65 protein-coding genes, 1 other RNA gene and 1 pseudogene (1 of these 67 only partly in view) are annotated in these 55,262 nt (G+C 48.2%); 47 read left to right on the top strand and 20 right to left on the bottom strand.

Annotated elements, in window-relative coordinates:
* Nucleotides 1-227 precede the first annotated feature (227 nt).
* Nucleotides 228-1,046, bottom strand: coding sequence for a hypothetical protein (locus VV089_RS14095; RefSeq protein WP_334336355.1), 819 nt, complete (start codon nt 1,044-1,046; stop codon nt 228-230).
* A 227-nt stretch (nt 1,047-1,273) separates the two neighbouring features.
* Here VV089_RS14095 and VV089_RS14090 point away from each other — a divergent pair, with 227 nt between their 5' ends.
* From VV089_RS14090 to tnpA, 8 genes are all read left to right on the top strand, one after another.
* Complete coding sequence (locus VV089_RS14090) at nt 1,274-1,876, top strand: hypothetical protein (RefSeq protein ID WP_172544241.1); 603 nt, start codon at nt 1,274-1,276, stop codon at nt 1,874-1,876.
* A gap of 151 nt (nt 1,877-2,027) precedes the next feature.
* A complete protein-coding gene (locus VV089_RS14085) occupies nt 2,028-2,252 on the top strand; it encodes a hypothetical protein (protein ID WP_334336354.1) in 225 nt (74 codons plus the stop codon).
* Nucleotides 2,253-2,450: 198 nt separating this feature from the next.
* Nucleotides 2,451-3,068: a DUF6088 family protein gene (locus tag VV089_RS14080; protein WP_172544240.1), complete on the top strand. Its 618-nt coding sequence runs from the start codon at nt 2,451-2,453 to the stop codon at nt 3,066-3,068.
* On the top strand, nt 3,065-3,508 hold the full coding sequence (locus VV089_RS14075; RefSeq protein ID WP_442891550.1) for a nucleotidyl transferase AbiEii/AbiGii toxin family protein: 444 nt from the start codon (nt 3,065-3,067) through the stop codon (nt 3,506-3,508). Before VV089_RS14080 ends, VV089_RS14075 begins: the two co-directional genes overlap by 4 nt.
* 299 nt (nt 3,509-3,807) lie before the next feature.
* Nucleotides 3,808-4,383 carry an Imm26 family immunity protein gene (locus tag VV089_RS14070; protein WP_334336353.1) on the top strand — a complete coding sequence of 192 codons (576 nt, stop codon included), beginning with the start codon at nt 3,808-3,810 and terminating at the stop codon, nt 4,381-4,383.
* Nucleotides 4,384-4,532: 149 nt separating this feature from the next.
* Nucleotides 4,533-4,712 carry a hypothetical protein gene (locus VV089_RS14065; RefSeq protein WP_334336352.1) on the top strand — a complete coding sequence of 60 codons (180 nt, stop codon included), beginning with the start codon at nt 4,533-4,535 and terminating at the stop codon, nt 4,710-4,712.
* Between the two features lie 272 nt (nt 4,713-4,984).
* On the top strand, nt 4,985-5,188 hold the full coding sequence (locus tag VV089_RS14060; protein ID WP_334336351.1) for a hypothetical protein: 204 nt from the start codon (nt 4,985-4,987) through the stop codon (nt 5,186-5,188).
* A gap of 107 nt (nt 5,189-5,295) precedes the next feature.
* Entirely contained in the window at nt 5,296-5,676 is a 381-nt protein-coding gene (tnpA, locus tag VV089_RS14055; RefSeq protein ID WP_172466796.1) for an IS200/IS605 family transposase, read from the top strand.
* 331 nt (nt 5,677-6,007) lie between these two features.
* Here tnpA and VV089_RS14050 read toward each other — a convergent pair.
* From VV089_RS14050 to VV089_RS14035, 4 genes and pseudogenes are all read right to left on the bottom strand, one after another.
* A pseudogene (locus tag VV089_RS14050) lies at nt 6,008-7,382 on the bottom strand (recombinase family protein).
* Between the two features lie 84 nt (nt 7,383-7,466).
* Nucleotides 7,467-7,643 carry a hypothetical protein gene (locus VV089_RS14045; protein ID WP_172544236.1) on the bottom strand — a complete coding sequence of 59 codons (177 nt, stop codon included), beginning with the start codon at nt 7,641-7,643 and terminating at the stop codon, nt 7,467-7,469.
* 821 nt (nt 7,644-8,464) lie between these two features.
* The gene (locus VV089_RS14040) at nt 8,465-8,911 is read right to left on the bottom strand and encodes a hypothetical protein (protein WP_160575337.1); all 447 of its coding nucleotides are present in this window, start codon (nt 8,909-8,911) and stop codon (nt 8,465-8,467) included.
* Nucleotides 8,898-9,113 carry a helix-turn-helix transcriptional regulator gene (locus VV089_RS14035; RefSeq protein ID WP_120393822.1) on the bottom strand — a complete coding sequence of 72 codons (216 nt, stop codon included), beginning with the start codon at nt 9,111-9,113 and terminating at the stop codon, nt 8,898-8,900. Before VV089_RS14035 ends, VV089_RS14040 begins: the two co-directional genes overlap by 14 nt.
* A 1,045-nt stretch (nt 9,114-10,158) precedes the next feature.
* Here VV089_RS14035 and VV089_RS14030 point away from each other — a divergent pair.
* The 4 genes from VV089_RS14030 (at nt 10,159) to VV089_RS14015 (ending at nt 14,167) form a co-directional block, all read left to right on the top strand.
* Complete coding sequence (locus VV089_RS14030; RefSeq protein ID WP_334336350.1) at nt 10,159-10,485, top strand: hypothetical protein; 327 nt, start codon at nt 10,159-10,161, stop codon at nt 10,483-10,485.
* A gap of 370 nt (nt 10,486-10,855) precedes the next feature.
* A complete protein-coding gene (locus tag VV089_RS14025) occupies nt 10,856-11,497 on the top strand; it encodes an endonuclease III domain-containing protein (RefSeq protein ID WP_334336349.1) in 642 nt (213 codons plus the stop codon).
* Between the two features lie 77 nt (nt 11,498-11,574).
* Complete coding sequence (locus tag VV089_RS14020; RefSeq protein WP_334336348.1) at nt 11,575-12,777, top strand: class I SAM-dependent rRNA methyltransferase; 1,203 nt, start codon at nt 11,575-11,577, stop codon at nt 12,775-12,777.
* Nucleotides 12,767-14,167, top strand: coding sequence for an RsmF rRNA methyltransferase first C-terminal domain-containing protein (locus VV089_RS14015; RefSeq protein WP_442891549.1), 1,401 nt, complete (start codon nt 12,767-12,769; stop codon nt 14,165-14,167). The genes VV089_RS14020 and VV089_RS14015 overlap by 11 nt, the downstream gene beginning before the upstream one ends.
* Before the next feature lie 9 nt (nt 14,168-14,176).
* On the opposite strand, the gene asnA is transcribed toward VV089_RS14015, so the two are convergent.
* Together asnA and VV089_RS14005 are read right to left on the bottom strand one after the other, a co-directional pair.
* On the bottom strand, nt 14,177-15,187 hold the full coding sequence (asnA, locus tag VV089_RS14010; protein ID WP_172544517.1) for an aspartate--ammonia ligase: 1,011 nt from the start codon (nt 15,185-15,187) through the stop codon (nt 14,177-14,179).
* Between the two features lie 400 nt (nt 15,188-15,587).
* Nucleotides 15,588-15,785, bottom strand: coding sequence for a cold shock domain-containing protein (locus VV089_RS14005; protein ID WP_160568172.1), 198 nt, complete (start codon nt 15,783-15,785; stop codon nt 15,588-15,590).
* A 164-nt stretch (nt 15,786-15,949) separates the two neighbouring features.
* Between VV089_RS14005 and VV089_RS14000 the strand changes: the two genes are divergently transcribed.
* Entirely contained in the window at nt 15,950-17,056 is a 1,107-nt protein-coding gene (locus tag VV089_RS14000) for a M23 family metallopeptidase (RefSeq protein WP_334336347.1), read from the top strand.
* 160 nt (nt 17,057-17,216) lie between these two features.
* Complete coding sequence (locus VV089_RS13995; RefSeq protein ID WP_334336346.1) at nt 17,217-18,095, top strand: amidohydrolase family protein; 879 nt, start codon at nt 17,217-17,219, stop codon at nt 18,093-18,095.
* A gap of 9 nt (nt 18,096-18,104) precedes the next feature.
* Here VV089_RS13995 and VV089_RS13990 read toward each other — a convergent pair whose 3' ends face one another.
* Complete coding sequence (locus VV089_RS13990; protein WP_334336345.1) at nt 18,105-18,677, bottom strand: hypothetical protein; 573 nt, start codon at nt 18,675-18,677, stop codon at nt 18,105-18,107.
* 76 nt (nt 18,678-18,753) lie between these two features.
* Here VV089_RS13990 and truA point away from each other — a divergent pair, with 76 nt between their 5' ends.
* A complete protein-coding gene (gene truA, locus VV089_RS13985; RefSeq protein ID WP_334336344.1) occupies nt 18,754-19,497 on the top strand; it encodes a tRNA pseudouridine(38-40) synthase TruA in 744 nt (247 codons plus the stop codon).
* 76 nt (nt 19,498-19,573) lie between these two features.
* Here truA and VV089_RS13980 read toward each other — a convergent pair whose 3' ends face one another.
* The gene (locus VV089_RS13980) at nt 19,574-20,590 is read right to left on the bottom strand and encodes an ABC transporter substrate-binding protein (protein ID WP_334336343.1); all 1,017 of its coding nucleotides are present in this window, start codon (nt 20,588-20,590) and stop codon (nt 19,574-19,576) included.
* Nucleotides 20,591-20,739: 149 nt separating this feature from the next.
* A complete protein-coding gene (locus tag VV089_RS13975) occupies nt 20,740-21,165 on the bottom strand; it encodes a helix-turn-helix domain-containing protein (protein WP_334336342.1) in 426 nt (141 codons plus the stop codon).
* 283 nt (nt 21,166-21,448) lie between these two features.
* On the opposite strand from VV089_RS13975, the gene VV089_RS13970 reads away from it, so the two are divergent.
* The 3 genes from VV089_RS13970 (at nt 21,449) to VV089_RS13960 (ending at nt 23,997) form a co-directional block, all read left to right on the top strand.
* The gene (locus VV089_RS13970) at nt 21,449-22,768 is read left to right on the top strand and encodes a DUF1266 domain-containing protein (RefSeq protein ID WP_334336341.1); all 1,320 of its coding nucleotides are present in this window, start codon (nt 21,449-21,451) and stop codon (nt 22,766-22,768) included.
* 94 nt (nt 22,769-22,862) lie between these two features.
* A complete protein-coding gene (locus VV089_RS13965) occupies nt 22,863-23,582 on the top strand; it encodes a phosphatase (RefSeq protein WP_334337578.1) in 720 nt (239 codons plus the stop codon).
* Between the two features lie 118 nt (nt 23,583-23,700).
* The gene (locus VV089_RS13960) at nt 23,701-23,997 is read left to right on the top strand and encodes a YerC/YecD family TrpR-related protein (RefSeq protein WP_172542626.1); all 297 of its coding nucleotides are present in this window, start codon (nt 23,701-23,703) and stop codon (nt 23,995-23,997) included.
* Nucleotides 23,998-24,076: 79 nt separating this feature from the next.
* Here the strand turns inward: VV089_RS13960 and VV089_RS13955 are convergent, their stop codons facing one another.
* Nucleotides 24,077-24,580 (bottom strand): YcxB family protein, encoded by a 504-nt coding sequence (locus tag VV089_RS13955; RefSeq protein ID WP_334336340.1) that lies wholly within the window; start codon nt 24,578-24,580, stop codon nt 24,077-24,079.
* Between the two features lie 231 nt (nt 24,581-24,811).
* On the opposite strand from VV089_RS13955, the gene VV089_RS13950 reads away from it, so the two are divergent.
* From VV089_RS13950 to VV089_RS13905, 10 genes are all read left to right on the top strand, one after another.
* Nucleotides 24,812-25,465, top strand: coding sequence for a GntR family transcriptional regulator (locus VV089_RS13950; RefSeq protein ID WP_334336339.1), 654 nt, complete (start codon nt 24,812-24,814; stop codon nt 25,463-25,465).
* A 191-nt stretch (nt 25,466-25,656) separates the two neighbouring features.
* Nucleotides 25,657-26,190, top strand: coding sequence for a VOC family protein (locus tag VV089_RS13945; protein WP_334336338.1), 534 nt, complete (start codon nt 25,657-25,659; stop codon nt 26,188-26,190).
* 27 nt (nt 26,191-26,217) lie between these two features.
* Nucleotides 26,218-27,309, top strand: coding sequence for a TRAP transporter substrate-binding protein DctP (dctP, locus tag VV089_RS13940; RefSeq protein ID WP_334336337.1), 1,092 nt, complete (start codon nt 26,218-26,220; stop codon nt 27,307-27,309).
* Nucleotides 27,310-27,381: 72 nt separating this feature from the next.
* Nucleotides 27,382-27,936, top strand: coding sequence for a TRAP transporter small permease (locus VV089_RS13935; RefSeq protein ID WP_334336336.1), 555 nt, complete (start codon nt 27,382-27,384; stop codon nt 27,934-27,936).
* A complete protein-coding gene (locus tag VV089_RS13930) occupies nt 27,920-28,270 on the top strand; it encodes a cupin domain-containing protein (RefSeq protein WP_334336335.1) in 351 nt (116 codons plus the stop codon). The genes VV089_RS13935 and VV089_RS13930 overlap by 17 nt, the downstream gene beginning before the upstream one ends.
* 36 nt (nt 28,271-28,306) lie before the next feature.
* Nucleotides 28,307-29,587 carry a TRAP transporter large permease gene (locus VV089_RS13925; protein ID WP_334336334.1) on the top strand — a complete coding sequence of 427 codons (1,281 nt, stop codon included), beginning with the start codon at nt 28,307-28,309 and terminating at the stop codon, nt 29,585-29,587.
* Nucleotides 29,588-29,611: 24 nt separating this feature from the next.
* Complete coding sequence (locus VV089_RS13920; RefSeq protein WP_334336333.1) at nt 29,612-30,433, top strand: transketolase; 822 nt, start codon at nt 29,612-29,614, stop codon at nt 30,431-30,433.
* Nucleotides 30,433-31,374 carry a transketolase family protein gene (locus VV089_RS13915; protein WP_334336332.1) on the top strand — a complete coding sequence of 314 codons (942 nt, stop codon included), beginning with the start codon at nt 30,433-30,435 and terminating at the stop codon, nt 31,372-31,374. Before VV089_RS13920 ends, VV089_RS13915 begins: the two co-directional genes overlap by 1 nt.
* A 28-nt stretch (nt 31,375-31,402) precedes the next feature.
* Entirely contained in the window at nt 31,403-32,236 is an 834-nt protein-coding gene (locus VV089_RS13910; RefSeq protein WP_334336331.1) for a class II fructose-bisphosphate aldolase, read from the top strand.
* A 6-nt stretch (nt 32,237-32,242) separates the two neighbouring features.
* The gene (locus VV089_RS13905; RefSeq protein WP_334336330.1) at nt 32,243-33,208 is read left to right on the top strand and encodes a carbohydrate kinase family protein; all 966 of its coding nucleotides are present in this window, start codon (nt 32,243-32,245) and stop codon (nt 33,206-33,208) included.
* 73 nt (nt 33,209-33,281) lie between these two features.
* Here the strand turns inward: VV089_RS13905 and VV089_RS13900 are convergent, their stop codons facing one another.
* Nucleotides 33,282-34,160 (bottom strand): homocysteine S-methyltransferase family protein, encoded by an 879-nt coding sequence (locus VV089_RS13900; protein ID WP_334336329.1) that lies wholly within the window; start codon nt 34,158-34,160, stop codon nt 33,282-33,284.
* A 229-nt stretch (nt 34,161-34,389) separates the two neighbouring features.
* Between VV089_RS13900 and VV089_RS13895 the strand changes: the two genes are divergently transcribed.
* Both VV089_RS13895 and rnpB read left to right on the top strand, forming a co-directional pair.
* Entirely contained in the window at nt 34,390-35,211 is an 822-nt protein-coding gene (locus VV089_RS13895) for a DUF2971 domain-containing protein (RefSeq protein WP_334336328.1), read from the top strand.
* A 47-nt stretch (nt 35,212-35,258) separates the two neighbouring features.
* An RNA gene (rnpB, locus tag VV089_RS13890) (RNase P RNA component class A) lies at nt 35,259-35,601 on the top strand.
* Nucleotides 35,602-35,713: 112 nt separating this feature from the next.
* On the opposite strand, the gene VV089_RS13885 is transcribed toward rnpB, so the two are convergent.
* Complete coding sequence (locus VV089_RS13885) at nt 35,714-36,094, bottom strand: PH domain-containing protein (RefSeq protein WP_172542630.1); 381 nt, start codon at nt 36,092-36,094, stop codon at nt 35,714-35,716.
* A 281-nt stretch (nt 36,095-36,375) separates the two neighbouring features.
* On the opposite strand from VV089_RS13885, the gene pyrB reads away from it, so the two are divergent.
* Nucleotides 36,376-37,293 (top strand): aspartate carbamoyltransferase, encoded by a 918-nt coding sequence (pyrB, locus tag VV089_RS13880; RefSeq protein WP_172542631.1) that lies wholly within the window; start codon nt 36,376-36,378, stop codon nt 37,291-37,293.
* Nucleotides 37,293-37,730 carry an aspartate carbamoyltransferase regulatory subunit gene (locus VV089_RS13875; RefSeq protein WP_172542632.1) on the top strand — a complete coding sequence of 146 codons (438 nt, stop codon included), beginning with the start codon at nt 37,293-37,295 and terminating at the stop codon, nt 37,728-37,730. Before pyrB ends, VV089_RS13875 begins: the two co-directional genes overlap by 1 nt.
* Before the next feature lie 388 nt (nt 37,731-38,118).
* Here VV089_RS13875 and vanT read toward each other — a convergent pair whose 3' ends face one another.
* The 6 genes from vanT to vanR all read right to left on the bottom strand — a co-directional run bounded on the left by vanT (nt 38,119) and on the right by vanR (nt 44,260).
* Nucleotides 38,119-39,270 carry a serine racemase VanT catalytic subunit gene (gene vanT, locus VV089_RS13870; RefSeq protein WP_334336327.1) on the bottom strand — a complete coding sequence of 384 codons (1,152 nt, stop codon included), beginning with the start codon at nt 39,268-39,270 and terminating at the stop codon, nt 38,119-38,121.
* A 30-nt stretch (nt 39,271-39,300) separates the two neighbouring features.
* Complete coding sequence (locus VV089_RS13865; RefSeq protein WP_334336326.1) at nt 39,301-40,341, bottom strand: acyltransferase family protein; 1,041 nt, start codon at nt 40,339-40,341, stop codon at nt 39,301-39,303.
* A gap of 2 nt (nt 40,342-40,343) precedes the next feature.
* On the bottom strand, nt 40,344-41,108 hold the full coding sequence (locus VV089_RS13860) for a D-alanyl-D-alanine carboxypeptidase family protein (protein WP_334336325.1): 765 nt from the start codon (nt 41,106-41,108) through the stop codon (nt 40,344-40,346).
* On the bottom strand, nt 41,105-42,154 hold the full coding sequence (gene vanG / locus VV089_RS13855) for a D-alanine--D-serine ligase VanG (protein WP_334336324.1): 1,050 nt from the start codon (nt 42,152-42,154) through the stop codon (nt 41,105-41,107). The genes VV089_RS13860 and vanG overlap by 4 nt, the downstream gene beginning before the upstream one ends.
* A 284-nt stretch (nt 42,155-42,438) precedes the next feature.
* The gene (locus VV089_RS13850) at nt 42,439-43,518 is read right to left on the bottom strand and encodes a sensor histidine kinase (RefSeq protein ID WP_442891600.1); all 1,080 of its coding nucleotides are present in this window, start codon (nt 43,516-43,518) and stop codon (nt 42,439-42,441) included.
* Between the two features lie 43 nt (nt 43,519-43,561).
* The gene (gene vanR, locus VV089_RS13845; RefSeq protein ID WP_334336322.1) at nt 43,562-44,260 is read right to left on the bottom strand and encodes a VanR-ABDEGLN family response regulator transcription factor; all 699 of its coding nucleotides are present in this window, start codon (nt 44,258-44,260) and stop codon (nt 43,562-43,564) included.
* Between the two features lie 446 nt (nt 44,261-44,706).
* On the opposite strand from vanR, the gene VV089_RS13840 reads away from it, so the two are divergent.
* The 9 genes from VV089_RS13840 (at nt 44,707) to VV089_RS13800 (ending at nt 51,281) form a co-directional block, all read left to right on the top strand.
* Entirely contained in the window at nt 44,707-45,252 is a 546-nt protein-coding gene (locus VV089_RS13840; RefSeq protein ID WP_334336321.1) for a hypothetical protein, read from the top strand.
* 45 nt (nt 45,253-45,297) lie between these two features.
* Nucleotides 45,298-47,178, top strand: coding sequence for a DUF4368 domain-containing protein (locus VV089_RS13835; RefSeq protein WP_334336320.1), 1,881 nt, complete (start codon nt 45,298-45,300; stop codon nt 47,176-47,178).
* A gap of 39 nt (nt 47,179-47,217) precedes the next feature.
* Nucleotides 47,218-47,571, top strand: coding sequence for a TnpV protein (locus VV089_RS13830; protein WP_334336319.1), 354 nt, complete (start codon nt 47,218-47,220; stop codon nt 47,569-47,571).
* A 243-nt stretch (nt 47,572-47,814) separates the two neighbouring features.
* Nucleotides 47,815-48,093, top strand: a complete 279-nt coding sequence (locus VV089_RS13825) for a CD3324 family protein (RefSeq protein WP_016289807.1) — start codon at nt 47,815-47,817, stop codon at nt 48,091-48,093.
* 200 nt (nt 48,094-48,293) lie between these two features.
* Nucleotides 48,294-48,869: a DUF1062 domain-containing protein gene (locus tag VV089_RS13820; RefSeq protein WP_334336021.1), complete on the top strand. Its 576-nt coding sequence runs from the start codon at nt 48,294-48,296 to the stop codon at nt 48,867-48,869.
* 435 nt (nt 48,870-49,304) lie between these two features.
* The gene (locus VV089_RS13815; protein ID WP_016289805.1) at nt 49,305-49,700 is read left to right on the top strand and encodes an RNA polymerase sigma factor; all 396 of its coding nucleotides are present in this window, start codon (nt 49,305-49,307) and stop codon (nt 49,698-49,700) included.
* A gap of 123 nt (nt 49,701-49,823) precedes the next feature.
* The gene (locus tag VV089_RS13810) at nt 49,824-50,273 is read left to right on the top strand and encodes an RNA polymerase subunit sigma-24 (protein ID WP_334336020.1); all 450 of its coding nucleotides are present in this window, start codon (nt 49,824-49,826) and stop codon (nt 50,271-50,273) included.
* 10 nt (nt 50,274-50,283) lie between these two features.
* Nucleotides 50,284-50,742, top strand: coding sequence for a sigma-70 family RNA polymerase sigma factor (locus tag VV089_RS13805; RefSeq protein ID WP_150838672.1), 459 nt, complete (start codon nt 50,284-50,286; stop codon nt 50,740-50,742).
* Between the two features lie 5 nt (nt 50,743-50,747).
* A complete protein-coding gene (locus VV089_RS13800) occupies nt 50,748-51,281 on the top strand; it encodes a DUF5720 family protein (protein ID WP_121708538.1) in 534 nt (177 codons plus the stop codon).
* A 47-nt stretch (nt 51,282-51,328) separates the two neighbouring features.
* Here VV089_RS13800 and VV089_RS13795 read toward each other — a convergent pair whose 3' ends face one another.
* Entirely contained in the window at nt 51,329-51,541 is a 213-nt protein-coding gene (locus VV089_RS13795) for a helix-turn-helix domain-containing protein (RefSeq protein ID WP_016220459.1), read from the bottom strand.
* A gap of 234 nt (nt 51,542-51,775) precedes the next feature.
* Between VV089_RS13795 and VV089_RS13790 the strand changes: the two genes are divergently transcribed.
* From VV089_RS13790 to VV089_RS13765, 6 genes are all read left to right on the top strand, one after another.
* A complete protein-coding gene (locus tag VV089_RS13790; RefSeq protein ID WP_334336318.1) occupies nt 51,776-52,045 on the top strand; it encodes a DUF3847 domain-containing protein in 270 nt (89 codons plus the stop codon).
* 1 nt (nt 52,046) lies between these two features.
* Nucleotides 52,047-53,693 carry a MobQ family relaxase gene (mobQ, locus tag VV089_RS13785; RefSeq protein ID WP_334336317.1) on the top strand — a complete coding sequence of 549 codons (1,647 nt, stop codon included), beginning with the start codon at nt 52,047-52,049 and terminating at the stop codon, nt 53,691-53,693.
* Complete coding sequence (locus tag VV089_RS13780; protein ID WP_334336316.1) at nt 53,690-53,860, top strand: hypothetical protein; 171 nt, start codon at nt 53,690-53,692, stop codon at nt 53,858-53,860. The genes mobQ and VV089_RS13780 overlap by 4 nt, the downstream gene beginning before the upstream one ends.
* Entirely contained in the window at nt 53,841-54,239 is a 399-nt protein-coding gene (locus tag VV089_RS13775) for a cysteine-rich VLP domain-containing protein (RefSeq protein ID WP_334336315.1), read from the top strand. The genes VV089_RS13780 and VV089_RS13775 overlap by 20 nt, the downstream gene beginning before the upstream one ends.
* A gap of 122 nt (nt 54,240-54,361) precedes the next feature.
* On the top strand, nt 54,362-55,114 hold the full coding sequence (locus VV089_RS13770) for a phage replisome organizer N-terminal domain-containing protein (RefSeq protein ID WP_334336314.1): 753 nt from the start codon (nt 54,362-54,364) through the stop codon (nt 55,112-55,114).
* Nucleotides 55,111-55,262: the beginning of an ATP-binding protein gene (locus VV089_RS13765; protein WP_334336313.1), read on the top strand. It continues 706 nt past the right edge of the window; the window shows 152 of its 858 coding nt (coding positions 1-152); the start codon lies at nt 55,111-55,113; its stop codon lies off the right edge, out of view. Before VV089_RS13770 ends, VV089_RS13765 begins: the two co-directional genes overlap by 4 nt.

The raw sequence follows: 55,262 nt of genomic DNA, 5'->3' as shown, positions 1-55,262 counted from the left end.
ATGTAGCAAGAACACATATCAGTATTTCATTCATAACACTCGGGGGTCTCCGAGAGGAGGCCCCCACTCCCTCGAACATCAAGGCTTCTGCGAAGAGCAGGGGCCTTTCTTTTTTGCGTTTTACCACAGATTTGCCACATTGAAAAACCGTCCGGTCTCTCTGGATTCCTGTCTGCAGGGTTTGCACACATGGATATCAGAAATGCCGGACGGCTTTCTTATCGTTCTTATTTATCCTTCTTTTCAGCAGCGTTGAGTTCTATGGCTTCCGGCTCGTTCTCTGCTTTTGTGACAGTACGCGTGGTGCCGCCGGATACGTAGGTCTTGCCGCATTCGGGACAGATGCCTGTATGCAGCGTAACGCTCTGGCTTACCACTTTACGATCCTCCTTCTCGGCCTTGGCCTGCTCGTGGAATACATGCTCCATCTCATGGCCGCGGACGGCGGAGGCGGCGCTGTCCGGATCGATCCGGGTGGGCGTCTGGAAGGAAACGCTGGGGTCGTCGGAGCCGTCCTGGTACTTGCGCTTCTCACAGGTTTCACAGCGTCCGTTTTCCGTGGCCTTCTGGGCGCTGTCTACGCCTGCTGCCTGGCCGGGAGCTTCCGGGTCCGCTGTGGGGTTCAGGTACTGGATCCGCATCCGGACGGCCATTTCCGCCGGATCATAGCCGGTGCCGGCAGGAATACCGGAGCTTGGCAAGGTCTGGGAAGCCGGATTGCCGGAAACAGGGCCGGAGGCAGCCTGCGCACCGGGGTCTGCATATTGGATTCGGAACCGGGCGGCCTGCTCTGCGGCGTAGCTCTCTGTCTGTGCGGAGGGAGCGGCGAAAGATATAACAGGGGCCGCTGTGTCCGGATTGACCGGGACAACGGGGCGGATAGGCTGAATGGGAGTTTCCGGGTCGGCGCCCCGGTGCAGCGTTAGAGCTGTTTTGGAATTCTGGATCTGCTGTGTCTGGCCTGCCTGTTCTGCCGCTAAGCCTGCGGCACGGGCAGGCCGGTAAACGCTGTAGTAAGAATTTATACCGGAAATTGCACTTACCATAAAAGTTACCTCTGCTTGATTTTATTGGAATGATTCTATTATAGCATATTTTTTTAAAATCGGAAGTCTGAAAATGTATGATTTAAAGCAATTTTATGCATGATAAACAGACGGATAGCCATTAGCCTTAAAATGTACTATACTATTGGTGTTATGTTGTAAAAGCCGCTTAATGTAAAGGCAGCATCGAATCCGGAGAACAAGAAGCACTTCATAGCGGAGGTATTATGGTTGATTATTTTATGGAGTTAAGAAATAAACTTAGCAATAAAGATGGTAATATAGAAGTTATAAAGAGTAATGTTACAGAATGTAAAATGAATTATACATTTGAGTTTTTTGAATTTGGTATATCTGATGAAACAAAACGCATTTACAATACTTATAAAGAATTTTTGATTTATTGGAAGAACAGCATTCAAAAATTGCAGGGTTTTATAAATTTTGTTCCTTATGAGGAGTTATTAAAAGAGCATGAAGCAATATGTGAAATTACAGATAGTATGGAGGATGATTTAATTGAAGGCCAGGAAAAAGTGATAAATGATTTAAAAAATTGGTATCCAATATTTAAATTTCCTAATGGTGATGCTTTTTGTTATGATAAAAGAAATGGTATGATTGTCTTTTTTGAACATGATGTATTTGATGTTGGAATTAATTTGAATGGTTTGGTTATAGCAAAATCTATAGACTTTTTGCTGGAAAATTGGAGTAAAGTTTTGTTTGTTGATATTTATGATTGGTATCAGGGGGTTAATGAAGAAGGGATTGATATAAATAAACCTATATATGAAAAAGTTATAGAAATGATGATAAATGTAAAATAGATATTATTACAATAAATTTGCTTTTTTCCCTTGTCATTCAAGCATAATATTTTACAGAGTGTTTGACTGCCATTTCCTTTACTTTTTCACAAAGAAAACTTTATTTTTGGGGTTTTTCAGATATAATAAGTAAAGAAAGAGGGTAAACACTATGATTTTATATTCCGGTTTGCTGCAAAAGCTGAATGAAAAGGGTCTGACGAAAACTGCACTGGCTAAGTACCGAGGATATCATCAAAGAACTGCATCGCATTTTGAAGCAAAGCAACATACGAAAGGACATTTCATCTTTTATTTAGGTGGATGTCCTTTTGTGTATATTAAAAACTTGGAGAAGTATGAATTTGAATGGAAAAATGTATTTTCTGCCAAATAGAAGCAACAAGTCTTATACTTAAATTCATCTTGAATACCGTATTTGAAATAAAATGTATATCTTTCCCTAAAGACGGTGAAACTTTAGAATATTTGCATAAAGTTCATTGCGTAAAAACTTACAAGCAAGTTCCTTGCAGTATATTGAAAAAATGTCCCGAATAATATATAATATTTGGGACATAAGGTGGTGTGTAAAATGATAAATGGATATTCCAGGAAAATTCAGGAACGAATTAGAACAGCAGCAGAAGGAAGTATTTTTGTCAATTCTGATTTTGCAGATATTGCAGATACAGAAACCATAAGGCGGAACTTGAACCGTCTTGTACAGTCTGGTACACTTAGACGAATTCTGAAAGGTGTTTATGAAAAACCGGAATATAGCGAGATGCTGAAAGAATATGTAGCAGCAGATCCGGATGCCGTGGCAAAAGCATTGGCACGAAGCTATCACTGGACGATTGCTCCATGTGGTAGTACGGCTCTAAACTTATTGGGACTTTCCACGCAGGTAACAGCAGTGTGGTCTTATATCAGTGACGGACCATATAAAACTTATGAATGGAATTCTATAAAGCTGGAATTTAAACATCGAACCAATAAAGAGATTACGGGACTTTCCTACATGACAATTCTTGTAATCCAGGCACTGAAAACACTGGGGAAAACAAATGTTACTTCCAGAACTGTTCAGATGCTGAAAGCTCGTTTGGATGACGGAGATAAAGCTGCTATGTTAAAAGAGGCGGCACAGTCCACGGACTGGGTCTACAATATAATACGGCAGATTGCTGGGGAGATGCAGGGCAAATGAAAAATGTTGCACGTTTATCAGATAACGATAAGCGAATTTTGTTCCGTAACACGGCGGACAAGATGAGGTTGAATGATGCTATTGTAGAAAAGGATTTCTGGGTGTGCTTTACGTTGGATTATCTATTCCATCGTTCACCTTGGAAAGATTCCGTCACGTTTAAGGGCGGCACCAGTCTATCCAAAGCATATAATCTGATTAACCGATTTTCAGAAGATATTGATCTAATCCTAGATTGGCGTGTCTTGGGGTATGAGAAAGATGAGCCGTGGGAGAAACGATCTAATACAAAACAGGATACTTTCAACAAAGAGGCTAATGTACGTGCAGAAGTCTTTCTGAAAGAAACTTTCTGCCCAGTAGTTAGGGAGGAGTTGTCTCAGGAACTTAGGCAGGAGGCTGATATCTACATAGATGAAGCAGAAAGGCGACAGTTATGACAGCAGTTGGAGAATTAGAAAAAGAAATTAACATATTGGAAAGGCATTAAATTTTACGGATTGGAGTAGTATTTGATTTCTAATAGTACTTAATTGATAAGGATGAAATGATTGCTCCTCGTCGTTCCATTTCCAGGATGGCAGCGGGAAAATGGCTATCTGACAGATACCTGTCTGGATGGACAAGATACCTTTAGAAAACGGATATCCATATTCGATATCCAGTCATAATATAAATAAACCTATATATGAAAAATAATAAATACTATCAAGATACAATTAAAGGGATAAAAAGAAATATGAAAAATATAAATGATAATGTTATTGCTAATCGGTGGAAACAAAGATATGCGCAACAGCCTGATAGAATTAAAGAAAAATTAGATGAGTTGGAAAAAAAGGAGCTAAAAGATTACCAACTGCAAGTGATAAAAAGAAAAAGGGCATACCCGCAAATAGGTGATATTTTTGAGATAAATCCGAAAGATGACATTATACTATATGGTATTGTTATCAATAATCATATAAACAATATAAACGGTGAGGAGCTTCTGGTAATATTAATCTTTAAAGAAAGTGTAGAGCTGAACAATATTCTGTATGAAGATCTAAAAAAATTAGAATTGCTGCTTCCGCCAAAGATAGTAGGAAAGGAATATTGGTCAAGAGGTTATTTTTATAATATTGCTCATATTGATAAAATAAGTAATACGATAGATTATGGATTTTATAGTATTGGCAAGGGAAAATATTTTGATGAATATGGAAATGAAATTAAATTTGAACCCCAGTTGCTGGGAACATATGGTGTGGCAACAATATCGGGAATTGCAAGGAAAATTAACCGCGAATTAATTATAGCAGGAATTTTGTGAATTTTTGGTTGATTGCAAGATGAACAGTAGAATATATATTTTTTAACACTGTCTGTTATTAAGGAAATGCCTTTTGTGTTATTTCATATTGGTGTTATATTGTGGCTGGCTTTAAGAAAAAAGCAGAATCAAAACAGGAGATAGAGCTTATGAATAAAATATTTGGATTTTTAGATTATAATAGCCTTTATAGAAGATGTATTGTTGCATCAATAGCACATGCAATTATGGTCGGAAAATATGATTGCCATTTTTATATAGTGAAGAAGATGCAAAAAAATATTGGGGCAATTATTATGAGATGGATGAAGCCCAATATAAAATTATAGAGGATATGGATCAAAGAATAGTTACTATAGATTGGAGTTTGCTTGAAATGATGACTGAAGGAAGGGATAAGGAAGAAAGCAGCTGACATCTGGGATTAGGAAATGAAGCAATCTAGAAGAATCAAAGCAACCATCATTATCATAGAGATCAAATATGATAATAAAGTAAATGGAAACAAGGATGTTTTCTTAGACTTATATGAAACTGAAGCTAAAAGTGTTATCCGAGAAAATCTTGATATGTTATATTCAGATTATTTGGAAGGGGTTAAATGAGTAATAGAATGTTTTATAAATTATCATTCGATATGAATAGAATTGATGAATCTATTAAAAATGGAACTAACACAATTTATGCAGAAACTACCAATATGGATGAAATTGAGTACTCTGATATGAAAAAAGGTTCTTTCGATAATATTATTTTAGCTCCATATTTGATTAATAATGAAATCGTATCTATATCCCCCATTTGAAATGGGGGCCGAGGCAAAGCCGTAGCGTTACCTAGAGTAAAAAAATCCTCCTATGTTACAATGATATTGGTTTCGCAGGCCATATCAAAACATAGGAGGTATCCAAAATGGATAATCAAAGTATACAACATACTCGTTGGAATTGCACGTATCATATAGTGTTTATTCCAAAATATCGTAGAAAAATTATGTATGGAGAAACAAAAAGAGACATAGTGGAAATTATTAAGAAACTATGTGAGATGAAACAGGTACAGTTAATCGATGGGAAAGTATGTGTGGATCATATTCACATGTATGTGGCGATACCGCCCAAAATGTGTGTTTCGGAATTTATGTCATACCTAAAAGGTAAAAGTACACTGATGTTGTTTGACAGACACCCAGAGTATCGAAGTAAATATGGGGATAGACATTTCTGGGCAAGAGGATATTACGTTTCAACAGTGGGAAATGTGAATGAAGAGACAGTACGCAGATACATTTAGGAACAAGAAGAGAATGATAAACTAGAGGACGGAAGAAAGTAGTGAGCCCTACATAGGAGGGCAACCAGAAATAATGGTACTGCGAAATCCCACCTCTGGCGGAACCAGTAATAATCCCCGGAGGGGTAAAATCTAAACCCCCATTTGAAATGGGGGTTGCTAACTTATTTGTTGAATATAAAGAGATGGCCTATTGTTCATATTAGAGTTATGGAAGAGTTTAATAAAAGGGGAATAAATGGTATACAGTATTTTCCTATAAGATTAATTGATGTTGTTACGCAAAAAGTTAAAACGTCTTTGACAATGGTATAATGCGAAGTAAAAATTTTTAGATTTTCCAGTGTATCACGCGCTCGGTGCTGGTGGCCTCGATTTTAGAAATCAGCGTATCCACAACGCGCCGTTTGTCGTCAAAACTAACCTCATCCCAATTTTGGAGATAGCCCGTTATACTATCAATCTGAGAACTTGAAACAGAATTAGCGGTGAGGTCGGCCACCAGCTTTAATTGCTTTTGCCGCTCCGTGTCCAATTCTTCAATCCGGCTGTTGGCGTACTGCAACAAGAGAGGGTTTGCCCCGGTCAGCGTATCAATCAGCTTTTCAATCTCGCTTTCGATTTTGGTAAGTTTGGCGCGGGCGGCGGTCAGCTTTGGATTATACCCCTCCGCCTTGCCGCCCCTCAGCGTCTGAAATTCCCACATCTTTTTTACCATTTCATCATACACCGATTTTTCCAGTTCATGCCGTGTCAGTGTTCCGGGCCCCGGCCAGCCACGTATTGTGGCATTTTCGGCCATTCTGGAACGTGGTGTTTTGGGATAGCTTGTGCTGGACGTTCAGCCAGAGCGCCGAGGGGATACGGCCCTTGTGGGGCGCAATCACCAGAATGTTTTCCTCCCCCTCTCGGCCCTGGTATAAGTAACAGCTATAATCGCCCGTGAACAATTCCGGGGGGCTTTCGATTTTCGCGCCCTGTGCCTTGAAGTGTTCGTAAATATCCATGTCGGCCTGGACGTAAACCGGGTTCCGCAGGAGCTGCGCCACAAATCCCCGTTTCAGCGTTTTCCCGTACACTTGAATTTCATTCTCGGTGAAATACCGGGTAATATCGCCGTAGGAGGTTTCGGGCTCCGCGTACATTTCATACATCAATTCGGCATATTCCATCTCGGCGGTTTCAATCAGCCGTTTTGTTTTGATACCGCCCATCACGATGGGCTCCGTATCAAAACAGTATGGAGCGCGGCCCCGCATATAGTAGCCCTTGGCACACCGGGAGTAAAAGGCGTCCGTTACGCGCATCTGGATGCTTTCCCGTTCCAGTTGGGCGAACACGATGCAGATATTGAGCATCGCCCGGCCCATCGGGGTTGACGTATCAAATTTTTCGGTGCAGGAAACAAATTCCACCTTGAACTGCTTGAACAGCTCCATCAGCTTTGCGAAATCCACGATGGAGCGGCTGATCCTGTCCAGACGGTAGACAATCACCCGCCGGATAAGCCCGGTTCTGATGTCTTTCAAAAGCCGCTGGAAATCGGGCCGTTCAATGTTTTTGCCGGAGTACCCTTTGTCCTTGTATTCTTTCGCCTCACCGCCTTTTAGCTCGTAACGGCAAAATTCAAATTGACTTTCAATGCTGATGCTGTCCTTTTTGTCAATCGACTGCCGCCCATAAATTGCATCTATTCTACTATCCATAATTAGCTCCCTTCCGTTAAACGGGAGCCAACCTACAATTATATTATACCTCGGGCGGCCCCATATCACAAGGATGTCGATGGGTTACACGCGCTGTCCGGCGTACTTACTGAACACGTCAAACAGCTTTTGCTCTACCTCGCGTTTGCGTTTTTCCCGTTCTGTTGGGGGGAGAATAGGGGTGAGATTTTTGATGGTGATTGTCCGCTCTCCCATAACAACGGTTGTGACTTCGCTTTGATACTTTGGCTGTGCTTGCATGAACTCCCTCCCATTTCAAAAATTTTTGACAGCAGAAAAGGGCGGCACCTTTTACAGTGTCGCCCTTTGGCCTGCCCCTACTTTGGGACAAAATGTCCCAAACTTCATGGGGATTATGTAGGAAATGCGTCCCGGCCATTTCCGGCCCCGGTGTTGCCCTCTCATATACCACCAGAAAAGCGGACGGAAAAGAGGGGTGACTTGATGGGAATTATTCAGAAAATATGCCCCGGTTGTTTCCGGCCCCAGCGTTGCCCCCTCATATACCACCAGAAAAGCAAAGCAAATGGAGACGGCAAGCACATATTTTTTTGAAAAACCTCCTCTTACTAACCGGGACATTTCTGGATGATTTTCGGACTGGTCGGCGGGAATTTTTCAAAATTCTTTTCATATCAGCCAGCCTACCCAGCCGGGGACGCCGGGCATGAAAAGGGGGCGGCACTGTGAAAAGTACCGCCCCGGCTTTGGGACATTTTGTCCCAAAGGTATAAAATCCGCGCCATGCCTCAAAATGCGCAATTTATATAATTTCACAAACTTCGCAAGCAGTGCAAGTGTGGCCACACTTGCTATTTTTGACTGGCCGGGGGCCGTCAAAAATGCTTGTTGGGGAGCCTCCCCAAACCCGGCTCTTTGGGACAAAATGTCCCAAAGAGGTTGGCTGCGTCACCGCCGCTATCGCGTCTGTTCCTTATGAATAAGATAGCAACACTTTAGGCTGTTGCCCCTTGATTACCGAACAGCAAAGACAAACGGGGCTGTCAACGGTGGAGAAGTGAAACCCATTTACTTGTCGTTGACTGGATCGGTCGGGTTTGCTATTCATACTTTTTTAGCAACTGCTTAAATATTATGATACCTATTACAATTTGAAATATTAAATAGCCGCCCAGATATAGCACTATTAAGCGTGAATTATCAATGATTTCAAGTTTTCCCAATATGGAGAAAATGATTATTGAAATACTAACTGTCATAAGCCCGATGGCATATGCATAGCGACCGGATTTATCTCTTAATTTTGATTTTAATTCATCGTGAAGTTCAATTTTTTCATTTTCTATTTTTTCTTGATAACGCTCTTTGTTTTTAGATGTACTCCAATAGAAGTATTTACAAGTCATAAAAATACCAGAAGAGATAGTTACGGCAGCAAAACCAATAAGCAAACTGTCCAGCACACTATCAGTCAGAAGTGCTACAGCCAAAAGAATAATGCCTGTCAAAGCAAACAAAATACCCTCTAATAAATTACCTTTTTTCATCTTTGCAACTCCTTTCATGGATAAAAATATCTTCAATTTGCTTACCGAAAAAATCTGATATTGTAAAAGCTAATTCTAAAGAGGGATTATATTTCCCCGTTTCTATTGAACTGACAGTTTGTCTTGAAACTTTAAGTGCTTTTGCAAAATCTTCTTGATTCATGCCTAACCTTTTTCGTAATTCTTCAACCCTGTTTTCCAAATAATGTCACCTCCCATTTTGACAAGGTTCCTTTACATTTGCATTATAGCAGCATAGGGCGGTTTTGTCAAGGTTCCTTTACAAAGATTTTTCTTATTAAGGGAGACGATTGGCCTTGTACCTTTGGGACAAAATGTCCCGAAGTGCACCTCGCCACATGTTAGCATTTGTGGAACGAATAGGGCGCAGGACATATAAACATACTACCCCCCTGCCGAACGCGCCCGGAAACCCTTGATACAAGCGGCTTTCAAACGCCTAAATGCTAACAGTCCAGCCGTGGAAAATAAGCGGTTTTACAGCGCGTTCAACCCAATCCCCCCGCCCTTTCCCATTCATGGGAAAGGGGGCGGCTCTGGAGGATATACCACCAGAGCCCCTATGTAAAAATGCGCGGGGACAACGATTGCTTTGGGACATTTTGTCTCGAAGTTGCTATCCGGTATTTATACTTTGCGGGTGGAATGGCCGGGGTATGCTGGGGGCTGCCTTGATAACCAAAACAGGGCGGCCCCCAGTGGACTCCGGCCATATCGCGCAGAAACCGCCGCTTTGAGTTTTCCCCAATAGCGGCGGTCAGGTGTAGGTTGGCTCCATTCTTTAGGTATCGTGTTATTATGCCCTTGTCAAACACACTAATTCCAATTATGTTTTAATGTATATTACAAATTTTATTGATGCATTTGATATGGAAAAAAGTAAAAATAAATATAATGAGAAGTATGATTATTATACATTAACGGACGAAGTCCGCCAGCCCCAAAGGGGCATGTATTAATGGGGTACCCACATGGTATACTTTTATGCCAAGAGAAACCTATTTAAATAAAAGTATCTGTTCGAAATATGATATCTTTCGATGTTTAAAGAGTGCAGCAGCCATATATGTTTCTGAAAAAATAAAGAAAATTGTTGAAGATAATCATTGGGTCGGGTTTGCTTTTTATAAACAACAATAACAAGTATACGATAATCTTCAGAATAGAATAGGAAGGGTATATCAAGTTATTTATAGTAAAGTGATAAAGAAAGGCAGATTATAAAAATGGAAGAAATAAATTTTTACCAAAAAAAATACGAAGCATTGGAAAACTTTTATGGGTGGATCGATCAAGGGAGAGAATATGATATTGCAGTTGAACAAAGTATTTATTACAATCATGGATTGAAAGAAATTGATGAAATTATACAAAATGTAACGATTGCAACCAGGTATTCCAGATCTGGAAAAACAATATCCGAACCATTTAAAAAAAGGCTGGAAATTAGTATCTCTAAAGCCAAGATGTTAGATCTAAAAAAATTTGGTTTGATGGATGAGGAAATAAAAGTTTTTAATGAAGAAATAGAGGAGGCAGAAGCATTACTTTAGGCTGCATATAAATGATTTATGAAGGCCCTGTAATTAATGAATTGCAGAGGATACCAAGATGAGAATATTGATAAATGAAAAAAGAAATATAAATAATAAAGTGATTGTCAGTGGAACTACGGATATTGGAGCTATAAAAGGAGTCTGGAAATGGCCGTAAAGATGCTGAGGGAGAGGACACTGGCTCAAATTGAATTTAAAGAAATTTGCTCTAAAACAATCTATAAAAAATACTGGAAAGTCCCTCAGTAACATTATATAATGAAACCAATTGACAAAGAAACCAATCATACACAGAAAATAACCCAGTTACCGTTCAAAGGCTGTACAAGGCAGACGATAGAATCGTACCAAGAGGAAGGAAATCACTATGACAAAAGAAGAATTAGCATTGGAGCTGATTGCCAGATTAAAGAAGGAATACCCCGACGCAGACTGTACGCTGGACTACAACCAGGCATGGAAGCTTCTGGTAAGCGTGCGCCTGGCCGCCCAGTGTACAGACGCCCGGGTGAATGTAGTGGTAAAGGATCTCTATAAAAAATACCCCGACGTCAAGTCGCTGGCCGAGGCCCCGGTGGAGGATATCGAGGCCATTGTGAAGCCCTGCGGCCTGGGGCACAGCAAGGCAAGGGATATCAGCGCCTGCATGAAGATCCTTGTGGAGCAGTACGGTGGAAATATTCCCGATACCTTTGAGGAGCTTTTAAAGCTCCCGGGCGTGGGCCGCAAAAGCGCCAATCTGATTATGGGGGATGTATTTGGAAAGCCTGCCATAGTCACAGACACCCACTGTATCCGCCTGTCCAACCGCATGGGACTGGTGGAGAACTGTAAAGATCCCAAAAAGGTAGAAATGGCCCTCTGGAAGCTGATTCCCCCGGAAGAAGGAAGCGACTTCTGCCACCGCCTGGTGTATCACGGAAGAGATGTATGCACGGCCCGGACAAAGCCTTTTTGCGGCAAATGCTGCGTCAAGGATATCTGCGCCAGAAACGGGGTAGAGGATTAGAGCAAATTGCCAAGCAGTGATAATCAATCATTACAAACAGGGATAAGAGCCCGAAGGGGCAGAAGAGGGAGACATAGATGGAACACGCAGTCGTAAATCTGAAAAAGGGAGAGGGCCGTTTTTTCAAAGCAGGCGGCTTGTGGATCTATGACAATGAAATTGCCTCTGTGATGGGCAGCTTTGCAGAGGGGGATCTGGTTCTGGTACGTGATTTTGACGGTTACTGCCTGGGACGGGGATTTATCAATACCCATTCAAAAATCAGAATCCGCATGATGACAAGGAAACGGGATCAAGAGATAGACGAGGAATTTCTTCGCATGCGCCTTCGGACTGCGTGGGAGTACCGCAAGCGCACCGTAGATACAAAAAGCTGCCGTCTTGTCTTTGGAGAAGCGGATTTCCTGCCAGGATTTGTGGCAGACAAGTTCTCGGATATTCTGGTAGTCCAGTCTTTGGCTCTTGGGATAGACCGGATGAAGGAGACGCTGATCCGGCTTTTGAAGGAAATTCTGTCAGAGGACGGAATTCAGATAAGAGGAGTTTATGAGCGCAGCGACGCCAAAGAACGGGAAAAAGAAGGGATGGAACGGCAGAAGGGCTTTCTCGGGGAACCCTTTGACACCCAGGTAGAGATTCAGGAAAACGGCGTCCGTTATCTGGTGGATGTGAAGGACGGCCAAAAGACCGGATTTTTTCTGGATCAAAAGTATAACCGGCTGGCGCTCCAAAAGCTATGTAAGGATGCAAAAGTGCTGGACTGCTTTACTCATACGGGTTCCTTTGCCCTCAATGCAGGTATAGCCGGAGCCAGGGAGGTTCTCGGCGTGGACGCTTCCGAGACTGGCGTGGAGCAGGCCCGCAGGAATGCGGCTCTCAACGGCCTGGAGGATCGGGTAAAGTTCCTCTGCGCCGATGTATTTGATCTCCTTCCGGAGCTTGAGGAGAAGAAAGAGCAGTTTGACGTGGTGATTCTGGATCCGCCGGCATTTACCAAATCCAGGAATTCCGTGAAAAATGCCGTCAGGGGCTATCGGGAAATCAATATGCGCGGCATGAAGCTTGTAAGGGACGGCGGCTTTCTGGCCACCTGCTCCTGTTCCCATTTTATGACCTATGAGCTGTTTACCCAGACCATACACCAGGCGGCGAAAAGTGTGCATAAGCGTCTGCGCCAGGTGGAGTACCGTACCCAGGCGCCGGATCATCCCATATTGTGGGCGGCGGAGGAGTCTTATTACCTGAAGTTCTATATTTTCCAGGTGTGCGATGAGAAATAAAACAGATACAGGGGAAAGAAAGGGCCGGAATATGGACGGACTGCCACAGGAATTCAAAGAGCGGATGGAGCGGCTTTTGGGAGCGGAATATGAGGCGTTTTTAGAGAGCCAGGAGAGAGAAGCGGCCCAGGCGCTCCGGGTGAATACACTGAAAATTACATGGGAGGAGCTGGAAAGGCTTGCTCCTTTTTCCCTGCGCCCGGTTCCCTGGGCAAAAGACGGATTTTACTACGGAAAAGAGGACCGTCCGGGGAAGCATCCATACCATGAGGCCGGCCTGTACTACATCCAGGAGCCCAGCGCAATGGCGGTGGGAACCCTTGCGGCTGCCCGTCCGGGAGAACGCATTCTGGATCTCTGTGCAGCGCCCGGGGGAAAGACAACCCACCTGGCAGCTTCCATGGAAGGGGAAGGGCTTCTCGTATCCAACGAGATCCATCCGGCCCGGGCAAAGATCCTTTCCTCCAATGTGGAGCGCATGGGTATCCGAAACTGCGTGGTGACCAATGAGCGGCCTCAGTGTCTGGCCCAGCGTTTTCCAGGCTTTTTTGACCGGATCGTGGTGGATGCGCCCTGTTCCGGGGAGGGAATGTTCCGGAAAGAGGAGCAGGCGGCCCGGCAGTGGAGCCTGGAGAATGTGTCTATGTGCGCCCAGCGGCAGCAGGAGATTCTGCAGGCAGCGGCCTGTATGCTTCGTCCGGGAGGCGTGCTGGTTTATTCCACCTGTACCTTTTCCCCGGAGGAAAATGAAGGAAGTGTCAGCGTTTTTCTGGAAGAACATCCGGAATTCTTTGTGAAAAAGACGGCGGCCTATGAGGGATTTGCCCCGGGAAGGCCGGAGTGGATTGACGCACGGCCCGAGACGGCGGACACCTTCCGCCTCTGGCCCCACCGCCTGGAGGGGGAGGGGCATTTTGCGGCAGTCCTTCAAAAAGAGGGAGAGGCTGCCCCCCGGGAATTCCCCTGGAAAATGCCGTCAGTGGATGGAAGCGTCCGGAAGCTGTACCAGGAGTTTGAGAAGGAGGCTCTGCGCTGCGAGCTTCCGGGAATTCTTGTGCTGTTTGGAGAGCAGCTTTACCTTCTGCCGGAGGCATTTTCACTGAAAGGCCTTAAGGTACTGCGCCCCGGGCTTCATCTGGGAACGATAAAAAAGAACCGCTTTGAGCCTGCCCACGCCCTTGCGCTGGCCTTAAAGCCCCATGAGGCAGTCCGCTGCTGTTCCCTGGACGTGCAGGAAGCAGGGGACTACCTGAAGGGGGCAGTCTTTGAAAGGAAGGGAGAAAAGGGGTGGCAGTTAATGCTTGCGGATGGTTACTCCATAGGCTGGGGAAAGCTGGCCGGCGGGATGGTGAAGAATCATTATCCCAAGGGGTTGCGCAAAAGCATCTGATACAGAAAACTACAGCAGTATTACCCCGTGCATCCGTGCCTTCCTGCGCACGTCCTCCGGCCAGATGGAGGCCTGAACCTCCCCGATATGGGCCTTGCGCAGATAGAACATACAGATACGGGACTGGCCGATTCCGCCGCCTACCGTGTAGGGAAGCTTCTGCTCCAGGATTGCTTTCTGGAAGGGAAGCTCTGCGCGCTCTTCACAGCCGGCAAGGGCAAGCTGGCGGGTAAGGGCTTCCTCGTCCACGCGGATGCCCATGGAGGAAAGCTCCAGTGCATGCCCCAGAATAGGATACCATACGATGATATCGCCGTTCAGATGCCAGTCGTCATAGTCCGGCGCCCGTCCGTCGTGGGGCTTTCCGTCTGCTAACTTGTCGCCGATCTCCATAAGGAAAACAGCGCCCTTTTCTTTGGCAATCAGATCCTCGCGTTCTTTCGGCGTCTTATCCGGATACCGATCCGCCAATTCCTGGGTGGTGATAAAGAAGATATCCTTTGGCAAGATTTCCTCGATATAATCGTAACGGATGGACATATATTTCTCCGTTTTCTTAAGGGCCTTGTAAACCTTCCGGACGGTTTCTTTCAGATAATCCGTATTCCGATCCTCTTTGAGAATAATTTTTTCCCAATCCCACTGATCTACATAGATGGAATGTACATTGTCCGTATCCTCATCCCGGCGGATGGCGCTCATATCCGTATACAGTCCTTCTCCGATGTGAAAGCCATACTGCTTTAAGGCATTGCGCTTCCACTTGGCAAGGGAGTGGACGATCTCTACGGGCCGCTCGTTCTGCTCCTTGATGCCGAAGGTAACGGGACGCTCCACACCGTTCAGATTGTCGTTGAGGCCGGACTCCGGCGTTACAAAGAGAGGCGCGGAAACCCGGAGAAGATACAGCTGCTCAGCCAGGCTCTGCTGAAAGAAATCTTTTACGGTTTTGATAGCTGCCTGTGTATCATACAGACTCAGCTCAGACTGGTAGTCTTTTGGTATGTATAAATGCTCCATCATAAATCTCCTCTGATATATTTATATTCTGCAGGTCATGTATTTTTAAAATACGAAATCTATTATAACAGAATCCACCGAAAAGAAAAGAATTTTATAGCTCCTATCAAAATTTTTTCAAAAATCACGTATCACTTCATCCAGTCGGCTCTTGCCGGACGCTGCGTCCGTCAATATCAGACACCCTGTTCGTGAACAGCCGGACACTTGATATTGGAAAAGTCTGTCTGTCCGCTCTGCCGCCTGGATGAAGTGCTGCAAAGTCACAGAAAAAAGCCGTTTTGACAAAGACTTGATATGCCTTCTGTCAAAACGGCTTTTTTCAATTTTGCTTTAACCAGTTGCTGTTATCTTCTTTTGAATGCGATCTATAAAAAAGACGCATGGATAATTAGGCTGATTAAACTCTGGTTACATTCGTAGCCTGCGGTCCCTTTGCACCGTCTACAACATCAAACTCAACAGCCTGACCCTCTTCCAGGGACTTGAAACCATCCATGGTGATGCCGGAGTAATGTACAAATACATCGTTTCCCTGCTCGTCAGAAATGAAGCCGTAACCCTTTTGATTGTTGAACCACTTAACTGTACCTTGCATTGCGATAATACCTCCGAAAATATAAAAAAGTGTCTTGTTGCACAGCGGCAACAGATATAGAATATCATAAACGGGAAATACTGTCAACGAAATTTGTTTCTTTCAGGGGTCTTTTTTCGTGTTTGTTTGAATAAAATGAAATAATGAAAAAGAGCACAATTTTTATGAAAAATGAAAGTATTTTCAAAAGATTAATTCTTTTAGAGATATTGTTTCTGACAGGACTTTCAGTGGTCTATTTTTATAAAAACAAAGAGGTACATTGCCTGGCGTCTACGGCGGCGGAAGCAGGGGGGCAGGCGGGGGAATTTATCAAATGGGTGGATTTTCAAGTGACAGCGGAAGCGCTTGAGAAGGCCTATGAATATGACAGGGATACTTATGGGCAGGAAGTGCATTTAAACTGGATAGAGCTTCTGGCTTACACGGCTGCCAGGACTGGGGGAGAGTTTTCGAAGGAGACTCTGGTGAATTCTTATCTGGAGGAGGCTGCCGCAGAGCTGAGCGGCGGAAAGACCATAGAAGAACTCACTGAGGGCATGAAGTATTACGGCTACTATCTGGAGGCATACACGGCCGTTCTGGGAGGCATGGTAGGAGAGTATGAGATCCAGGTTCCGGCCAAGGCATCAGCCGGAGAGACCCAGGGGGAGGGAGAGGCGGATGCAGCCGGGCCTCTTGTGTGGGAGAAACGGTATGGCCTCAAGGCATTTCTTCCCATTGCAAAGGACTTTCCCTACAGTGATTACGATGACTTCGGGGTGTCACGGAGTTATGGGTACAGGCGGAAGCATCTGGGGCATGATATGATGGGGCAGGTTGGTACGCCGATTATTGCAGTGGAGTCGGGCTTTGTTGAGGCCCTGGGCTGGAACCAGTACGGGGGATGGCGCATCGGCATCCGCAGCTTTGACAAGAAGCGGTACTATTATTATGCTCATCTCCGGCAGGGATTTCCCTATGCGCTGGAGCTGGAGGAGGGGAGCAGGGTTCAGGCCGGGGACGTGATTGGGTATATGGGCCACACCGGCTACAGCACCAAGGAGGACGTGAATAATATTGACCAGACCCATCTGCATTTCGGAATCCAGTTGATTTTTGACGAATCACAGAAGGAGGGGGCTTCGGAGATCTGGATTGACTGCTATCAGATTGTACGGTTTCTCTACCGGAACCGGAGCGCATGTGTCCGGAACGATGCAACCAAGGAGTGGCACAGGATTTATGATATGAGAGAGCCGGACGATTCTAAAGAGCAGAGGGGCCTTTGAAAAAATATCTGAGGTGAATGGGATGTGCTTCATAAAAACCCAAAGCAATTGATTTTAAAAATAGAATGTATTAAACTACCAGTAATGGCTGAAGGCAGCGGCATTTTACAAAAGAGCGGATAAAAGGCCGGACAGACAGAGGAAAAGGGGAAGAGGAAAGATGTTTGGAGAGTGCCACGCCCATATAATTATGGATGGGAAGAATTATAAAGCGGCAGTTGCTTTACATAAGAGCGGCGTGAAAGAGGAAGTGATCCGGGCGCATTTTCGGATATGGAAGGAAATGGGGATTACCTTTGTCCGTGACGGCGGAGACGCCCTGGGTGTCTCCCGGCGGGCAAAGGCCCTTGCACCGGAGTATGGGATCGACTACCGCACGCCCATCTTTGCGATTCATAAAAGGGGACATTACGGAGGCATCGTGGGACATGCTTTTTCCGATTGGAAGGAGTACCATGCCCTGGTTGTCCGGGCAAAGGAGGAAGGGGCGGACTTTATTAAGATTATGATAAGCGGCATTATGTCTTTTGACTGCTTTGGCCGGCTTACGGAAGAAGGGCTGCCGGAACATGAGATCTGCGAAATGATTCGGATTGTCCATGAGGAGGGCATGGCCGTGATGGCCCACGGAAATGGGGACAGGCCGGTGCGTGCGGCCATAGAGGCCGGGCTTGATACGCTGGAGCACGGAAATTACCTGGAGCAGGGCACGCTTGATCTTCTGGCCGGAAGCAGAACCATCTGGATTCCGACTCTTGCGCCTGTGGGAAACCTGCTGGGCTGCGGCCGTTTTCCGGACGAGCAGGTGCGGCGTATTCTGGAACGCCAGATGGAATGTATCAGCTATGCGTTTGAAAAGGGAGCGGCAATCGGCCTGGGCAGTGATTCGGGCGCTTATCTGGTGCCCCACGGACAGGGGCTTCTGGATGAATATGAGTGGATGAAGACGGCCGTAGGAGCAGAGAAGGAGCCGGCCCTTAAGAAACGGCTAAGGGAAGCGGAAAGCCGGATCAAAGAGAGGAGCCGGCGCGCCTGCTAAAGGGCACGTTCACAGATCCTCCCGGCAAAAATAGCAGGAGCAGCTGTGAGCATCCTGCTTCTCGGAGATCAGATTGTCAGCTCCGCAGTAGCTGCAGCGGACAACCCTTTTTCCAGGGGGGACGCTCATCCATTCTTCATAGCGCTCTCCGGAATCGGAGGAGGGCCGGTAGGACTTGGAGGGCTTTACAAAGGTGCGCTCCGGCGCTTCCCTGGAAGAGGGATAAATCAGGCGGTAATTGCGCTCGTCGATCTCAACCTGAAGATAATGTCCCTCCTCCTTCAGCTTTTTGATTTCCCGGAGAGCCTGGTACTTGCTGATGCCCAGCTCATGGGCGATTTTTTCAATATTCTGATAGCGGTCTGTTAGAATCAGCCGATTGTATACAGTCGCCCGGTCCTGGGGATTCTCCGTGCCGTAGATCTGCTTATTTACCTGCCGGGTGACTTCCTTTTGGGAAAGGGCAGGCTTTTGGGGCAGCACGTCGCGGAAAATGGGCGGTGTATGGCGGGTCGCCGTTTTGTTGGCTTTCATTTTCTGTATGACAGCAATCACGATAATAATAGCAATCAGTTCCAGCATCTTATGTACCTCGCAGAATTTTTATAGATAACATATTTTTATGATACACGAAAATGACAGGAAGGAAAAGAGCTTTATGAGAAATATAAGACTTTTGATTCAATATGACGGAACGCGCTACAAGGGCTGGCAGAGCCAGGAGCATACAGAGCAGACTATCCAGGGGAAGCTGACCCGGGTGCTGGAACGTATGCTTGGAGAAGAGATAGATCTGCAGGGATCCGGCAGAACAGACGCAGGCGTGCATGCGGCCGGCCAGACGGCTAATTTCAAGACAAGAGCCGGGGCTTCCTGTAAAGAAATATTAGATTATGTAAATCAGTATCTTCCGGAGGATATAGCGGTGTCAGAGGTAAGGGAGGCGGATCTGCGGTTTCACAGCCGGTTCTGGGCGATTCGGAAAACTTACATTTACCGTATCTGGAACAGTGACGTGCCCAATGTCTTTGAGCGGAAATATGTGTACCAGGTGAAGGAGCCGCTCTTGGCGGAACCCATGAGACAGGCGGCTGATTTGCTGGAGGGCACCCATGATTTTCGCGCTTTTTGCGCTAACGGGCGGATGAAAAAGTCTACAGTCCGGACACTGGAGCAGATCCGGCTGGAGCAGAAAGGGGCGGAGCTGTCTCTGAATTTTACCGGAAATGGATTTTTACACCATATGGTACGGATTTTGACGGGAACACTTCTGGAGGTCGGAACGGGAAAGCGAAGTCCCGAGGATATGATGCGGATTTTGGAGTCTCTTGACAGAAAGGAAGCCGGCCCGATGGCGCCGGCCCAGGGACTTTGCCTTTGGAAGGTGGAGTACAAAGACTGAGGTATTTTATAACTGTAACAGCGGAATGGGGCCGGCTTTCGGGCAGCCCCATTCCTTATTTTATAAAGTGTGTCTGTTATTCCACTGCTTTTTTGGCATATTCCGTGGTCACCAGATCGGCGTAAGGAACACGTTCCTGCAGTTCGCCGGCTTCGTCCAGAATATCCTGCAGCAGGGTGAAGCTGGATTCCTCAAAGATCAGATCCTCTTTCCAGGTATCTTGCTCGTAGTAACGGGTGACAATGGTTGTGAGAACCTCCAGATCGGTCTCCTTAAACTGGGGAGCAATCACCTTGGCGATCTCTTCCGGTGTGTGGCTCTGCACGTAGTCCATGCCTTTTTGCAGGGCGTTGGTGAAGCCCTGTACCAGTTCCGGGTGCTCCTTGAGGAAGCTCTGCTTCGCACTGTAGGCCGTGTAGGGAACATAGCCGGAATCCACGCCCAGGGAGGCGACAACATAGCCTGCGCCCTCTGTCTCCAAGGTGGTGGCGCCGGGCTCGAATTCAACGGTAAAGTCGCCGCTTCCGCCGGAAAATGCCGCTGCCGTGGCTCCGAAGTCGATGCTTTGGTCGATGGTCATATCTGCGGCAGGATCCAGGTTGTTTTTCTTTAGGATGTATTCAAAGACCATCTGGGGCATACCGCCCTTGCGTCCGCCGAGAACTTCCTTTCCTTTCAGATCCGACCACTGGAAGTTTTCCATAGGTTCTCTGGCAACTAGGAAATTGCCGGCCCGCTGGGTAAGCTGGGCGAAATTTACAATGTAATCATCGGGGTTCTGGCTGTATACATAGATGGAGGCTTCTGAGCCCATGAAGCCGATGTCGGCTTCGCCGGAGAGGACGGCGGTCATTGTTTTGTCGGCTCCAAATCCAGTAACAAGCTCCAAATCAATCCCTTCCTCCGCAAAATACCCTTCCTCAATCGCAACATACTGCGGCGCATAGAAGATAGAGTGAGCCACCTCGTTAAGGGTAATTTTTGTCAGATCGCCAGAGGCGGCAGGCGTGTCTTTGCCGCTGCAGGCGGCGATTCCAATGGTAATCAGTGCCAGTGCTGCAGCGGCCAGCATGGCAGGCAGTTTCTTTTTCATATGATATCCTCCTTTTTCCTAATGGTATACCATATGATAAGATTGGAAAAATGTGATAGCAGGAGAATCAGATAAATAAAAAGCAGCATGGCAGGCAGATATTTTATCGTCAAGTCTTTTGGACAGACACAGCAAAGGCTCTGCCCCTATTAATAGGTACGCCAGAACATATAAGATTCCGGATAAATAAAATGAAGTATCAGAGAAACGACAGCAATCAGGCAGAGTAATATGAAGCTGCCTGCTAAAAACCACTTTATCCCCTTAACAGCCCCAATCAGTGTCCGGCTGTGGAAAATCGAATCCACTTCTTGGGAAACACGATAGATGGAATCTATTTTCTCATTTGTAAGGGAATTTTCCCTCACCTCCTGCACATCAATGTCCTTTACAAGTTCATCCAAGGTCATGTCGAAAAAATCACTCAGCATAACCAATCTGGTGAAGTCCGGGTACGATTGTGCCGCCTCCCATTTTGAAATAGTCTGTCTTGATACCTGCATTTCCATTCCAAGCTCTTCTTGGGAAAGTCCTTTTTCTTTTCTTAGCTTTAAAAGCTTTTCATTAAATTTCATTTCACAGTGCCTCCTTTTTTTCAGCCTACAATAAAATGAAGCCGGATTCAACCAATTTAGGCTGGCAATTTGTCAACTTTGGCGAACATTTCGCAGGTTTCTGAAAATGATCTGATGTTAATGGCAGGTAACATACGGCTTGTACTATCTGTACACTTCGATTTCTATGGATTTCCCTCCGTATACGTGATATAATCAAAAAATCAGAGATGCAGGCGGATGAGGATGAATTGCCGTCAGCCGCGGCGCTCGCAAAATTATCACTTAAGGAGAGGATAGGAAGATGAGGAGAGTTGTGAAGAAGCTGACAGCGTTTCTTGCGGCTATGGCAGCCCTGGGCCTTCTTACAGCCTGCGGCAGCTCCAAGGAGGCTGAAGAGGCAGAAACTGCGAAGCCGTCAGAGATAGAAGAGGCCGCAGAGAGCGAACCCCAGGAGGAGCTTCCGGCGGCGGCAGAGTATACCTCTGCGGACGGCATGTATAAGGTAACCCTGCTGGAGGGACTTGAGCAGACGGATCTGCAGTTCCAGTCCAATTCCAGTATGATGGGCCTGGATGCCGGAACAGACCGACAGGGATTTTCCGCTGTCTGCCTTGGAAGTCCAAAGACAAGCGTACCGGGGAATCCGGCTCAGATGGAGAGCCTGGAGGACTATGCAGACCATGTGGCGGCTCTGGCTCTGGACGGTACCGGCATAAGCGTGGACTGGACGGATACGGAGGCAGAGGCCTACGAAGGAGCACAGAAGTGTCTGGCCCGGGAGGGCACAGCCAGAAGCGGCGCAGCTTCGGGTAAGGCTTACGGGTACTATATAGAGACCGGCGACAGCTACTACGCTGTAATGCTGGTGGGCAATGACGGAGATGTGGAGGATGCAAGAAAGGTTATGAAACTGGAGCTTCTCGAAGGAGGTGCGGCAGCTTCGGGCACCAAGGCATTCTTTAAAGGCATGACAGCCGTTCTGGATACGGTAAACGGAGCCAGTGTGATTGAGACGGTTAAGACCCTGGAGGATATGGGAGGAGCAGAAAGCGATCTGGCTGTTATCAGCAGTCAGGCGGTTCAGACGCTGGCAGACAGCTGGGGTGTGGAAGACGCTGCCGGCCTGATGGAGATGGCTGACTGGCTGATGAACGAGGGGCACAACAAGGATGCCTTGGATTACTTAAATGAGTTCGGCGGAACAAATGCGGCAGATCGGGCGGCGCTGGAAGCAAGCCTGGAAGGGGAGGACGATGAAACCCGGTACAGCGTGCTGATGGCTTATGACGCATGGACGGCTTACGGGGACGCTGCCATCAGCGCATGGGATCTGAGCCGGCTGGGCACGATCATGGGCTTTGGATATGCTGCTGGCTACTGTACGTATGAGGAAGCCATGGACAAAAGCTTAGAGGCAGCCAAGAAGGCGCAGGAATCCTTCGGTTCCTGGGAGGACTTCAACCAGAGCTACCTTTATGGTTATGCTTACTGGATGGGCGAGAACCTTGAGGATCCGGAAAGCAGTGCGGCAGAGAGAGTCGAAATTCTGGACAATCTGACAGCTCAGACCAACGGCGTATTCTCCGCAGACTGGAACATGGAATTGAAGAAAGAGTGGTAACAAAGTCCGGCAGCGGCCTGCCTGCGTCCGGCTGATTTCATATCCGTGTACTTTGAGGGATATTACGGAACTCAAAATAGGAGACTACGAAATGATCAGAGACATCTTAGACACACATACACATACCTTGGCCAGCGGCCACGCCTACAGCACCATCCGGGAAAATGCCCACGCTGCCGCCGAAAAAGGTCTGGAGCTTCTGGCGATCACCGAGCATGCTCCCAGACTGTGGGGAAGCTGCCAGACCATCTATTTCCAGAATCTGAGGGTGGTAGACCGCAGGGCATACGAGGTAGAGCTGCTGATGGGAGTGGAACTGAATATTCTGGACGAACAGGGAACCGTGGACTTAGAGCTTCGGGCTTTAAAGCAGATGGACATTGCCATCGCAAGCCTCCATATCCCCTGCATCAGTCCCGGAAGCAGGGAATTCAATACCCAGGCCTGCATCAATGCCATGAAAAATCCCTTGGTCAACATCTTGGGCCACCCGGACGACTCCCGGTATCCGGTAGATCACCGTGCTTTGGTTCAGGCGGCAAAGGAATACGGCGTGCTTTTAGAGCTCAACAACAGCTCCCTGCGTCCGGGCGGTTCCAGAAAGGATTCCAGGCTTCTTGATATGGAAATGCTGAAGCTCTGTATGGAATACGAGGCCCCCATTGTCATGGGAAGCGACGCCCATGTAGACACGGACGTGGGACGCCACGACGAAGCATTACAGCTTCTGGAGGAAATGAATTTTCCGGAGCGCCTGGTAGTCAACCGTTCGGTGGAGGAATTGAAAAAATACGTAAACTGCGGTCAAAAATAGCAGGCAAAACAGTGGACTTCAAGATTTTACTGTGCTAAAATATCTATATAAAATTTTGTGACGAATATGGGAATGAATCGTTGCAAATATCTTTGTTTTGTTATAGAAGGAGAGAGCCGTGAATAAGAAGATAAAGACCGAAGCCGTAGACTTTTTGTTTGAAGCCATACTAAGCCTGGAGAATAAAGAGGAATGCTATACCTTTTTTGAGGATGTCTGTACCATCAATGAGCTGTTGTCATTGTCCCAGCGCTTTGAGGTAGCCAAGATGCTTAGGGAGCAGAAAACATATCTGGAAATTGCGGAAAAGACAGGCGCCTCCACAGCCACCATCAGCCGGGTAAACCGTTCGCTGAATTATGGAAATGATGGGTATGATCTGGTATTCGGACGGATTGAGAAGAAGGCGCAGTAGCAGGATAGGTAAGGAAAAGAGGAGTTCTTTTGGGAGAACTCCTTATTTTTATGCACACGGACGGAAAGGAAATGAGCAGCTAAAAAATGTATTTCCAAGCCTGATTGGATTTGAGTGACAGGAATGTTTTCAATTCCCTGCAGCCTTTGTCCACAGAAGCCTTTTCTATCATATAAGCGGAGGATAAATCAGAAAAGACATACAGGTATTCTCTATCTTCAGCCAGATGTATGATTTGACTGTAGTCAAGCTGATTGTCCTGCCCGATGGTTGAGGTCAAAGTAAGACAGTTCTGCTGAAAAGAATAAATCACAGTGAAGGCCTCTGCGCCTACGGCATCCATACTCTGCTTTGCCCTGGCCTTAGCCGGAACCTGGATGCTTGTGAATAGAAAGCAGCCGAAGGCAATGACGGCAAGCTGGCTGAGGATTCCGGTAAAATAAAAGAATCCCGAAGAAATGGAAAGGATACAGATTAGGTAAAGCACAGGCAGCCGCCAGGGCGTCCTGACCCGGCTGATGATCCGGGCCAGGCGGTAATTGGTATCTTTATTGTAGTGCATAGCAGCCGTGAAAGCTTTCATGGAAAGGGAACCTCCGTTTCTGAATCAGGCGTACTGCCGGAAATAGTATTGTGCAAATGCTATAAAAAACAGATCCGCCTTTTGGTAAAATCGGCAAAAAATAAGTGTTTTAAAAATATATATTGACAGAAGAACGGGAAGCGGATACAATAAGAAAAAATAAATTGTATACAGTATATAATATACGAGACGAAAAAGCAACAAAAATCCTGGAAAAGTTGAGGCAAATATATGTTTAAGAGTGTGAAACTGGATTCTGTTTCCAAGATTGTGGAAGAGAGATTGAAGGAGTCCATCGAGGACGGGACAATCAAAGCCGGAGAGAAGCTGACGGAGCAGCAGATCTGCGATGAGATGCAGGTGAGCAGAACACCCGTGAGAGAGGCCTTCCGTGTTCTGCAGGTGGAGGGTTATCTGACCTATAAGCCAAGATTCGGCGTTGTCGTCACGGAGCTCAGCCTGCAGGATATCTACGATGTCTGGGAAGTGCGCATGAATATTGAAGACTTGATTGCAAGAAAGACTGCGCGGTTTGCAGATGAGAATACGAAGAAGGCCATAAGAAAAGAGCTGAAAGAGATTGGCAGAGTGCTGGAGCAGGATATCATAGAAGAAGATGAATTTAAGAGCCTGGATGAAACATATTACTTAATACATACTTCAAACTGCAACAACAATATTTTGGGAGAAGAGGCCAAGAGGCTCCGGGTCAATTCGGCGCTTATCCGGAATAAGCCAAAGTATTCCCAGGAGAGAGCAAGGGTTGCGCTTCAAGAGATAACGGACATTTATCAGTCTTATTTAAATAATGATGAAGAGGCAGCGTCACAATATAATCGAATCCATTTCCTTTCAAGCCTGGAGGAAATCAAAAAATTTATGTAGGAATGAATGGCTGAGCGCGCGATTAGCATTTATCATTCATAAATGGAAACGAACCAGTGTGTTCGTTTTATAATTAATTGTATACAAAATACAATACAGTATACAAAAGTGAAAAAGGGGGGATTTCGGCATAAAGTAGGAAATGAATTGGCACAATCATAATAAGTCATGATTTCAAAGAGGGATTATTTATGGGAAAGGAAGAATTGAGAGCAGTCAGTTTAAGCAGAAATATCTGCCAGATAGGAATTATGTGTGAAGATATCTACAAAACCATGGAAGATATCATTCAGGAATATCAGATCGGCCCCTGGGATTTTTATGAGCATTCGGAGAATACTTTGCAGAATCCGCTGATACGGCAGGGGATTTGCGAACCGCATTTTAAATTTTACTGTGCGGTTGCCGCCACGGAAAATATCCAGCTTGAACTGATTCAGCCGCTTTACGGCATCCCCTTTTATTCGGAGCATATAAAGAGGCATGGCACCTCTTTGCACCATTTCAAAGAAAAAGTGCCGCCGGAAGAATTTGACGCAGTACTTGAGGAATATGCAAAGAAGGGGATGGAGCCTTTATTTGGAGCAAGTCTGTTTGAGTCAAAATTCTGTTTTCTGAATTCAAAGGAGAAGCTGGGATTCTGGCTTGAAATCGGGAACGGGCAGAGCCCGTCGTCTGTTCCGGCAGAATGGAAAAAGGTGTATCCAGAAGACAAAATGAAATAAATATGATGTACCAGGGAGGGAAACATTATGGCACACAAAAAAATTACGGCAATTATTTTAACGATCTGTATGGCAGTCTCCATGGCAGCCTGTGGAAATAAAACGGAGAGCCCGAAGGAGCCTGCCAAGACAGAGAATAAGGAAGAAGGGGCAGAAGAATCTACCGGAGAGACGGAAACGGCAGAAGTCCCCGATGAAGAGTTTGAACCGGTAACCCTGCGTCTTGGGCATTCTCATTCGGAAAGCGAAGTACCCCATGAGGAAATGGTGAAGATGGCAGAAATGATTAATGAAAAGACGGGTGGGAAGGTAACGGTAGAAATATATCCGAATAATTCCATAGGTTCAAATGAAGATGTTCTGGAGCAGATGCGCGCGGGAACCAACCTGGCGATTTATGCAGATCCCGGACGGCTGGATACGTATGTTCCCGGCGTCTCTGCAATCTCTGCACCTTATGTGATCGAGGGCTATGAGGATATTGAGAAGCTGAAAAGCTGCGCTACCGTGCAGAACTGGGAAAAACAGCTGGAGGATGATTTCGGCCTTACGGTTCTTTCCTGGAACTTCTGCCAGGGCTTCCGCAACATTTTTGCCACAAAGGGAGGGACAAGTCCCGATGATTTCCGTGAGGTTACGCTGCGTTCGGCGTCGGCTCCAATCTGGGTTGCAACGGTAAAGGCCCTGGGCGCAACTCCCGTTTCTCTTGAGTTTGGCGAAATGTATTCCGGAATTCAGACAAAGATTGTGGACGGATGCGAGCAGAATTACGGCGCTGTTTACAATAATGCGATTTACGAAGTAATCACTACGGAGACAGAGACAAGGCATGTGTATCTGGCAAACTGCGTATTGATATCCAGTACATGGCTTCGCGGGCTTCCGGAAGAATTCCAGCAGATCATCCTTGAGGAAACAGAGGCTGCCGGCGAGAGGACAAGCAAAAGACTTGCAGAGCAGGATGATTTTTACCGGGAGGAAATGGAGAAGGCCGGTATGGAAGTGATTCCTTATGAGGACTTGGATCTGGAAGCATTTAAGGCAAAGGCAGAAGCAGCATACGATGAGCTTGGAATTACGGAGGCGGTAAACAGCCTGAAGTCAGACCTTGGAAAATAGTCGTTTCACGTTTTAATTGTGCACCGGGACGCCTGCGTACCGGCCCCGGTGCCATTTTACAGGAGGCAAAATATGAAGTGGTTAAAAGCAGTTTATGGCTTTTTATGCCGAGCGGAAGAGGCGGCTGCTATGGCATGCCTGCTGAGCGCGACAATCATATTATGCGCAGGCGCCTTGTGCCGGATTATGGGATTTCCCCTTGCCATGATAAGTGAAATTGCACTCTGCCTCTTTGCCTGGTGTGTATTTCTAGGGGCGGATGCGGCATATCGAAAGAACAAGCTTGTCTATGTGGAACTTGTGATTGACGGGGTGGGGCCTAAGTGGAAAAGAATTCTGTATGGCATCAATTACAGCCTTATTTTTGTGTTTTTGGTATTCTTTACCATGCAGAGCTGGCACGTGGTGGTTTTTTCCTGGGTGAGAAAATGGGCGTCCATACCCACCTTAAGCTATGGCTGGGTAGCGCTCAGTATTCCTGTGGGATGTGCCTTGATGCTGATTACAACGGCAATTCAGTTTCACGCTTATGTGATAAAGGGGGAGCATAAGGTGAGTGAGACGGAAAGCCTGCTTATGGAAGATGAGTTTGAAACGGAGGAAAAGAAGCATGTATGCAGTGAATAAAACACAGGCAGCCATACTGGAGCTGCCAAAGCGGACGGTGCAGGTTTTTGTAGGCGGAGAGGCTTATAAAAGCGAGGAGATGACAATGGGAAAAACCGTTGTTGCGCCCCATACGAATATGGATCCCCATGTGCATGAAAATGAGGAAGAGATTGTTTTTGTAATAAAAGGCAGCGGCGAAGCAATTGTCGGAGGCATAGCGGAAAAAATGGAGCCGGATACGGCCGTTGTTTTCCCAAAAGGGGTAGAGCATACGGTTCACAATACGGGAGATACAGAGCTGGAATTTGTTTTTATGTTTCATCCTGCCTATGATTTCGGCGGGCGCATCTGACAGTCTGAAGTCCGGATTAGAACTGGAGGAGATTTTATGATAGCCGTATTTATTGTATTTATCATTTTATTGTTCCTGGGGCTTCCCGTGGCATTTTCCATTGGCATCTCCGGAAGCCTGTATTTTTTTCAGCATCCGGAAATACCGGTTATGCAGGTGGCTCAGCTGACCCTGTCGCAGATACAAAGCGTAAGCCTCCTTGCTGTTCCGCTTTTTATATTTGCAGGCAATCTTATGAACTTGTGCGGAATTACGGAGAGGCTTCTGGGGCTTGCATCTATCGTGACGCGCCATATGTACGGAGGAATGGCTCAGACAAGCGTTGTCCTGTCTACATTGATGGGCGGAATATCCGGTTCTTCCACGGCTGACGCTGCCATGGAATCAAGAATTCTTGGGCCGGCTATGATCAAAAACGGGTATTCCCGGGGCTATACGGCAGTTGTGATCGGCTATACATCGCTGATCACAAGTACGATTCCGCCGGGAGTAAATCTGATTGTGTACGGAACCACAGGAAGCGTATCGGTAGGACGTATGTTTATGGCCGGACTTATGAGCGGTATTTATATGATGCTTGCTCTTATGATCTGCGTACATATTACGTCAAAGAAGAGAGGATACCGGCCGCCGGACGCAAAAAGGCCGTCTCTTCGTGAAATCGCCCGGGAAGTGAAAACAAGCTTTTGTGCGCTGGTGTTTCCCGTTTTGCTGCTGGCTGGAATCCGTACAGGAATTTTTACCGCGTCAGAGGTGGGAGCGTTTGCCTGTATCTATGCGCTGGTGGTGGGAATCGTGGTATACCGGGAGGTTACCTGGGAAAAAATGCTGGACTGTCTGAGAATGTCTATTATGGACGTGGGAGGAATTATGTTTATGATTTCCCTGACAGGCGTTTTCGGGTATGGAATTCCGGTTGAAAAGATTCCCCAGAAGCTGACAGGGCTTATGCTTTCCATGACAGACAGTTCCACTTTAATTTTAATTATGATTTTAGCGCTGCTGTTTTTGCTTGGAATGCTGATGGACGGCGGTGTGATTGTTCTTTTGCTGACGCCGATGCTTCTGCCTGTTGCCAAAGCCATTGGCCTGGATCCCGTATTTTTCGGTCTTTTGATGTGTACGGTCTGCTGTCTTGGAATTTTAACGCCTCCGGTGGGGGTGGCAATGTATATTGTCTGCGGAAACTTAAAAGTGCCGATGCCGGTATGGATCAAGGAAAGCATACCATTTTTAATTACGGTGGTGCTGGTTCTTGGAACTCTGATAGCATTTCCGCAGCTTGTCACATTCCTGCCTAATATGGTATACGGCTAAGAGGATTGGAAAGGAAAGAGCAGAATGAAAGAGATTCGAGAGCTTGAAAAAAAGGCTCTTCAAATAAGAAGAGATATTATTGAAATGTCTTATAGGTGCGGACGGGCGGCGCACCCGGGCCCGGCATTGTCCTGTGCGGAGATTGTGACAGCTATTTACTTTGGATTTGCCCATATAGACGTACAGTCTCCCTTAAAGGCCGACCGCGACCGGGTGATTTTATCCAAGGGACATGCCTGCCCGGTACTGTATGCGGCTCTGGCGGAAAAAGGTTTTGTGGACAGAGGGGAATTTAAGAATCTGAGACACCCGGAAGGGATTTTACAGGGACATCCTTCTTACAGGAAAACTCCGGGAGTAGATATGACGGCAGGTTCCCTGGGGAACGGTCTTGGAATCGGTCTTGGCATGGCCTATTATCTGAAGCACAAGGGGTACAAGAGCAGGGTTTACGTAATCCTGGGAGACGGGGAGTTAAACGAAGGCACAGTCTGGGAGGCCGTTATGTGCGCTCCTGCCGTAAAAGCGGCAAATCTGACTGCATTTGTAGATGTCAATGGTTTTCAGAGCTGTGGGGCGTGCGGGGACATTCTGCCCCAGCCCAACCTGGAAGAACGGTGGCTGAGCTTTGGGTGGAATGTGCTTTCTATTGACGGAAATGACATGGAGCAGGTGGTGCATGCCATAGAACTGGCGCAGAAATCAGAAGAAAAGCCCACGGTGATTCTGGCAAAGACCGTAAAAGGGAAGGGCGTTGATTTTATGGAAAACGATAACCTGTGGCATCAGCACGTACTGTCAAAGGAACAGTATGAAAGGGCAATGGCAGAATTGGAGGAAAGATAATGGAGAAGGTATTTGATGATATTTCCACACGGGAAGCTTTTGGAGCCGCCCTTGTCCAGCTGGCCCATGAAAATAAAGATCTCATGTACATTGCCGCAGATACCTTGAAATCCGTCGGAGGAAAAGAGATACATAAGAGCTACCCGGACAGGGCTTTGAATGTGGGGATTTCAGAGCAGAATATGATTCTGATGGCAGCAGGTATGGCGGCCAGCGGCGCAAAGGTATTTGCAGCCACTTATGCTGCCTTTGCTTCTATGCGGATCTGCGAACAGATCAGAACCTTTGTGGCTTATCCGGGGCTGGATGTAAAAATAGCTGCCGGTCTTGGCGGATTGAGCGGAGGAATTGAGGGCGTCACCCATCAAGGGACGGAGGACATCGGAATGATGAGGGTGATCCCGGGGATGACGGTTGTCTGTGCCGCAGACGCAGCGTCAACGGTAAAGATAACGAGAGCCATTGCCGAATATGAGGGGCCGGTCTATCTGCGCCTGGGAAGAGACCCGTCCCCGAAGGTGTTTGACGAGAATTACAAGTTTGAATTGGGAAAAGCGAATATCCTGCGTCCCAGTGGAAGAGTGACCCTTCTGGGATATGGTTCCTGTATAGGAAGATGCCTTCTTGCAGCCCGTCTTCTTGAAGAGTCTGGGATCTCATGCGGAGTGATAGAGACGCCGAGCCTTAAGCCTTTTGATAAGGAAGCGGTGATAAAAGCGGCGGAAAAATCGGAGCTTCTGGCAACGGTGGAGGATCACAATATAATCGGGGGCCTGGGCAGTATAGTCCTGGAAACCTTAGCCGAGGCAGGGACAGGAACAAAATGTATACGGATGGGATTGAAGGATGAGTTTGGAACCTCCGGAAATTGTGAGGAGCTGCTGGACTATTATGGAATGAGTCCTGAAAATATCTGCAGGACAATAAAGGAGCAGCTTTGAGCCCGGAGGGATTGGGGAGAAAAAGGAAATGCTTGTTACACTAAAGGAAGTATTGAAAACAGCAGAGGAGAAAAAGGCGGCGATTCCCGGCTTTAATATTGATAATATTGAGACAGTGGAAGCCATTATGGAAGCCTGCGAGGCGGAAGCATGGCCGGTTATTTTAACAGTGGGACAATACGCAGTACGGGCCGGAAAGATGGTTTTTCTGGCGGATCTGGTGAAAAGGATAGGAAATGAAACCAGCCTTCCGGTGGTTCTGCATCTGGATCACAGCGTATGCTATGAACAGGTTATGGAGGCGCTGCGTCTTGGCTTTACCTCGGTTATGTATGACGGATCGAAAAATTCTTTTGATGAGAATGTAAAAGAGAGCCAGGCAGTAATACGGAGCGCCCACGCCGTAGGCGCTTCGGTGGAGTGCGAGCTGGGAGCAATCGGCGGAGTAGAGGACGGAATGAGACACGAGACCTTCAATCTGGTAGATTTGGGCCAGGTGGAAAGCTTCATTTCAAAGGTTCCCTGTGATGCCCTGGCAATCGGTATCGGGAATGCCCACGGCATCTACGAGGGAACGCCGAAGCTTGATTTTGACAGGCTGGCGGCCTGCAGCAGGCTGCACACGCCGCCGCTGGTTCTGCATGGCGGTTCCGGCACCCCGGATGAAATGATACAAAAGGCGGTTGAGCTTGGAATCCGGAAAATCAATGTGGCAACGGAATTAAGACTTGCTTTTATGAAGGGAATCCGCTCGTCCATAGAGGGGGGAGACTTTTATGAGATGTATGCCTCCGGGAAGAAGCATCTTACGGAGCTGGCCCGTCATAAAATCCGGTTATTTAAGAGAGAAATAAAAGGGTAGAGGCGTATGGCACAGAGAGTATTGTGTGTTGGTGAAATGGTTGCAGACTTAATTGCTTATCCAATCGAGGGCGTGGAGCTTAATACGGATTATCATAAGATGGAAAGGTTTTCCGTCCTTCCGGGGGGAGATGCCCACAACAATGCGGTGAATATGGCCAGGCTTGGCAACCAGGTTACTTACATTGGAAGAGTGGGACGGGACGTATTCGGAAACGTATGTGTAGATTCCCTTAAGGCGGAGCAGGTGGATACCTCCCATATTGTCTACTCGGAGACGGCGGAGCAGTCAATATGTCTGATCCTTCTGGGGAAAAATAAGCAGAGAACTCTTTATCAGATGTTTAAAGTGAGCGAGGAGTTTTGCTTTGAGGATGTTGATCTTTCGGTTCTGGATCAGGCAGACGTTCTTCAGATAGGCGGCACATTTCATATGGGCAGCTTTGACGGGGAAGGCGCTGCAAAGCTTCTGAAGCTGGCAAAGGAAAAAGGAATACGGACTTCCATGGATGTTTCCATGGACAGAAGAGGCCGGTGGGGAGACTTGATTGAAGTATGTTACCCCTATCTTGACTATTTTATGCCCAGTGTTGAGCAGGCGGTAGAGCTTACGCACAAGGGCACATGGCAGGAGATGGCGGAGTATCTGCTTGGGAAGGGCGTTAAAAATGTGGTGATAAAGGCAGGGGATAAGGGATCCTATTTTTTGAATGAGTCAGAGGAAATATTCTGCGGATGCTACCACATCCCGGTGGAGGATTCCACAGGCGCCGGAGATGCATTCGTGTCAGGCTTCCTCACGGCTCTGGGAAAGGGATTTTCCCATGAGGAGTGTATGCTGTTTGCCACGGCCTGCTCCGCACAGGTTATCCAGAAGGTAGGGGCTACTACGGGTATGGAGAATTTCAGGGAAATTGTGCGGTTTATGGAAGAGAACGAAAGGGTTGAAATATACAGAAGAGAATGCCATTGAGTTACATATAAAAGCGGCAGCCGCGGCATAAGACGGCAGCCGCTTTTTCGTATAAAAATATGTTTTTCGAATCTTAAGAAGCAGAGATTTTCCCACAGAGCGCCCGGATATACTCCGGATCTGTCCCGCAGCAGCCTCCCAGCACGGAGGCTCCGGCTTTGTACAGGGCTTCCATGTGAACGGCGAATTCCTCCGGCTCCATATGATATACGGCCTCCCCTGTGTCCGTAATCTTGGGCATTCCGGCATTGGGCTTGGCGATAACGGGAATGGACACACGCTTTCGGATCCCGGCAATCACGGCTTCCAGCTGCTCCGGCCCTACGGAGCAGTTGCAGCCTACGGCGTCTGCGCCTACGGCCTCCAGTGCTTCTGCCGCGTCGTAGATATTGCCGCCGAAGAACAGGCTTCCGTCCGATTCTATGGTCAGGCTGCAGAGGACGGGAAGCTCGCAGACTTCTGCGGCTGCGTCTAAGATAACCATGGTTTCATCGGGGGCCATCATGGTTTCTGCCACAAGAAGATCCACGCCGGCTTCGGAAAGATAAGTGATCTGTTCTTTATAGGCTTCAAAGAGTGTATCATAAGGCATTTCGCCCATAGGCTCCATCAGCTTTCCGGTAGTACTGATATCGCCGGCTACCAGCGCTTTTCCTGCCGCCGCTTCCTTTGAAATGCGTACCAGTTCATGGTTCAGCTGCTTTGTCTCATGGGCAAGGCCATGGCTTTTCAGGCTGATGGGATTGGCCAGGAAGGTGGGGGCATAAACGATGTGGGAACCGGCTTCGATGTAGGCCTTCTGCAATTGAATCAGAGGCTTTGGGTGCTCTGCAATCCATTTCTCGGAGCAGATTCCCCGGGGCATGCCTGATTTTAAGAGGTTGGAGCCGGTGGCCCCGTCCAGAATCAGAGGCCCCTGGGCGGTTCGCTGCCTAAATTCTTTTTTTGTCATAGGGATTCCTTTCTTTGTATGGCTGGAATGTACTGGCAGTCTGTATCGGAGATTTTTGCGTATGGTTCTGCGCATGTTCAGTAGGGACTGCCAGTTTCAGTATAATACAGGAGGAAGGCGGGATGCAAGCAGAAGAAAGCTGAACTGTTAAAAATGCCTTTCTTAACGGATTGGAATATGCTATACTTCATTTTAAGAAAATGAACGAAAAGTTATGAGGTTATAAATTATGCTGTATCATTACACGGACTTTGCAGCTTTTGACGGTATTATCCGGTGTGCGGAATTGAGGCTGAATAATATTCTGAATATGAACGACGCTTCGGAAATGAGATTTTTTATGAACGGTTTATGCCGGGCTGTTATGGAACGATTACAGTCAGGCGGAGAGGAAGAGAAGAGCCGTGTCATAGAGGATTTTTTTCGGGGAGAGCTGGAAGAAGAATTTCGTTATTCTGCCTATGCAGCCTGCTTTTCCAAGTACAGAGACGATGCGGCGCAGTGGGAGCGGTACGGACATCTGGGGCAAGGCATCTGCATCGCCTTTCACGAGAACCTGATGCAGAAAATGACAGGCGGAGCCGTATCGCTGCAGACGGTGTATTATCAGAAGGATATGCGTGAGCACCGGCTTGTGGAAGAGTTTTATCAGCTGATGATGGAAGAAAGGAAGTTTTCAGAGATACAGCAGGAGCTGAGAGAGCTTATGAATGATGCATGGATACAGTCGGCAGCTTTTAAGCACCCGTCATTTGCAAGGGAGAAAGAGCGCCGGTTAGTTATCTCCCCCTTTATATTAAATGAATTTGCCGTGGAGCCGAGATACCATGTGTCAGCAGGGAGGATTAAGAAGTATTATCCCCTTGACTTGAATAGAATGTGCGGAAGGCTGGGACTCCATATGTCGGAATTGTTTGGAGAGATCATTATCGGCCCGGCATCCTCTCAATCGATCCCAATCCTGCAGGATTATTTGGTTGACTGCGGGCTGAATGCATTGAAGAATAAGATCAGTATGTCAGACTGTCCGCTCCGGAAGCCGATATCTTAGGGAGAGGTATTGCAAGAAGAAGCGGATTGTGCTAGAATGAATAACCGTAAGTAAGGTAAATGTTCGCGGCTGACATGCCGAAAGGCGTCAGGTGAGGAAAGTCCGGGCTCCATAGGGCAGGATGCCGGATAACGTCCGGTGGAGGCGACTCCAAGGATAGTGCAACAGAAATGTACCGCCAGGCAGCTGGTAAGGGTGGAAGGGCAGTGTAAGAGACTACCGCCTGTCTGGTAACAGACAGGGCACATGTAAACCCCATCCGGAGCAAGACCGAAACGAAACGTAAGCCGGCCCGGCTGTTTCAGGTGGGTCGCTTGACTCTGCCGGCAACGGCAGAGCTAGATAGATGAACATTCACGACATAACCCGGCTTATCGCCTTGCTTACATCAAAATAATTTTGTGTATCCTGCGAAAGATATCATTTGCGGCAGAAAAATTCCTTCCAAGCAGAAAGGCTTTGCATTCCTTTCCGGTTTGGAAGGATTTTTTTAGTATCCGCGCTATTCGTCGTCGCTGTCATCCGGATCAAATTCCGGCATGGCTCCGATATTCTGGGTGTTCAGTGTCCGGCGTTTCAGGCGCTGTTCCTCTGACTGCTCCAGGATAAAGTCTTTTACGGCCCGGGCGTTTTTGATATGCTGAAGCTCAAGCCTTGGATGGGTAATGTCGCCGGTGCTGCACACGACGGTTCCCAGGCCGAAGATCCGCTCAAACAGACTGGAATTGAGGGTGACATCCTGGATCTTGTACATGTAGCAGTCGTTTTCCCGATGATTCAGAAAACCTTCGTTGATGGTCAGGACTTCCGGTCTGACTGTATAGGTGGTGAAGGTCAGGGGTAATCCAAAGAAAACCCATCTTTTTTTCTCTTTAAATTCCATACGTATATCTCCTTTTTTGGCACATTGGTTTCTCTTCCTATTACTATAAATGAAAAATTTCTTTTTTGCAAAATAATTTTGTTGAAATCCACCCGGGTTTGATGTAACATAGTACAAGAATATTTACAGGGGGCTGCTGCAGATAAGCCGTCAGCCCCTTTAGCAACCGGTACGTCCCTGCTTTTGCGTGGGATGGTACTTGACAGATGTGTTTTCACCTAGTGGGAGCCCTTCATGTCTATAGGACTTTTGAAGGTTTTCCGGAAAATGATGGAGGTATTATGAGACATTTGATTAGCCCCTTGGATTTTTCCGTGGAGGAGCTTGGCAGGCTTCTTGACCTAGCCAGAGACATTGAGAAAAATCCGGCAAAATATGCACATGCCTGTGACGGAAAGGTTCTGGCGACTCTGTTTTATGAACCGAGTACCAGGACGAGGCTGAGTTTTGAATCGGCGATGATTCATTTAGGCGGCCAGGTTCTTGGCTTCTCCAGTGCGGCGTCCAGCTCGGCGGCAAAGGGAGAAAGTGTTTCCGACACAATTCGTATGATTTCCTGTTACGCTGATATCTGCGCTATGCGGCATCCCAAGGAGGGAGCTCCCATGGTAGCGACAGCGGTTTCTTCGATTCCTGTGATTAACGCCGGCGACGGCGGACATCAGCATCCCACTCAGACACTTACCGATTTGATGACGATTCGATCTCTCAAGGGGCGTTTGGACCGCTTGACGATTGGCCTGTGCGGAGATCTGAAGTTTGGGCGGACGGTGCATTCTCTGATTAATGCGCTGGTGCGGTATGAGGATATTTCCTTTGTGTTTATTTCACCGGAGGAGCTGCGGATTCCGGGATATATCCGGGAGGATGTGCTGGATGAGAAGGGCGTGCCTTATAAGGAGGTGGAGCGCCTGGAGGATGTGATTGGCGGCCTTGACCTTCTGTATATGACCCGTGTTCAGAGGGAACGGTTTTTTAATGAAGAGGATTATGTAAGGCTTAAGGATTTTTATATTCTGGATAAGGCGAAGATGGATCTGGCCGGGCCGGATATGCTGGTTCTGCATCCCCTGCCCAGGGTAAATGAGATTTCTGTGGAGGTGGACAGTGATCCAAGGGCGGCTTATTTTAAGCAGGTGCAGTTTGGGGTTTATGTGAGAATGGCTTTGATTCTTACGCTGTTGGAGGTGAATGTGTAATGGCTAGTATTTTGAATGTGGGGCGGATTGCGGAAGGGTTTGTGCTGGATCATATTCAGGCCGGGAAGAGTATGGAGATCTATAAGTACCTGAATCTTGGCAAGCTGGATTGTACGGTGGCGATTATTAAGAATGCCAGGAGCGCTAAGATGGGGAAGAAGGACATTATGAAGATTGAGTGTCCCATTGATTACATAGATCTGGAGGTTCTGGGGTTTATTGATCATAATATTACGGTGAATATTGTGAAGGATGAGGAGATTGTGGAGAAGATGGCTCTGACGCTTCCGAAGGAGATTCGTAATATTATACGGTGCAGGAATCCTAGGTGTATTACTTCGATTGAGCAGGAGCTGGAGCAGGTGTTTCTTTTGACGAATGAGGAGAAGGAGATTTATCGGTGTAAGTATTGTGAGGAGAAGTATAAGAAAAAATAGGTGAGTGGGGGACGGACGAGCAGCCGTCGAAAAGCCCTCCGCTATTTCCATATCCTGTGTCCGGACGGTTCTCGTACAGGCTGTCTGCTCTGTACGGACATTGCCCCCCTTTTTTTGATTTGCTGGGTTTTTGTGTTTTGGAGGTCAATGTTCGTCCATATCAGACAGCCTGTGCGCGAACAGCCGGACACTGGATATTGGAAATAGCGGAGGGCTTTTCGGCGGCTGCTCTGGTTTTTGGGGGTGGGAGTTGGGGCTTGCGGAGCGTTTTTGGGTGGTGGGAGTTGGGGCTTGCGGAGCGTTTTTGGGTGGTGGGAGTTGGGGCTTGCGGAGTGTTTTTGGGGGGCAGGGGGTGGTTCTTGTGGAGGGGTGGTGGCGAGGGTGGGGGTTAGTCCTCGCGGAGGGTTAGGCGGGAGAGGAGTTCGTTGGTGATGGTTCCGGCGGCTTGGGCCAGGGGCTCGGCGCGGAGGGTGTGGGGGCCGTCGGTTCCTAGGAGGGTGACGGTGTCGCCGGGGCGGGCGTCGGGGATCTGGGTGATGTCTATGATTATCTGGTCCATGCAGATGTTTCCGATGATGTGGGCTTTCTGGCCGCGGACGAGGACGGGGATCTGCCGGCCGGAGAGGCTTCGGGGCAGGCCGTCGGCGTAGCCGATGGTGACGGCGGCGATGCGCATGGGGGCTTCGGCACGGAAGTTGCGGCCGTAGCTGACGGTTTCGCCTTCTTTGAGTTCTTTGATGACGGCGATTCGGGCGTGGAGGGAGAGGACTGGGCGCAGGGGCAGGCGGTTCATTAGTTCTGGATCGGGGCTGCTGTAGCAGCCGTACATGGCGATGCCAAAACGGGCGTAGCTTAGGGGCAGATCGGGATAGTTGAGGACGCCGTAGCTGCTTTGGAGGTGGAGCCTGCCGGGGTTTAATCCCTGTTCTTTTAGCTGTTCTATGGTTTTGAAGAAGGATGAGATCTGGAGCCGGGTGAAGAGGATGTCTTCCATTTTCTGGCTGTCGGCTGCGCAGAGGTGGGAGTACATGCCTAGGATCTGCAGCTTTTCGCAGGAAAAGAGGGAGGCAAGCTCCTGGATATGATCGGAGCGTTCGCCTAGGCGGTGCATGCCGGTGTCCAGTTTGATGTGGACTTTTATGGGGTAGCAGGCGGCTGCGTTGAGGGCCTGGGCGTGGGCGCAGTCGGCGGCTGTCTGAATGAGATCGTAGGTGGTGAGCAGGTGAACCTGGTGTGGGGAGGTGTAGCCCAGTACGAGGATTTCTCCCTGGATTCCGTGAAGGCGCAGTTCAACGCCCTCCTGGACGGTGGCGACTGCGAAGGCGCGGATGCCTATGTGGTTTAAGTAGGAGGCGGTTGATACGGCGCCGTGGCCGTAGGCGTTGGCTTTCACTACGGCCATGAATTCGCAGTCTTTGGGAAGGAGGCTTTTTAGGGCCTCTACGTTGTATTTTAAGTTTTCATAGTGGAGTTCCCTCCAGGCTCTCCGTTCGGGAAGCAGACGGACGATCATGGCGTCCTGGCTGATTTTTGTGATCATAATAGAAATCCCCCTCTTTAAAAGTAATGGTTATTTGGTTTTGGATTTGGCGGAAGTCTTTTTCCCGGCCTTGTTTTTTTTAGGAAGCATTGTGGAAAGCTTTGTTAAGATCAGCGCCCCGGCAAGGGTGGAGACAGCCACTGCCAGATAATGGAGCAGACTGTTGTCCACGAAAAAGGACAGCCTTGTTACCTTTGCACCGCCTCGCACAAGGATGATAAAGAGAGGATGGAGCAGGTAAATGTATAGGGGCAGATCTTTGGGGAAGGTTTTTCTTTGTTCTCCGGTACAGTCCTCCAACAGGGCGGAAAACAGGAAATACATCACGGGAAGCAGAAAAAGGTACATGCTGTCGTGGCGCTGTGTTTCCATGAGCTTGAGCAGAATTCCTTCACCCAGAAGAAAGCCAAAGGAGACGCCCAGGGCTCCTATGGACAGGGCGAAGGACGGACGGCGCCGTGCGGCTGCGTAACCCAGAAGGAGAAAGACGGGCGTGTAAAAAAGTCCGTTCCTGGTGTATTCAAATATATGAAACAATCCCTGGTAAATGGTATATACAAAGGTTTTTTCCCCTATGAGCCCGTAATAGCTGTCTCCGAATAAGCCGGCCAGATAGAGCAGGACGCAGACAGCGCCTGCAGCCTTAAAGGGCAGGGCGCGCAGCAGCAGGAGCAGGAGGGCAAAGCCAAGGAGCAGAGCGGGAAGATACCACAGGTGGTAGAAGGTTCCGTCAAGAAAAATCATTTTTAAGACAGAGATGATTCCCGCGCCCTTGAAATGCCCGGCATAAATCCCTACAGGAAGGTAAAGCACTACGGAAACCAGATAAATCAGGCCGATGCGCTTTAGGTAAGCGAATCCGTATGCCCTGTCCTCCAAAGCCTTTGGCAGAACAAAGTATCCCGTCACCATGAAGAAGAAAGGAACGGCTGTACGCGCCAGAACCCTTGTGAGGATGTAGTCGGCTTCCGGGCTTAGGGAGGTCAGGGGCGAGGTATGGATGGCAATTACCAAAAAAGCGGCCAGAAGCTTGAACCGGTCAATGGCAGGATAAAAGTATTTTTCCGTCATAGCTACCTCCAAAGGGTGAAAATGAAGCCTTCCCGGTTGTCGCCGGACACCTGGAAGGGGAGATACCCGGGGAGTTCAAGTCTGGTCAGATCCTCCTCCGCCTTTTTATAGAAAAGCTCAAAGGTTTTATTTTCCACATGAACCTGTAAGTGGCGGCCTTCATAGGGAAAATCCCTTAAGTAGTCCAGATATTCCTCCAGACAGAAGCCGTTTGCGTCCATGACGGAGGCATGGGGAAGTCCCACATAGCGGAAATGCCAGGGTTCCGGCGCAATTCCCGTCAGAGCCTCCTTTCCCTCCCGGTAGCGCTCCACAAAACCGTAGGAAGCCGCTTTGCTGCGGAAGCGTCCGCAAATGCCGTCCCTTGGAAAATAAGGGCGCAGAAAGTCGATTTCTTCCTGATTGAGGGCCAGGTCAATGGCCAGGCCTGTCTCGTGCTCGCTGTGGCCGGGAACAGCCACATAGCTTTCGGTAAAAGCTTTTCCGTGTTCCTTCAGGGAAGATGTATAGATATCCTCCTGCTCCTGCCGGGTGCGGAAGCCGCTGACCGGAACAAGGGAAGAGCTGCTTCCGATAGTGGCAAATAATGTTTCCAGCACCAGGGCTGTCTTTCGCTCCAGGCAGACCTGGGAAGGCCTGGATTCTGTTTTACCGGACAGAGGCCGGAGCTGATCTGGAGTCATGCTCTGGCGCAGGGGGTGCCGGGCGTTTACCAGAAGCAGGTTCCCCGAATAGACCTGCTCCCGGCGAAGCGTTACCGCTTTCATGGCTCCACCGCCAGACGGATGAGGGCATCCACAATCTCCTCAAAGGTCATTCCGATGCCTTTCAGCATATTGGGATAGCGGCTGTGGGAGGTGAAACCGGGGATTGTATTCACCTCGTTGAATACCAGCCGCCCGTCCGGTGTGAGGAAGAGATCTACCCGTGTAAAGCCCTTGCAGGACAGGATGCGGTAGATGCGTCCGGCCGTTTCCCGGATACGCTCTGCCGTTTCCGGGCTTATGCGTGCGGGCATATGAATCCGGGAGGTCTTGAGGGTGTATTTTTCCGTATAGTCAAAGAAGCCGTCGGAGAGCTCGATTTCATCCGGCTCTCCTAAAATCAGCTCATGATTTCCCAGAACGGCGCAGCCTACCTCAAAGCCTGGAATGGCTTCCTCCACGATCACGCAGTCGTCGTGGGAGAAGGCCAGGGTGATAGCCTCCTCCAGATTGCCCGGAGTCTCGATCTTCGTAATGCCGAAAGAGGATCCGGCCTTTACAGGCTTTACAAAGAGAGGATAGGCCAGATGCTCAGTCATGGCAAACTGCTCCGCCTCGGTGGGCATCCGCCGAAAGAGAACGGACTTTGGAACCTCGATCCCGTCCAGGTTGACCAGCGTGTGGGCCAGATGCTTGTCCATGCCGAGGACGGAGCTTTTCATGCCGCAGCCCACCACGGGAATGCCGGCCAGCTCGCAGAGCCCCTGAATGGTGCCGTCCTCGCCGTTTTTTCCGTGAAGGATGGGAAATACGGCGTCCAGACGGATCAGCTCAATCTCGCCGCCGCGCATCAGGTAGAGGCCGTGATCCGTCCGATTGGGGGAAATCATGGCCGGGAAGCAGTCTGCGGAGGCCCAGGTATCCGCCGGAATCCGGTCTAAATCTCCCTGATAGTAGAGCCAGGTGCCTTCCCGGGTAATGCCGATGAGGTGAACCTGGTATTTTTCCTGTCTGATATGTGAAATAACGGAATAGGCGGACTGGAGGGAAACCTCGTACTCTGTGGAGCAGCCGCCGAATAAAATTGCAATCACTGTTTTATTTTCCATAATAACAACATCCTTTCTCTTTCTGTAAAGCCCATGTTCAGCATAGAACTTTCGGGTGACAGAACCATGACTTTTTAGTGACAGTATTGTCATTATCAAGCAGGTCCTATACCTGTATGGTATCAGATATGGAGATGAAAAACCTATAGATTCTCTGTGGGGAAGCTTAAGAATGCTTAAATAAAATATTAATTTTAATGGAGTATCCGCACGGGAGGTTTGAAAGAGCGGACAAGAAAAAGGCTGTCGGACAGATATCTGTCTAACAGCCTGGATTAGATACTTTACTCCGCTGCCGGAAGCGAAATGGAGAATACCGTCCCTTCTTCACTGCTGGAAGCAGAGATAACACCCTGGTGGGCCGTGACGATTTCTTTGGCAATGGCAAGGCCCAGGCCGGCGCCTCCTGTGCTTGTGGAACGGGCGCTGTCCAGGCGGAAGAATTTTTCGAAGATGGAGCGCAGATTTTCCGGCGGAATCACCGGGCCCTGGTTGGTGAAGGTGATGTGGATCTGGCTTTCCTCCTGCCAGGCCCGGATCTCGATAACGGTGTCCGGATAGCTGTAAGCAGCCGCATTTTTCAGAATGTTGTTAAATACACGGGCAAGCTTGTCGGGATCCCCGGGGAGGATGAGATCCTCCGGCACGTGGACGTGGGCTGTCTTTCCGGCCGGGGACAGGATCGGGTAAAATTCCTCTACCATCTGCTGCAGCATATAGGAAAGGTGCAGATTTTCCCGGTTCAAGGGAATGGACTGGAGGTTAAAACGGGTGATTTCAAAGAATTCATTGATCAGCTGTTCCAGCCGGTAGGCTTTGTCCAAGGTAATGGAAAGGTACTTGGCACGCTGCTCCACAGGCAGATCCGGAGCTTCCTTCATAAGATCCAGGTAGCCGATGACAGAGGTTAAGGGCGTGCGGATGTCATGGGCCAGGTAGACCACCAGATCGTTTTTCCGCTGCTCAGCCTGCCGGGCGTCGCGCTCCCGTTTTTCCAGGACATTTTTGCATTCGTTGAGCTTAAGCTCCAGAAAGCTCATCTCCGGCGAAAGGGTGATAAGCTCCCGGGATTCGTCCAGAAGAGCGTCGCAGCCGGCGGAGATCTCGTTGAAATAGCTGGTAACCCAGCGGATGGAGTAGCGGAATACGGCTACCAGGGCTATGATAATGGCGATGCAGATGATCATGCTCAGATTTTCCCGGAATATGGTCTCGTAGATGTACAGGGCATCCTGATATTCCAGACGGAATTTGCTGGCCAGGAAGGTGACTACGGCTTCTCCGAAATGCCCACGTATAAGCTCCCGGAAAAAAAGAATCATTCCGATGGAAGCGAGAATGAGGGAGAACATTTTCTGCATCATTTTCCGCTCAAACTGATAGTAATTACTCTTTCGTGTTATTTTTCTACTCAATTTTGTATCCCACTCCCCATACGGTTTTGATGTATTTTGGCTTTTCGCTGGAATCGTTCATTTTTTCCCGAAGGTGCCGGATGTGCACCATAATGGTGTTGTTATTGCTGCTGTAGTATTTTTCGCCCCACACGTCGAAGAAGAGGCGGTCGGAGCTCACTACCTCGCCGCGGTTTTTGCAGAGGCTCCAGAGAATGGAGAATTCGGTGGGCGTGAGGGCCAGGGGCTTTTCGTTTAAGGTGCAGGTGTGATCCCGTTTGTTGATGGTTAAGCCGGAGATGGAGAGGGTGTTGGGATCCTCTTCCTGGGCCGGGAGGTTGTTGTATTTGGTAAAACGGCGGAGCTGGGCCTTTACACGGGCTATGAGCTCCAGGGGGCGGAAGGGCTTGGTGATGTAGTCGTCTGCTCCCAGGGTGAGGCCGGTGATTTTGTCGATCTCTTCGTCTTTGGCGGTGAGCATGATGATGGGGAAGTTCTGGGTTTCCCGGATTTTCTGGCAGATGGAGAAGCCGCTCATGTCGGGGAGCATAACGTCCAGGATGGCGAGATCCGGGGTGTCGTGCTCTAAGTAGGCCAGGACTTCTTTGCCGTTGTAGAATTTGTGAACCTCGTAGGATTCGTTGGAGAGGTAGAGCTCTATGAGATCGGCTATTTCTTTTTCGTCGTCTACGACTAGGATTTTGGATTGCATGTTATGTAAGGTCTCCTTTTGTCTTGAGTGGTTGTTTAATGATAGTTTACCATGTTTTCTTAAATATAACAGGAAAAATGGGGGAAGTTCTTTAAAAAATGGGGAGAAAATCTTAAGAAGAGATGAAGAATGAGGGGGGCGGACGGGTCATCCGCAAAATAAGGCCTCAGCCATTTCCATATCCCCAGCAATAAGGAATCCTCCCGCTTTGCGGGCCCCTCCTTATCACAACGGTTCGGACGGTTCGCGTACAGTCTGTCTGCTTTGAACGTACATTGACCCTTTTTCGTTGTGTGGAGAGGGGAGGTGTTCTTGGTCAATGTGCGTTCATATCAGACAGACTGTTCGCGAACAGCCGGACACTGGATATTGGAAATGGCTGAGGCCTTATTTTGCGGATGACCCTGGGGTTGGGGGTGGAGGGTGGAGGGGAGGATGGAGTTGTAATGATGGGGGATTGTGGATATAATGGGAGAGAAGATGGGGGTGTTGGGATGAGAGGGAAGGCTTTGAAGCTTAAGAGTATTTTGATTTTGTTTATGGCGGGTTTTATTTTTGCGGCGCTGGGGATTAGCGGGGGGATTTCTTTTCGGATGTTTGAGGGGGCTATGGTGGATAAGATTGGGGATTCCAGGGCTGATGTTTTGTCGCAGATTTCGGAGAAGATTTCTGGGATTAAGATGAGTATGGATTTGCTGTCGGATCTGTATTTTTATAATGAGAATTTGACGGCGCTTTATAAAAAGGAGGGATATTCCTGGGAGGATCGGCGGAGGATACGGGAGAATTTTGAGCGGATTGAGGAGCTGTCGGCTATGACTTCGACGGTGATGGAGATGGATTTTTATTATGCTTTTTTGATGGAGAATGGGTATTGTTATTCGTCCAATCCGGGGGCGGAGGGCTCGCTTGAGGATTATAAAGACCGGATTTGGTTTCCGGTGATATATGCTCTAAATGACTTCTTAATCACGAGATTTTCTCATGGTTAGTGAAGAACCCATTTAGAGCATATTTCATGTAAGGAGGCAGACGCTATGACGAAAACCAAAATCACTCCATTATACGAGAGATTGAGCCGTGACGATGAATTGAATGGGGAATCCAATTCCATCAGCAACCAGAAATCCATGCTGGAAGATTACGCCCGCCGCAACGGTTTTCCCAACCCGACCCATTTCACGGACGATGGAATCTCCGGAACCCGGTTCGACCGCCCCGGATTCACCGCCATGATGGAGGAAGTGGAGGTCGGGAACGTGGAGGCAATCATCATCAAAGACATGAGCCGTCTGGGACGTGACTATCTCAAAGTCGGCCAGGTCATGGAAATCCTGCGACAGAGAGGCGTCCGGCTGATCGCCATCAATGACGGAGTGGACAGCGCCAACGGAGAGAATGATTTTACACCATTCTTGAACATCATGTATGAATTTTACGCCAGAGATACCAGCCGTAAGATTAAATCCGTGTTCAAGGCAAAAGGCATGAGCGGCAAGCACCTGACCGGTACGGTCATTTACGGCTACTTGTGGGACGAAAAGCGGGAACACTGGATTGTGGACGAAGAAGCCGCTGACGTGGTGCACCGGATATTCGCTATGACTTTGGACGGATACGGCCCCTACCAGATTGCGAACCGGCTGTCACAGGAAAAGATTGAGATACCTTCCCTGCACCTTTCCCATTACGGGGAGGGCGTGAATCAATCCAAGACGTTTAAAGACCCTTATGGCTGGGGTTCTTCCACTATCGTCAATATCCTGAAAAAGCGTGAGTATTTAGGCCACACCATCAACTTTAAGACCCGCAAACATTTCAAGGACAAGAAAAGCCACTATGTTGACGAAAATGAATGGGTAATCTTTGAGAACACCCACACCGCCATTATTGACCCGGAAACCTTTGAGAATGTGCAGAGAATCCGCTCCAATGTGAAGCGTTACCCGGACGGGTGGGGAGAAGCCGCCCCGCTCACCGGTCTGCTCTATTGCGCCGACTGCGGCGGCAAGATGTATGTCCACCGCACCAACAACGGCAAGCGTATTTCACAGTATACCTGCTCCCGGTACAGCAAGGTTCCGGTTGGCGTCCTCTGCGCCACACAGCACCGAATCAACGAAAGCGCCGTCCTGACACTGGTTTCCGATATGCTCCGGGCGATTGCGGAGTATTCCAGGAATGACCGGGCAGAGTTTATCAAAGCGGTTCAGGAAACCCAGGCCGAGCAGCAGGCCAGCGACATCAACAGAAAGCGGAAACGGCTGGCGGCAGCACAGAAACGAGCCGGGGAACTGGAAAAACTGATATGCAAGATTTATGAGGACAATGTGCTGGGCAAGCTGCCGGACGCAAGATATGCCGCCCTGGACGCACAGTACGCAAAGGAGCAGGAATCCCTTTCCGGTGAGATTGCCGAACTGGAAAAGGTAATCGCCGGATATGAGCAGAGCCGGAAAGCAGCGGAGAAATTTATCGCCCTTGTTGACAAGTACGAGAATTTTAATAACCTGACTACCACCATGCTGAATGAGTTTGTGAAGAAAATCCTTGTCCATGAGCGTGACCGAAAAGGCAGTGCTGAAACCACGCAGGAGGTTGAGATTTACTTCAATTTTGTCGGGAGGTACATACCGCTCCATTTCGGGGAAGTGAACCTCACTCCGGAGGAACTGGAAGCCCTGCGGAAAAAGGAGGAACGCAAGGACAAGCTGCACCAGGCGTATCTCCGGCGCAAAGCCAACGGGACACAAAAACGGTACGAGAATAAAATCAGGGCAAAGAAAAAGGCTGAAATCGAGGCAAAGAAAGCCGCTATCCGTGCCGAGGATATGGAAAAAGGCGTGTTTATCCCGGCCAGCAGCCTGCCAAAAAAAGAACCCCAAAAAGCACCAGCACCGGACAGAGCCGCTATGTAGGCGGCTGGCATATCACAGAAAGGACAAGGAGGCATACACATGAATGGACTGACTTATACAAAAGTTGGCGATTACTATATCCCGAATCTGGTATTGAAGGAGCAGCCGGACACGCCAATCGGCAGGTATGGGCGCATGAGGCTCCGCTATCTGAAAGAACACCGGAAAGGGCTGTATACCAGCCTGCTCCTAACGGAAAAACTCTATCCCCATTTGTTGGAGATTGACGAGGCAGCCAATGAGCGAATGGATATTCTTATGCCACAGTTGATGAAGGCCGCCGGTGTGACCGAGGAACTGAAAGCGGCCGACCAGATGAAATGGGTGGGGCTGGCAAATAACTGTAAGGCGCAGGCGGAAGAAATCATTTGCACAGAATTGATTTATAACTAAAGGCAAGGTATAATAATAAAATATTCCTCATTTTCTTTTCATAAATGAATTTGAGGTTTCACCTTGTCGCACTCTGCAATAAAATTTTTTAGTGTGGAGTAAAAGGAAAGGAGGATTGGGGATTTATGCTTAATCCTATCGTTATTGTTGCGTAAGCAAGGCTATCGCAACGATTAAAAAGTGAATAGGTGTTGCGGATAGACCTTGCAGTTCCTGGTAGACAAATCACATTAGGAGTGCAAAATGGGTTACAAAAAAGCAACACACGTTCTGCCGCATGATTTACTTCTGAAAGTTCAGGAATACATTGATGGAGAATTTTTGTATATCCCCAGAATTTCTGATAACAAAAAAAGCTGGGGAGAAACAACCTCAACACGTCAGGAATTACAAGATAGAAACCAACGTATTTATGATGACTACCTTGCAGGGAAACGAATGGAATTCCTTGCCGAAAAATATTTTCTATCTTTGAAAAGTATTCAGAGAATTATCGGGCAGTTAAAAAAAGAATATAATTGACAGAAATGGGCTGGTATTATTTCAAAATACATCAGCCCATTTCTTATGTTTATTTATAAAAAGAGTATTAGGTTTGGTTCTGTATTGTATGATGATACAATTTATTTGCAAGAAACATAAGGAGGTATGGCTTTTATGAAAAAATGTTGTGACAATCCGCCTTTTAGTTTTTAGATTTAAGAATCAGGAGGAATTACGGAGTGAAAAAAATTATATGGGAAGTACAAAGCCTTTCCTTGTTGCCTGTATTAAAATATTGCAAGAAATGTGGAAGAAAAAATCTGTTTGCTTGTTCACGGCAATTCCGGGTAAATGCCCAGCGCAGATACTTGGATATTTGGTTAATTTACAAATGCTGTGATTGCAATACCACATGGAACGCTACTGTTTATTCCCGTATTTCTCCACAAGCAGTAAAGCCGCAGCTATTGGACGGATTTTATAAAAATGATAACGAACTTGTAGAGAAATATGCAATGGATAGCCAGTTTTTACAAGAGAATGGTGTGGAAGTCGGTTTGCCCCAATATTCTGTTATTGGTGATTGCTTTTCTCTGAATGAAACCGTACAACTTGAAATCAAAAGTAAGTATTCTCTTTCTGTTAAGGTATCTTCTGTTGTGAGAAGCAAATTACTTCTGTCAGAAAAGGAATATCTACAACTGATTACAAGTGGGAAAATAAAGAGTTTTCCCAATCAGGATTTAAAAAAATGTAAATTGAAAGAAGGTGTTACCCTTGTTTTTGATAATGAACTACAAATGAGTAGAATTTGAATTAAGAAAAATCATCTGCCGAATAATGGCGAAAGAAAAAAAGCCGTTATACAGCAGACATATTTGTATGTGCCCATAAGACAGCGGTTTTGAGAAAGGCAAAGCCGCTGTTTCTTTATTTACAAAAAGATTGTTGCCCTAGTATTTCCCAAAATGGCGGCTGGTGAAAGGAGCCGTCATGAATCATAACCTGTTTTTACAAAATCGGCTAAAAAATAAGCGATTAAAAAAATCCATTTCCCACAAAGGGAACTGTCTACACACAAATGCGAAATTTGTCATATTCTAACTGAATACCGTATCTTATGCGTCCGAATGGAATTTAACCATCCGGGCGCTTTTGTTTTCTTGGGAGGCGCACATGCTCCCCACTGCCGTTCCCCGCCTCACTCCGTTCAGGAATCTTTGCAAAAAATCTGAACGGAGGAAAGGAAGATGGAAGTCACCATCAACATAGACGGACAAGCCCTGTCCGTGGAGGTCACAGTCGAAGTATACGAGTATCTGGACAAAGCCGGCCACAAGGAAGAAAACCTTGCCCATGAAAAGCGGAGGCACTGGGACAGCCGGGAGTTTGATGAGTACATAATCCTCACCGAAGGGCGCTCCTGCTACTACCAGACACCGGAACAGTGGGTATGCAGGAAAGAAACCATGCTGGAGATTAAGGCCGCCCTTGCGCTCTGTACCGAGGCGCAGCGCCGCCGGTTTCTGCTCTACGCATTGGACGGTTTGAGTTATGCCGAGATTGCCGGGCTTTGCCGCTGCTCCAAAGCTGCCATACAGGACAGCATTGAGGCGGTACGGAAGAAAATCAAAAAATTTTTCTGATACAGACCCTACGATTGACCGATTTCGGGCTAACCAGTGAAGGGAACTTTTTCCCTATCATATTTTCGGGGAGGACAAGCAGGAAACCGCTGCCTGTCCTCTCTGTATTTTAGGAGGTCAGTCATGAAAACAATCAATCTAAGGTACTGTTATCCCTACTACACCGGGGACGTGTTTGTGGAGGTATCGGACGAAGTGGCCGAGGCCATGGTGCAGTCTGTCCGGGAGATGTACAACTATGACCGCCGGACACGTTACCACAAGGCATTTTACTCCCTGGACGCTTTTGACTGGACGGAGAAGTACGCACTGGAACACAGCCCGTCAGCGGAAGAAATTATCCTGTTGAAAGAGGAACAGGCCGCCCATGAAAAGCTGCTTGCCATGCTGGACGAGGCGCTCTCCATTATCACTCCCATGCAGGCAAGACGTGTTAAGGGCTATTACATCAGGGGATTAGATTTTACCCGGATTGCCAAAGAGGAAGGCGTTGACAAAAGTGTGGTAAACCGTTCCGTACACCGTGGCCTGAAATGTATGCGTGAGTTTTATAGCCGTCAGCAGACGGAATGAGGTGCGGCCTATGCAGACAATCAACCTGAAAAAATATTATTACCCGCTTTTTGCCACAGACACATTGATTGAGGTATCGGACGAGGTGGCCGAGGCTCTGCTGCTTATGCGGAGGGAGGAAAACAACCGCATCCGCAAAATCTGGTATCACAAGGCGTACTATTCCCTTGATTGTGAGGACGGGATTGAAAACTGTGCCTTTGATTTTACCGCCAAATCCCCGGAGGAGATTCTGCTGGAACAGGAGGAAGAACAGCTTTTCCTTGCCACACTGGAACATTTGTCCGAAGCTATGGATAATCTGACGGACATACAGGCAAGGCGTATCCATGCCCGCTACATACTTGGCAAAAAACTGATTGAGATTGCCGCAGAGGAAGGTGTGAGCGTATCCGTGGTACAGCAGACCGTTAAGAGCGGCTTAAAGCGAATGCGGAATTATTTTGAGAAAAAGAAGTGGAGGGAATAAGGAAAATGAACTTTACTAAAAGCGAACTGGAAATGCTCTACCAGTATGCCGCACCAACGAAGGAAGAAACCCTTGCCGGGCTGAAAGAGATTGTGCCGGTTCTGGAACGAAAGGACGATTTACTCTCAAAAGTGATTGTCGAGAATACCATACGGAAACTGGAAAAACTGGCGGAGCCGGAGTGCAGCCGATTTATTGCGGATAACCGGGCCGCCTTTATCGAAAAGCGGGATAATTCTATCCGCCAGAGGCTTGCCGCTGCTAAAGCCAGAAAGGGGGAGCCGGTTCTGCAGGGGCATGACCTGGCAGGCATGGAGAGGTTCCTGCCGGAAACAAGGCACATGGTAACGGTGGATATCCTGAACAGTGACAGCCCAGTGGGATTCCCCGGAGAGCGATACCGTTTTTTCCTCTCTGATGAGGGTTACAAGAACGCCAGAGCCAGTGAGAAGCGGGGAGAAATCAAAATCAGGAACCATGCCGCTGTCATGGCCGGGAAACTCTACCTGGATAAGAAACCGCCGGCGCAGGAACGGTGAAGGCAATAAAAAAAGAGGCTCTGCAAATCCAAATCTGCATTGCCCCTTTAGTCCGTATCTTCGTCTGGTACATACTCCATGATGTCCTCAATACGGCAGTTTAGAATCCGGCACAGGTTGTTGAGAATCATGGTTTTGACAACCATGTTTTTCCGCAGCCGATGAAGCTGTGCTTTATCTATGCCGAAATCCTTGATTAGTCTGTACTGGCTAATCTCCCGCTCTTTAAGGGTAGACCAGAGCCGGTCATATTTAATCATGCTGTCAGCTCCCTTCCCTTGTATTTTAACTGTCGGTAAGCCTTAATCATATGGTGCGTGTATACTCCCTCTTTTATTCAAAATCGAAAAGATAAAAACGATTATCAGAGAATATTGACCGTGTGTAGGGAAAGAAATTAGTTTGCTTGTGAATTGTAAAAACAGAACATTTTATCACATGAGGCAACCGGAAACGGCTGTCTTTTTTTGCCGCCCGAAAGGAGATGATCGCAAATGTCAGATATAGACAAGTTGAAAAACCAGCTGGAAAAAGTAAAGACAGAAATCCGCCAATTGGAGAATAGACAGAAGATTCTCCTGAACCGGAAAACGGACGCAGAACGGAAAACCAGGACACGCCGCCTGATTGAGCATGGGGCAATTCTGGAAAGTATCTTCCCTGCCGCTGCCGCTATGACCGGCGAGGAAGTCAAGGCGTTTTTATCTGCTATTTCCCGCCTGCCGGAAGTCATGTGGCTGCTGAAAAACGAGCCTAGAAGCTAAGGTGCGCAACAATCTTAAAAATCCAACGGCGCACTTATGCACCGTTCCGGTGCGTGCGCCCTGCCGGGGGCGTGGCGTCCTCTGGACGCAATGGGGCGCTACACTCCCCAAACCCCTTGTATGCTCCGCTGGAAAGGACATCCGCTCTGCGTCTGCCCTTTCCAGCGAAGCCAATCTATTCCCACCCGAAAGGAGGCGAACCGCCATAGCCATCTTCCATATGCCCGTCCAGATTATCAAGCGCAGCAAGGCCAAGTCCGCCGTGGGCGCTGCCGCTTACCGGAGCGGAACCAAAATGACCAACGAATGGGACGGGCTTACCCATGATTACACCAGAAAGAGGGGCGTTGTCCATTCAGAGATTATCCTGCCGCCCCATGCCCCGCCGGAATTTCAAGACCGCAGCACTCTCTGGAACAGTGTGGAGATGGTTGAAAAGACCCGTGACGCACAGCTTGCCCGTGAGATAGAGATTTCCCTGCCGGTAGAACTGAACCGGGAGGAACAGCTGCGGCTTGCCCGCTCCTTCATCAGCGATACCTTTGTCGCCGCCGGTATGTGTGCGGATTTCTCTATCCATGACAAGAAAGACGGAAATCCCCACTTCCATGTCATGCTCACCATCCGACCGCTAAAGGAAAACCGACAGTGGGGAGCGAAATGCCGGAAGGCCTACGAACTGGACGAAAACGGCCAGCGAATCCCCAACGGTAAAGGCGGCTGGAAGAACCACCGGGAAGACACCACCGACTGGAACGACAAAGGAAATGTAGAGAAGTGGAGGGCTGCCTGGGCAGCTTACGCCAACAGAGCGTTGGAGGCGGTGGGAAGGCCGGAACGGATTGACCACCGCTCCTACGAGCGTCAGGGCATTGACAAGATACCTTCTATCCATCTGGGAGTTGCCGCAAGCCAGATGGAGCGGAAAGGCATTGCCACAGAGAAAGGAAATATCAACCGCCAGATTGCTGCCGACAATAAGCTGCTGAAGGAAATCAAGGCACGGATTACCCGGCTCTATAAATGGACGAAAGAGCAGGCAGAGAAACCAGAAGGAAAAGACAGTATCATGGCGCAGCTTTACGAGGCACAGTTGTCAACAGGGAAACACGGCTCCCGGTGTGGGAAGATAAGGAACCTGAAAGAAAGCGCTGCCCTGTTCAATTTCCTGAACGGCAACAACATTACTTCCATGGAGCAGCTTTATGAAAAAGTGGCCGCCATGAACAAAGATTACTATTCCCTTCGTGGGAAGATTGTCACCGCCGAGCGGCGTATCAAAGTGCTGGGCGAACATCTCTCCATGTGGGAGAAATACGAGAGGAACAAAGGAACCCACCGCCAGTTCGACAAGATGAAGCCGGGGAAGAAAAAGGAGCAGTTTGAGCAGAAGCACAGTGCGGAACTGGCATTATATGAGGCCGCCGTCCGGTATCTGGAAAAGCTGAAAGCCAACGGCGAAGAAATCACCCCGAAGAAATGGCAGGCCGAAGCCGACCGCCTGAAAGCGGAGAAATCGGTACAGTACCAGAAAATGAAATCCATGCGGGAGGACATCAAGGCGGTGGAGAATCTGAAAAAGACAGCGGAACAGTTGGCCAGGACGGAAAATGAACCAGCCAGAAAGAAGGAGGAACAGGAATTATGACACAGCAGTTTATCACCATGACAATCACCATCACCATAAAGATACCCGTGCCGCCCACGCCGCCAGCGCCTGCGGGGGTGAAAGCGCCGGAGCCAGTTTTCCTTTTCAGGGAAGGGCAGCCGTCTTTGTGCCGCTGCAAGGTGAGATATGGGAAACAGGCGGCATGAGCGAATCCCGGCCATGGACTACCGGCAGTACCGCAGGGCGAGGCGGCTGGTGCGTGAGTGCTGCAACTACGACAACGGCCAGTGTATGGCGCTTGACGAGGGGGACGGGTGCGTCTGTGTCCAGAGCATTTCCCACTCCCTGCTCTGCCGCTGGTTCCGTGTGGCGGTGCTGCCCTTAGACCACCAGCTGGAGACGGCGCTTTACCACCGGCTGGAAAGCAGGCGGTGCAGCGAGTGTGGCGCTCTTTTCCTGCCCGGCTCCAACCGGGCGAAATATTGTAGGGAATGTGCCGCCAGGGTGCGCCGGAGGAAGGAGGCAGAACGACAGCGGAAAAGATACCATGATTCTACGCATTTAGGAGCGGAAAAAGCCTTGTAAATCAAGCACTTTCGGAGCGTGTCGGAGGGGAGGCAATACTTTTTATCACCGACACTCCAAAAGCCCCCTTAAAATGCGTACAAGAGCCGAAATAACCCATTCTGAACCAAAGGAGCAACTAAATGACAGAGAATCGACGATTTTATTACCTCAAGCTGAAAGAGAATTTTTATAACAGCGAAACCATGGTCATCCTGGAGAGTACGCAGGACGGCCTTCTGTACTCCAATCTCCTGCTCAAGATGTATTTAATGTCGCTGAAAAGCAACGGCGTACTCCTGCTGAATGACTATCTGCCCCATACCGTGCAGACCATAGCCACCTTTACCCGACATCAGGTAGGCACGGTGGAGCGGGCTTTGAAGATATTTCAGGAGTTTGGCCTTGTGGAGATACTGACAGGCGGAGCCTATTACATGAGCGATATCCAGCTGCTGATCGGCCAGTCATCCAGCGAGGGGGAGCGGAAGAAAAAGGAGCGCATGAGGCTGAAACGCCAGAACCTGCTCCCGTCCGGGGAAACGGACATTTGTCCGTCCAATGGCCGGGTGGACAAATGTCCGCCTATATTAGAGTATAGAGATAAAGAGATTAGAGATAAGAGTATAGAGAATAGAGAGGGGGATAAGACACACATCTATGGGAGATACCAGAATGTATTTCTATCTTCTGTAGAATTAGCAGAACTCCAAACGGAACTCCCCACCCTCTGGGAACAGTACATTGAGCGGCTGTCCGAGTATATGAAATCCAGCGGAAAAGAATATAAAAACCATGCCGCCACAATCCGGTGTTGGGCGAATGCCGACAAAAAGAAAGAGAAACCGCCTGCCCGGAACCGTGATTACAGAGTAGAAGAAGGAGAAACCATATGATAGAGATTACCGCAGAAGTCCGGGCGGCCATTGACCGGGCAGCCGGGGATATGGAACTTGCCGGGGACGAATACATAGAACCGGCAGACGGGTTGATTCACTGTAAGAAATGTCGTGGCAGCCGTCAGACCGTTGTGCCGAGGTTCGG

The organism is Candidatus Merdisoma sp. JLR.KK011 (assembly GCF_036941125.1).
Classification (GTDB): domain Bacteria; phylum Bacillota; class Clostridia; order Lachnospirales; family Lachnospiraceae; genus Laedolimicola.
This window is presented reverse-complemented; position numbering and strand designations above follow the sequence as displayed.

Coding starts and splice junctions, on each gene's coding strand:
- VV089_RS14095 (WP_334336355.1), bottom strand. CDS start 1,046: ATGGTAAGTGCAATTTCCGGTATAAATTCTTACTACAGCGTTTACCGG.
- VV089_RS14090 (WP_172544241.1), top strand. CDS start 1,274: ATGGTTGATTATTTTATGGAGTTAAGAAATAAACTTAGCAATAAAGAT.
- VV089_RS14085 (WP_334336354.1), top strand. CDS start 2,028: ATGATTTTATATTCCGGTTTGCTGCAAAAGCTGAATGAAAAGGGTCTG.
- VV089_RS14080 (WP_172544240.1), top strand. CDS start 2,451: ATGATAAATGGATATTCCAGGAAAATTCAGGAACGAATTAGAACAGCA.
- VV089_RS14075 (WP_442891550.1), top strand. CDS start 3,065: ATGAAAAATGTTGCACGTTTATCAGATAACGATAAGCGAATTTTGTTC.
- VV089_RS14070 (WP_334336353.1), top strand. CDS start 3,808: ATGAAAAATATAAATGATAATGTTATTGCTAATCGGTGGAAACAAAGA.
- VV089_RS14065 (WP_334336352.1), top strand. CDS start 4,533: ATGAATAAAATATTTGGATTTTTAGATTATAATAGCCTTTATAGAAGA.
- VV089_RS14060 (WP_334336351.1), top strand. CDS start 4,985: ATGAGTAATAGAATGTTTTATAAATTATCATTCGATATGAATAGAATT.
- tnpA (WP_172466796.1), top strand. CDS start 5,296: ATGGATAATCAAAGTATACAACATACTCGTTGGAATTGCACGTATCAT.
- VV089_RS14045 (WP_172544236.1), bottom strand. CDS start 7,643: ATGCAAGCACAGCCAAAGTATCAAAGCGAAGTCACAACCGTTGTTATG.
- VV089_RS14040 (WP_160575337.1), bottom strand. CDS start 8,911: ATGAAAAAAGGTAATTTATTAGAGGGTATTTTGTTTGCTTTGACAGGC.
- VV089_RS14030 (WP_334336350.1), top strand. CDS start 10,159: ATGGAAGAAATAAATTTTTACCAAAAAAAATACGAAGCATTGGAAAAC.
- VV089_RS14025 (WP_334336349.1), top strand. CDS start 10,856: ATGACAAAAGAAGAATTAGCATTGGAGCTGATTGCCAGATTAAAGAAG.
- VV089_RS14020 (WP_334336348.1), top strand. CDS start 11,575: ATGGAACACGCAGTCGTAAATCTGAAAAAGGGAGAGGGCCGTTTTTTC.
- VV089_RS14015 (WP_442891549.1), top strand. CDS start 12,767: ATGAGAAATAAAACAGATACAGGGGAAAGAAAGGGCCGGAATATGGAC.
- asnA (WP_172544517.1), bottom strand. CDS start 15,187: ATGGAGCATTTATACATACCAAAAGACTACCAGTCTGAGCTGAGTCTG.
- VV089_RS14005 (WP_160568172.1), bottom strand. CDS start 15,785: ATGCAAGGTACAGTTAAGTGGTTCAACAATCAAAAGGGTTACGGCTTC.
- VV089_RS14000 (WP_334336347.1), top strand. CDS start 15,950: ATGAAAAATGAAAGTATTTTCAAAAGATTAATTCTTTTAGAGATATTG.
- VV089_RS13995 (WP_334336346.1), top strand. CDS start 17,217: ATGTTTGGAGAGTGCCACGCCCATATAATTATGGATGGGAAGAATTAT.
- VV089_RS13990 (WP_334336345.1), bottom strand. CDS start 18,677: ATGCTGGAACTGATTGCTATTATTATCGTGATTGCTGTCATACAGAAA.
- truA (WP_334336344.1), top strand. CDS start 18,754: ATGAGAAATATAAGACTTTTGATTCAATATGACGGAACGCGCTACAAG.
- VV089_RS13980 (WP_334336343.1), bottom strand. CDS start 20,590: ATGAAAAAGAAACTGCCTGCCATGCTGGCCGCTGCAGCACTGGCACTG.
- VV089_RS13975 (WP_334336342.1), bottom strand. CDS start 21,165: ATGAAATTTAATGAAAAGCTTTTAAAGCTAAGAAAAGAAAAAGGACTT.
- VV089_RS13970 (WP_334336341.1), top strand. CDS start 21,449: ATGAGGAGAGTTGTGAAGAAGCTGACAGCGTTTCTTGCGGCTATGGCA.
- VV089_RS13955 (WP_334336340.1), bottom strand. CDS start 24,580: ATGAAAGCTTTCACGGCTGCTATGCACTACAATAAAGATACCAATTAC.
- VV089_RS13950 (WP_334336339.1), top strand. CDS start 24,812: ATGTTTAAGAGTGTGAAACTGGATTCTGTTTCCAAGATTGTGGAAGAG.
- VV089_RS13945 (WP_334336338.1), top strand. CDS start 25,657: ATGGGAAAGGAAGAATTGAGAGCAGTCAGTTTAAGCAGAAATATCTGC.
- dctP (WP_334336337.1), top strand. CDS start 26,218: ATGGCACACAAAAAAATTACGGCAATTATTTTAACGATCTGTATGGCA.
- VV089_RS13935 (WP_334336336.1), top strand. CDS start 27,382: ATGAAGTGGTTAAAAGCAGTTTATGGCTTTTTATGCCGAGCGGAAGAG.
- VV089_RS13930 (WP_334336335.1), top strand. CDS start 27,920: ATGTATGCAGTGAATAAAACACAGGCAGCCATACTGGAGCTGCCAAAG.
- VV089_RS13925 (WP_334336334.1), top strand. CDS start 28,307: ATGATAGCCGTATTTATTGTATTTATCATTTTATTGTTCCTGGGGCTT.
- VV089_RS13920 (WP_334336333.1), top strand. CDS start 29,612: ATGAAAGAGATTCGAGAGCTTGAAAAAAAGGCTCTTCAAATAAGAAGA.
- VV089_RS13915 (WP_334336332.1), top strand. CDS start 30,433: ATGGAGAAGGTATTTGATGATATTTCCACACGGGAAGCTTTTGGAGCC.
- VV089_RS13910 (WP_334336331.1), top strand. CDS start 31,403: ATGCTTGTTACACTAAAGGAAGTATTGAAAACAGCAGAGGAGAAAAAG.
- VV089_RS13905 (WP_334336330.1), top strand. CDS start 32,243: ATGGCACAGAGAGTATTGTGTGTTGGTGAAATGGTTGCAGACTTAATT.
- VV089_RS13900 (WP_334336329.1), bottom strand. CDS start 34,160: ATGACAAAAAAAGAATTTAGGCAGCGAACCGCCCAGGGGCCTCTGATT.
- VV089_RS13895 (WP_334336328.1), top strand. CDS start 34,390: ATGCTGTATCATTACACGGACTTTGCAGCTTTTGACGGTATTATCCGG.
- VV089_RS13885 (WP_172542630.1), bottom strand. CDS start 36,094: ATGGAATTTAAAGAGAAAAAAAGATGGGTTTTCTTTGGATTACCCCTG.
- pyrB (WP_172542631.1), top strand. CDS start 36,376: ATGAGACATTTGATTAGCCCCTTGGATTTTTCCGTGGAGGAGCTTGGC.
- VV089_RS13875 (WP_172542632.1), top strand. CDS start 37,293: ATGGCTAGTATTTTGAATGTGGGGCGGATTGCGGAAGGGTTTGTGCTG.
- vanT (WP_334336327.1), bottom strand. CDS start 39,270: ATGATCACAAAAATCAGCCAGGACGCCATGATCGTCCGTCTGCTTCCC.
- VV089_RS13865 (WP_334336326.1), bottom strand. CDS start 40,341: ATGACGGAAAAATACTTTTATCCTGCCATTGACCGGTTCAAGCTTCTG.
- VV089_RS13860 (WP_334336325.1), bottom strand. CDS start 41,108: ATGAAAGCGGTAACGCTTCGCCGGGAGCAGGTCTATTCGGGGAACCTG.
- vanG (WP_334336324.1), bottom strand. CDS start 42,154: ATGGAAAATAAAACAGTGATTGCAATTTTATTCGGCGGCTGCTCCACA.
- VV089_RS13850 (WP_442891600.1), bottom strand. CDS start 43,518: ATGATGCAGAAAATGTTCTCCCTCATTCTCGCTTCCATCGGAATGATT.
- vanR (WP_334336322.1), bottom strand. CDS start 44,260: ATGCAATCCAAAATCCTAGTCGTAGACGACGAAAAAGAAATAGCCGAT.
- VV089_RS13840 (WP_334336321.1), top strand. CDS start 44,707: ATGATGGGGGATTGTGGATATAATGGGAGAGAAGATGGGGGTGTTGGG.
- VV089_RS13835 (WP_334336320.1), top strand. CDS start 45,298: ATGACGAAAACCAAAATCACTCCATTATACGAGAGATTGAGCCGTGAC.
- VV089_RS13830 (WP_334336319.1), top strand. CDS start 47,218: ATGAATGGACTGACTTATACAAAAGTTGGCGATTACTATATCCCGAAT.
- VV089_RS13825 (WP_016289807.1), top strand. CDS start 47,815: ATGGGTTACAAAAAAGCAACACACGTTCTGCCGCATGATTTACTTCTG.
- VV089_RS13815 (WP_016289805.1), top strand. CDS start 49,305: ATGGAAGTCACCATCAACATAGACGGACAAGCCCTGTCCGTGGAGGTC.
- VV089_RS13810 (WP_334336020.1), top strand. CDS start 49,824: ATGAAAACAATCAATCTAAGGTACTGTTATCCCTACTACACCGGGGAC.
- VV089_RS13805 (WP_150838672.1), top strand. CDS start 50,284: ATGCAGACAATCAACCTGAAAAAATATTATTACCCGCTTTTTGCCACA.
- VV089_RS13800 (WP_121708538.1), top strand. CDS start 50,748: ATGAACTTTACTAAAAGCGAACTGGAAATGCTCTACCAGTATGCCGCA.
- VV089_RS13795 (WP_016220459.1), bottom strand. CDS start 51,541: ATGATTAAATATGACCGGCTCTGGTCTACCCTTAAAGAGCGGGAGATT.
- VV089_RS13790 (WP_334336318.1), top strand. CDS start 51,776: ATGTCAGATATAGACAAGTTGAAAAACCAGCTGGAAAAAGTAAAGACA.
- VV089_RS13780 (WP_334336316.1), top strand. CDS start 53,690: ATGACACAGCAGTTTATCACCATGACAATCACCATCACCATAAAGATA.
- VV089_RS13775 (WP_334336315.1), top strand. CDS start 53,841: ATGGGAAACAGGCGGCATGAGCGAATCCCGGCCATGGACTACCGGCAG.
- VV089_RS13770 (WP_334336314.1), top strand. CDS start 54,362: ATGACAGAGAATCGACGATTTTATTACCTCAAGCTGAAAGAGAATTTT.